General features: G+C 72.4%; 56 protein-coding genes (2 of these 56 running past the window's edge). 32 read left to right on the top strand and 24 right to left on the bottom strand.

Annotated features, from left to right (window positions below; translation table 11 throughout):
* Nucleotides 1-820: the 3' portion of a HEAT repeat domain-containing protein gene (locus tag ABZT18_RS19230; RefSeq protein WP_354996080.1), read on the top strand. Its footprint begins 194 nt before the window's first position; only the last 820 of its 1014 coding nucleotides appear in the window; its start codon lies off the left edge, out of view; its stop codon occupies nucleotides 818-820.
* Nucleotides 821-1094: 274 nt separating this feature from the next.
* A complete protein-coding gene (locus ABZT18_RS19225; RefSeq protein WP_354996079.1) occupies nucleotides 1095-1391 on the top strand; it encodes a hypothetical protein in 297 nt (98 codons plus the stop codon).
* 101 nt (nucleotides 1392-1492) lie between these two features.
* Here ABZT18_RS19225 and ABZT18_RS19220 read toward each other — a convergent pair whose 3' ends face one another.
* Nucleotides 1493-2515, bottom strand: a complete 1023-nt coding sequence (locus tag ABZT18_RS19220; protein ID WP_354996078.1) for a saccharopine dehydrogenase NADP-binding domain-containing protein — start codon at nucleotides 2513-2515, stop codon at nucleotides 1493-1495.
* Between the two features lie 96 nt (nucleotides 2516-2611).
* Between ABZT18_RS19220 and ABZT18_RS19215 the strand changes: the two genes are divergently transcribed.
* Nucleotides 2612-3568 carry a helix-turn-helix domain-containing protein gene (locus ABZT18_RS19215; protein WP_354996077.1) on the top strand — a complete coding sequence of 319 codons (957 nt, stop codon included), beginning with the start codon at nucleotides 2612-2614 and terminating at the stop codon, nucleotides 3566-3568.
* Nucleotides 3569-3583: 15 nt separating this feature from the next.
* Here the strand turns inward: ABZT18_RS19215 and ABZT18_RS19210 are convergent, their stop codons facing one another.
* The 5 genes from ABZT18_RS19210 to ABZT18_RS19190 form a co-directional block, all read right to left on the bottom strand.
* Nucleotides 3584-5626 (bottom strand): glycogen debranching N-terminal domain-containing protein, encoded by a 2043-nt coding sequence (locus ABZT18_RS19210; protein WP_354996096.1) that lies wholly within the window; start codon nucleotides 5624-5626, stop codon nucleotides 3584-3586.
* Between the two features lie 12 nt (nucleotides 5627-5638).
* Nucleotides 5639-6001 (bottom strand): SCP2 sterol-binding domain-containing protein, encoded by a 363-nt coding sequence (locus ABZT18_RS19205; RefSeq protein WP_354996076.1) that lies wholly within the window; start codon nucleotides 5999-6001, stop codon nucleotides 5639-5641.
* 143 nt (nucleotides 6002-6144) lie between these two features.
* Nucleotides 6145-7347: a hypothetical protein gene (locus tag ABZT18_RS19200; RefSeq protein WP_354996075.1), complete on the bottom strand. Its 1203-nt coding sequence runs from the start codon at nucleotides 7345-7347 to the stop codon at nucleotides 6145-6147.
* Nucleotides 7334-7876: a sigma-70 family RNA polymerase sigma factor gene (locus ABZT18_RS19195; RefSeq protein WP_354996074.1), complete on the bottom strand. Its 543-nt coding sequence runs from the start codon at nucleotides 7874-7876 to the stop codon at nucleotides 7334-7336. The genes ABZT18_RS19200 and ABZT18_RS19195 overlap by 14 nt, the downstream gene beginning before the upstream one ends.
* 108 nt (nucleotides 7877-7984) lie before the next feature.
* Complete coding sequence (locus ABZT18_RS19190) at nucleotides 7985-8818, bottom strand: carboxypeptidase-like regulatory domain-containing protein (protein ID WP_355252048.1); 834 nt, start codon at nucleotides 8816-8818, stop codon at nucleotides 7985-7987.
* Nucleotides 8819-9076: 258 nt separating this feature from the next.
* Here ABZT18_RS19190 and ABZT18_RS19185 point away from each other — a divergent pair, with 258 nt between their 5' ends.
* Together ABZT18_RS19185 and ABZT18_RS19180 are read left to right on the top strand one after the other, a co-directional pair.
* Nucleotides 9077-10030 carry an SRPBCC family protein gene (locus tag ABZT18_RS19185; RefSeq protein WP_354996072.1) on the top strand — a complete coding sequence of 318 codons (954 nt, stop codon included), beginning with the start codon at nucleotides 9077-9079 and terminating at the stop codon, nucleotides 10028-10030.
* Nucleotides 10031-10057: 27 nt separating this feature from the next.
* On the top strand, nucleotides 10058-11230 hold the full coding sequence (locus ABZT18_RS19180; protein ID WP_354996071.1) for a zinc-dependent alcohol dehydrogenase: 1173 nt from the start codon (nucleotides 10058-10060) through the stop codon (nucleotides 11228-11230).
* A 189-nt stretch (nucleotides 11231-11419) separates the two neighbouring features.
* On the opposite strand, the gene ABZT18_RS19175 is transcribed toward ABZT18_RS19180, so the two are convergent.
* Nucleotides 11420-12898, bottom strand: a complete 1479-nt coding sequence (locus ABZT18_RS19175) for a glutamate--cysteine ligase (RefSeq protein ID WP_354996070.1) — start codon at nucleotides 12896-12898, stop codon at nucleotides 11420-11422.
* Nucleotides 12899-13029: 131 nt separating this feature from the next.
* Between ABZT18_RS19175 and ABZT18_RS19170 the strand changes: the two genes are divergently transcribed.
* Nucleotides 13030-13368 carry a DUF3817 domain-containing protein gene (locus ABZT18_RS19170; RefSeq protein ID WP_354996095.1) on the top strand — a complete coding sequence of 113 codons (339 nt, stop codon included), beginning with the start codon at nucleotides 13030-13032 and terminating at the stop codon, nucleotides 13366-13368.
* 16 nt (nucleotides 13369-13384) lie between these two features.
* Here the strand turns inward: ABZT18_RS19170 and ABZT18_RS19165 are convergent, their stop codons facing one another.
* Nucleotides 13385-13933, bottom strand: a complete 549-nt coding sequence (locus tag ABZT18_RS19165; protein WP_354996069.1) for a hypothetical protein — start codon at nucleotides 13931-13933, stop codon at nucleotides 13385-13387.
* 142 nt (nucleotides 13934-14075) lie between these two features.
* Between ABZT18_RS19165 and ABZT18_RS19160 the strand changes: the two genes are divergently transcribed.
* Genes ABZT18_RS19160 through ABZT18_RS19150 form a run of 3 tightly spaced genes read left to right on the top strand, consistent with a single transcriptional unit; the run spans nucleotide 14076 to nucleotide 18124 of the window.
* Nucleotides 14076-15200, top strand: a complete 1125-nt coding sequence (locus ABZT18_RS19160; protein ID WP_354996068.1) for a Vms1/Ankzf1 family peptidyl-tRNA hydrolase — start codon at nucleotides 14076-14078, stop codon at nucleotides 15198-15200.
* The gene (locus tag ABZT18_RS19155; protein WP_354996067.1) at nucleotides 15193-16947 is read left to right on the top strand and encodes a thiamine pyrophosphate-binding protein; all 1755 of its coding nucleotides are present in this window, start codon (nucleotides 15193-15195) and stop codon (nucleotides 16945-16947) included. The genes ABZT18_RS19160 and ABZT18_RS19155 overlap by 8 nt, the downstream gene beginning before the upstream one ends.
* A gap of 49 nt (nucleotides 16948-16996) precedes the next feature.
* Nucleotides 16997-18124: an iron-containing redox enzyme family protein gene (locus tag ABZT18_RS19150; protein ID WP_354996066.1), complete on the top strand. Its 1128-nt coding sequence runs from the start codon at nucleotides 16997-16999 to the stop codon at nucleotides 18122-18124.
* Nucleotides 18125-18259: 135 nt separating this feature from the next.
* Here the strand turns inward: ABZT18_RS19150 and ABZT18_RS19145 are convergent, their stop codons facing one another.
* Nucleotides 18260-18490 (bottom strand): CDGSH iron-sulfur domain-containing protein, encoded by a 231-nt coding sequence (locus ABZT18_RS19145; protein WP_354996065.1) that lies wholly within the window; start codon nucleotides 18488-18490, stop codon nucleotides 18260-18262.
* Between the two features lie 203 nt (nucleotides 18491-18693).
* Between ABZT18_RS19145 and ABZT18_RS19140 the strand changes: the two genes are divergently transcribed.
* Entirely contained in the window at nucleotides 18694-20136 is a 1443-nt protein-coding gene (locus tag ABZT18_RS19140; RefSeq protein WP_354996064.1) for a hypothetical protein, read from the top strand.
* Between the two features lie 223 nt (nucleotides 20137-20359).
* Entirely contained in the window at nucleotides 20360-21502 is a 1143-nt protein-coding gene (locus ABZT18_RS19135; protein WP_354996063.1) for a SigB/SigF/SigG family RNA polymerase sigma factor, read from the top strand.
* 127 nt (nucleotides 21503-21629) lie between these two features.
* Here ABZT18_RS19135 and ctaD read toward each other — a convergent pair whose 3' ends face one another.
* The 5 genes from ctaD to ABZT18_RS19110 all read right to left on the bottom strand — a co-directional run bounded on the left by ctaD (nucleotide 21630) and on the right by ABZT18_RS19110 (nucleotide 27362).
* Entirely contained in the window at nucleotides 21630-23621 is a 1992-nt protein-coding gene (gene ctaD, locus ABZT18_RS19130; protein ID WP_354996062.1) for a cytochrome c oxidase subunit I, read from the bottom strand.
* Nucleotides 23622-23746: 125 nt separating this feature from the next.
* Nucleotides 23747-24475 carry an ATP-binding protein gene (locus ABZT18_RS19125; protein ID WP_355252045.1) on the bottom strand — a complete coding sequence of 243 codons (729 nt, stop codon included), beginning with the start codon at nucleotides 24473-24475 and terminating at the stop codon, nucleotides 23747-23749.
* A 110-nt stretch (nucleotides 24476-24585) separates the two neighbouring features.
* Nucleotides 24586-25032: a DUF4383 domain-containing protein gene (locus tag ABZT18_RS19120; RefSeq protein ID WP_355252057.1), complete on the bottom strand. Its 447-nt coding sequence runs from the start codon at nucleotides 25030-25032 to the stop codon at nucleotides 24586-24588.
* Nucleotides 25033-25120: 88 nt separating this feature from the next.
* Complete coding sequence (locus ABZT18_RS19115; protein ID WP_355252043.1) at nucleotides 25121-26266, bottom strand: glycosyltransferase; 1146 nt, start codon at nucleotides 26264-26266, stop codon at nucleotides 25121-25123.
* A gap of 79 nt (nucleotides 26267-26345) precedes the next feature.
* Nucleotides 26346-27362, bottom strand: a complete 1017-nt coding sequence (locus tag ABZT18_RS19110; protein ID WP_354996059.1) for a glucosyl-3-phosphoglycerate synthase — start codon at nucleotides 27360-27362, stop codon at nucleotides 26346-26348.
* 195 nt (nucleotides 27363-27557) lie between these two features.
* On the opposite strand from ABZT18_RS19110, the gene ABZT18_RS19105 reads away from it, so the two are divergent.
* The 8 genes from ABZT18_RS19105 to ABZT18_RS19070 all read left to right on the top strand — a co-directional run bounded on the left by ABZT18_RS19105 (nucleotide 27558) and on the right by ABZT18_RS19070 (nucleotide 36694).
* Nucleotides 27558-28568, top strand: a complete 1011-nt coding sequence (locus ABZT18_RS19105) for a Gfo/Idh/MocA family oxidoreductase (protein WP_355252041.1) — start codon at nucleotides 27558-27560, stop codon at nucleotides 28566-28568.
* Nucleotides 28561-29649, top strand: coding sequence for a zinc-binding alcohol dehydrogenase (locus tag ABZT18_RS19100; protein ID WP_354996057.1), 1089 nt, complete (start codon nucleotides 28561-28563; stop codon nucleotides 29647-29649). Before ABZT18_RS19105 ends, ABZT18_RS19100 begins: the two co-directional genes overlap by 8 nt.
* 52 nt (nucleotides 29650-29701) lie before the next feature.
* The gene (locus tag ABZT18_RS19095) at nucleotides 29702-31453 is read left to right on the top strand and encodes an ABC transporter ATP-binding protein (protein ID WP_354996056.1); all 1752 of its coding nucleotides are present in this window, start codon (nucleotides 29702-29704) and stop codon (nucleotides 31451-31453) included.
* A gap of 75 nt (nucleotides 31454-31528) precedes the next feature.
* Nucleotides 31529-33820, top strand: coding sequence for an accessory Sec system translocase SecA2 (gene secA2, locus ABZT18_RS19090; protein ID WP_355252038.1), 2292 nt, complete (start codon nucleotides 31529-31531; stop codon nucleotides 33818-33820).
* Nucleotides 33821-33999: 179 nt separating this feature from the next.
* Nucleotides 34000-34740, top strand: a complete 741-nt coding sequence (locus ABZT18_RS19085) for a GAF and ANTAR domain-containing protein (RefSeq protein ID WP_354996054.1) — start codon at nucleotides 34000-34002, stop codon at nucleotides 34738-34740.
* Between the two features lie 242 nt (nucleotides 34741-34982).
* Nucleotides 34983-35474 carry a DUF2231 domain-containing protein gene (locus tag ABZT18_RS19080; RefSeq protein ID WP_354996053.1) on the top strand — a complete coding sequence of 164 codons (492 nt, stop codon included), beginning with the start codon at nucleotides 34983-34985 and terminating at the stop codon, nucleotides 35472-35474.
* A gap of 62 nt (nucleotides 35475-35536) precedes the next feature.
* The gene (locus tag ABZT18_RS19075) at nucleotides 35537-35731 is read left to right on the top strand and encodes a helix-hairpin-helix domain-containing protein (protein WP_354996052.1); all 195 of its coding nucleotides are present in this window, start codon (nucleotides 35537-35539) and stop codon (nucleotides 35729-35731) included.
* A 204-nt stretch (nucleotides 35732-35935) separates the two neighbouring features.
* Nucleotides 35936-36694, top strand: coding sequence for a class I SAM-dependent methyltransferase (locus tag ABZT18_RS19070; protein ID WP_354996051.1), 759 nt, complete (start codon nucleotides 35936-35938; stop codon nucleotides 36692-36694).
* Nucleotides 36695-36803: 109 nt separating this feature from the next.
* Here ABZT18_RS19070 and ABZT18_RS19065 read toward each other — a convergent pair whose 3' ends face one another.
* Nucleotides 36804-37751: a DUF3500 domain-containing protein gene (locus tag ABZT18_RS19065; RefSeq protein ID WP_354996050.1), complete on the bottom strand. Its 948-nt coding sequence runs from the start codon at nucleotides 37749-37751 to the stop codon at nucleotides 36804-36806.
* A 32-nt stretch (nucleotides 37752-37783) separates the two neighbouring features.
* On the bottom strand, nucleotides 37784-38176 hold the full coding sequence (locus tag ABZT18_RS19060) for an ankyrin repeat domain-containing protein (RefSeq protein WP_354996049.1): 393 nt from the start codon (nucleotides 38174-38176) through the stop codon (nucleotides 37784-37786).
* Between the two features lie 63 nt (nucleotides 38177-38239).
* On the opposite strand from ABZT18_RS19060, the gene ABZT18_RS19055 reads away from it, so the two are divergent.
* From ABZT18_RS19055 to ABZT18_RS19010, 10 genes are all read left to right on the top strand, one after another.
* Nucleotides 38240-38617, top strand: a complete 378-nt coding sequence (locus tag ABZT18_RS19055; protein ID WP_354996048.1) for a signal peptidase I — start codon at nucleotides 38240-38242, stop codon at nucleotides 38615-38617.
* A 112-nt stretch (nucleotides 38618-38729) separates the two neighbouring features.
* Entirely contained in the window at nucleotides 38730-39185 is a 456-nt protein-coding gene (locus ABZT18_RS19050) for a cysteine dioxygenase family protein (RefSeq protein WP_355252035.1), read from the top strand.
* Between the two features lie 47 nt (nucleotides 39186-39232).
* A complete protein-coding gene (locus ABZT18_RS19045; protein ID WP_355252032.1) occupies nucleotides 39233-39721 on the top strand; it encodes a rhodanese-like domain-containing protein in 489 nt (162 codons plus the stop codon).
* 50 nt (nucleotides 39722-39771) lie between these two features.
* Nucleotides 39772-40320, top strand: coding sequence for a winged helix-turn-helix domain-containing protein (locus tag ABZT18_RS19040; RefSeq protein WP_354996045.1), 549 nt, complete (start codon nucleotides 39772-39774; stop codon nucleotides 40318-40320).
* A gap of 247 nt (nucleotides 40321-40567) precedes the next feature.
* Nucleotides 40568-41173, top strand: coding sequence for a winged helix-turn-helix domain-containing protein (locus ABZT18_RS19035; protein ID WP_354996044.1), 606 nt, complete (start codon nucleotides 40568-40570; stop codon nucleotides 41171-41173).
* A 41-nt stretch (nucleotides 41174-41214) separates the two neighbouring features.
* On the top strand, nucleotides 41215-41877 hold the full coding sequence (locus ABZT18_RS19030; protein ID WP_355252029.1) for a uridine kinase: 663 nt from the start codon (nucleotides 41215-41217) through the stop codon (nucleotides 41875-41877).
* Nucleotides 41878-42041: 164 nt separating this feature from the next.
* The gene (locus tag ABZT18_RS19025) at nucleotides 42042-42440 is read left to right on the top strand and encodes a TraR/DksA C4-type zinc finger protein (protein WP_354996042.1); all 399 of its coding nucleotides are present in this window, start codon (nucleotides 42042-42044) and stop codon (nucleotides 42438-42440) included.
* A gap of 48 nt (nucleotides 42441-42488) precedes the next feature.
* Nucleotides 42489-43361 carry a DUF72 domain-containing protein gene (locus tag ABZT18_RS19020; protein ID WP_355252026.1) on the top strand — a complete coding sequence of 291 codons (873 nt, stop codon included), beginning with the start codon at nucleotides 42489-42491 and terminating at the stop codon, nucleotides 43359-43361.
* A 123-nt stretch (nucleotides 43362-43484) separates the two neighbouring features.
* A complete protein-coding gene (locus tag ABZT18_RS19015) occupies nucleotides 43485-43670 on the top strand; it encodes a hypothetical protein (RefSeq protein WP_355252023.1) in 186 nt (61 codons plus the stop codon).
* A complete protein-coding gene (locus tag ABZT18_RS19010; protein ID WP_354996039.1) occupies nucleotides 43663-44091 on the top strand; it encodes a DUF2267 domain-containing protein in 429 nt (142 codons plus the stop codon). The genes ABZT18_RS19015 and ABZT18_RS19010 overlap by 8 nt, the downstream gene beginning before the upstream one ends.
* Before the next feature lie 43 nt (nucleotides 44092-44134).
* On the opposite strand, the gene ABZT18_RS19005 is transcribed toward ABZT18_RS19010, so the two are convergent.
* Nucleotides 44135-44914 (bottom strand): DUF72 domain-containing protein, encoded by a 780-nt coding sequence (locus tag ABZT18_RS19005; RefSeq protein ID WP_355252020.1) that lies wholly within the window; start codon nucleotides 44912-44914, stop codon nucleotides 44135-44137.
* A 156-nt stretch (nucleotides 44915-45070) separates the two neighbouring features.
* On the opposite strand from ABZT18_RS19005, the gene ABZT18_RS19000 reads away from it, so the two are divergent.
* On the top strand, nucleotides 45071-45376 hold the full coding sequence (locus ABZT18_RS19000) for a hypothetical protein (RefSeq protein WP_354996037.1): 306 nt from the start codon (nucleotides 45071-45073) through the stop codon (nucleotides 45374-45376).
* 9 nt (nucleotides 45377-45385) lie between these two features.
* On the top strand, nucleotides 45386-46660 hold the full coding sequence (locus tag ABZT18_RS18995) for a cupin domain-containing protein (RefSeq protein WP_354996036.1): 1275 nt from the start codon (nucleotides 45386-45388) through the stop codon (nucleotides 46658-46660).
* A 9-nt stretch (nucleotides 46661-46669) separates the two neighbouring features.
* Here ABZT18_RS18995 and ABZT18_RS18990 read toward each other — a convergent pair whose 3' ends face one another.
* The 7 genes from ABZT18_RS18990 to ABZT18_RS18960 all read right to left on the bottom strand — a co-directional run bounded on the left by ABZT18_RS18990 (nucleotide 46670) and on the right by ABZT18_RS18960 (nucleotide 55027).
* Nucleotides 46670-47185, bottom strand: coding sequence for a trypco2 family protein (locus ABZT18_RS18990; RefSeq protein WP_354996035.1), 516 nt, complete (start codon nucleotides 47183-47185; stop codon nucleotides 46670-46672).
* Between the two features lie 40 nt (nucleotides 47186-47225).
* Entirely contained in the window at nucleotides 47226-49769 is a 2544-nt protein-coding gene (locus tag ABZT18_RS18985) for a CHAT domain-containing protein (protein WP_355252017.1), read from the bottom strand.
* A 102-nt stretch (nucleotides 49770-49871) separates the two neighbouring features.
* Nucleotides 49872-50534, bottom strand: a complete 663-nt coding sequence (locus tag ABZT18_RS18980) for a hypothetical protein (protein ID WP_354996033.1) — start codon at nucleotides 50532-50534, stop codon at nucleotides 49872-49874.
* Complete coding sequence (locus ABZT18_RS18975) at nucleotides 50531-53206, bottom strand: FtsK/SpoIIIE domain-containing protein (protein WP_355252014.1); 2676 nt, start codon at nucleotides 53204-53206, stop codon at nucleotides 50531-50533. Before ABZT18_RS18975 ends, ABZT18_RS18980 begins: the two co-directional genes overlap by 4 nt.
* Nucleotides 53199-54215: a hypothetical protein gene (locus ABZT18_RS18970; RefSeq protein WP_354996031.1), complete on the bottom strand. Its 1017-nt coding sequence runs from the start codon at nucleotides 54213-54215 to the stop codon at nucleotides 53199-53201. The genes ABZT18_RS18975 and ABZT18_RS18970 overlap by 8 nt, the downstream gene beginning before the upstream one ends.
* A gap of 6 nt (nucleotides 54216-54221) precedes the next feature.
* The gene (locus ABZT18_RS18965; RefSeq protein WP_354996030.1) at nucleotides 54222-54482 is read right to left on the bottom strand and encodes a hypothetical protein; all 261 of its coding nucleotides are present in this window, start codon (nucleotides 54480-54482) and stop codon (nucleotides 54222-54224) included.
* A gap of 152 nt (nucleotides 54483-54634) precedes the next feature.
* Nucleotides 54635-55027, bottom strand: a complete 393-nt coding sequence (locus tag ABZT18_RS18960) for a hypothetical protein (protein WP_354996029.1) — start codon at nucleotides 55025-55027, stop codon at nucleotides 54635-54637.
* Between the two features lie 139 nt (nucleotides 55028-55166).
* On the opposite strand from ABZT18_RS18960, the gene ABZT18_RS18955 reads away from it, so the two are divergent.
* Nucleotides 55167-55660: the start of an ATP-dependent Clp protease ATP-binding subunit gene (locus ABZT18_RS18955; protein ID WP_354996028.1), read on the top strand. It continues 2062 nt past the right edge of the window; only the first 494 of its 2556 coding nucleotides appear in the window; its start codon is at nucleotides 55167-55169; the stop codon falls past the right edge of the window.

Here is a 55660-nt window from a genome sequence, read left to right as displayed (position 1 = left end):
CGCGCTCGATGATCCCGGCTTCACACCCTCGAAGCTCGTCGATGACCTCATCCGCCAGACCAGAGAGCGCGTCGCGGCCGAGACGGAGTTGCTCACTCGACTCCGTCGGGTCGGTGGCGCGGAACCCGCCGGCTGGGACGATGTCCTCCAGATCGTCGCACTCCTCCAGGCATTGAGGTCGGAGAGCGCGGGGAGGCGCCAACGCGCGGCCCTGTCCTCGGTCGACGAGGTTCCGGTGCCAGTGGAGGCACTGGTCGAGGCGGCGCTGAGCGAGACGGACCCGAACGTCGCTGGAGCCCTTCGATGGGCTCTGGCGCAATCGGGCGACGGCGGACTGGCGCTGCTGGCCGAGGGTCTCGGCTCACCAGAAGCCGAGGTGCGGAAGCGTGCCGTTCAGTCCATCGCCGAGATCCCGAGCGCCAGCGCAACCAGGCTGCTGCGGGATGCCCTCGCGACCTCCGACATCGTGGTCCGCAGGTACGCGGCCCTGACGCTCGGGGCACGGGGAGTGGCCGAGGCGGTTCCGACGCTCATCGACCTGGTCGTCGCGGAGACGAACGACGTCGAAGCAGCCGACGCGTTGAGCGCGGTGGCGAGCGAGCCCGCGATGGCGGATCAGATCGCGGCCAGGCTCGTCGACCGCCTCGCCCACGGGACCGCTGACTCGTCCGCACGTCGGCGGCTGACGCAGGCGCTCGCGGACATCCCGGGGAGCACCGCCACCCGTGCTCTCATCGATCTGTCGCAGGATCGAGACCCTGTCGTCGCGCACACGGCGGCGTACATTCTCACGCTACGCGAGACGCAGCCTTCCCTTTGACCGTATGCACAGGACTCGCCTGTGCCAAACGAATTGATCATCTTTGGGACATCGGCTAGCGTGCGCGTCCGTGAAGTCTTCTCGTATCGTCTCTGCCTTGTTGATCCTCGCCGCTACGACGGCCCTCGCCGCCTGTGGTGACGGAGATTCGACGACGACCGCCGGATCCACGACGCCTGCCCCCACGTCCGCCGCGCCATCCTCAGCAGCGACCTCCGCCGCCGCTCCGCCGGCCTCGCCAGCCGCCACGAGCGACAAGGAGCTCTGCGAGTCGGTGAAGAAGGCCAGCGACGAGATGAAGGCGGAGCTTGTGAAGGTCGCCACGGCTGGTGAGACGTCGGCGGCGGATTTCAAGAAGATCCTGACGGAGCTGGAACAGAAGGTGACCACGGTGGCCACGGCCGGCGGTGACAGCAAGATGGCCGCCGCGCTGCGGCAGTTCGGCGCCGAGGCGTCCAAGGCCGCAGCGGCGGCGGACCCGGCGACCGCCGCCGACAACCCGGCCTTCGAGAAGGCCGGCAAGGACATCACCGCCGCGTGCAAGGCGGCCGGAGTCAGCGTGATCCTCTGACCCTCGCGGCTCAACTGACGCCGGCTGGCTGGGCAGCGGGCGGGTACATCGCCCACCCGCCCAGCCGGCCGGCGTGGCGCGACTGGCGACGCTGGCCGGCCTCAGCCGCTGATCAGCTCGACCGAGATGTGCGCGGACAGCTCTCGGAGGAAGTCGGGCGCGTCGAACATCGCGCCGGCGGATGCGACGCCGCTGGTCCTCGTCTGACCGGCGAGAATGCGGCGGACCGCTTCGACGGCCAGGGGTGCGCTGATGGCGTAGATGTCCTGGCCGCTGGCAACGACCCGTCGCTGCGTGTCGCCGCGACGCACGACGACGTCGACCGTGAACGTCTGCGCCGACCGGCCCAGGTCGTCGACCGCGACCGGTGCGTCCGCAGCCGCCAGGTCCGTGGCGGCGTCGACGGTCATGTACGTGCGTACCTCGGGAATGGCCAGGTGGCTGGGGACGGTGACGACGTCGGCCATCGTGAACTCGCCGAGGACCCGCCGTCGGCCCAGCGGGGCGGGAAAGTCCCACTCCAGGCTCGGCAGGTCGCCCTCGCCGGCGTAGTACTCCAGCCGGCCACCGCTGTAGCGGACACGCTGGCCGTCGCGGCGCTCGCGCGAGACCGTGCCGGCGGCGACCGTTCCGGCCGTCGGGTGCCAGCTGCTCAACCCGTACGCGACGTGCGCCTCGTCGGCCGACGTCCAGTCGCCCATCGCCATCGTGACCAGCAGATCGCCCAGCCCGCCGAAGAAGGCCATCGCCGGGACCACCGCGACGCCCGCGGCCTGGGCGCGGTCGGTGACGTGCGTGAACGTGTCGAGGTTGGCCTCGATCTCGGCCGCCACGTCCACGTACGGGATCCCGGCGCGCAGGGCAGCCTCGATCACCGGGGCGGCGGTCGAGGCGAACGGGCCGGCGCAGTTGATGACGGCGTCCACGCCCTTCAGGGCCTGGTCGAGCGAGGTCGGATCGTCGACCGACGCCACCCGGTAGTCGAGCCCCGACGCCGCCAACGCCCGGAGCTTGCTCTCGTCGCGGCCGAGGAGCAGCGGCATGAACCCGCGCTCGCGCAACTCCGTCACCACGAACCGTCCGGTGTGTCCGTACGCGCCGAACACCGCAACACTCTGAGCCATCTCTGGTTCCTCCTCGCAGATCAACTACGAAGAGCCTCGCAGCGGCGGCCGGCTCGGACCAGTGTCGGGAACGCCATGACCCGTACAGTTTCGGACATGACCACTGTCGCGTTCGCCGCCACCGACGGAATGCTGCACTTCGAGCTCGCCCTGGCCTGCGAGGTCTTCGCCCGCGACCCCTCCGGCCTGGCGGACCCGTGGTACGAGCTCGTGGTCTGCGGGCCGAGCGCGGTCCGGATCGGCCGATTCCTGATGGAGCCCGACGACGGGTTGGACCGACTCGCCCGCGCCGACACCGTGATCATCCCCGCGGTGGAGGACATCGACGCGGACGTACCCCCTGATCTGCTCGACGCCGTCCGTGCGGCCCACGCCGCCGGCGCCCGCATGGTCTCGCTGTGCACCGGTGCGTTCGTGCTGGCCGCCGCCGGGGTGCTCGACGGGCTACGCGCGACCACGCACTGGGCCCATACCGAGGCGCTGGCCGCCCGTTATCCCCGGGTGCGGGTCGACCCCGACGTGCTCTACGTCGACAACGGCGCCGTGCTCGCCTCCGCCGGCAAAGCCGCCGCGATCGACCTGTGCCTGCACCTGATCCGCCGAGACCACGGCTCGACGGTCGCCAACGCCGTCGCCCGCCGATTGGTCGTGCCGCCGCATCGGGCCGGCGGCCAGGCCCAGTTCGTCACCACCCCGGTGCCGGCCCGCGACGACCACCCGCTCGCCAACCTGTTCCCCTGGACGATGGAACGGCTGGACCGACCGCTGACCGTCGAGGACCTGGCCCGCCAGGCCAACATGAGCTCACGCAACCTGGCCCGTCACTTCAAGTCGGCCACCGGCACCACCCCGTTGCAGTGGCTGTCGACGCAGCGGATCCGTCGTGCCCAGGAGCTGTTGGAGAACACCGGCGACAGCATCGACGTCATCGCCGAAGCGGCCGGCCTGGGGACCGCCACGACGCTGCGCCGACACTTCCACCGCACCGTCGGCGTACCTCCGGACGCGTACCGTCGCACCTTCCGCAGTGTTGGGCCCTCAGCGGAGTCGTGATCGGCATCCGGGCGGCTAGGGCTGGTCGGGGCGGTGGCGGGCGAAGGCGTCGACCTTGCCCCAGCGGCCAGGGATGTCCAGGAGCGCGATCCGTCCGAAGGCGGACGGCAACGCGGGGTCCACGGCCAGGTGGTCCTCGTGCGGATTGATGCCGAGCAGGGTGCGGATGAGCAGCATGGACGCCCCGCTGGACCACGCCTGCGGACTGCCGGCGGTCGGGTACCGGACCGGGTACCGGGTGGTGTTGCGGTCGAACCCGCCGAACGCCTCGGGTAGCCGACCCTGGAAGTAGGTGGCGGCGGAGAGGATGCTCTCGGCGATGCGACCCGCCTCACTGGTGAACCCGTAACGGCGCAGGCCCCACGCGATGAACGAGTTGTCGAACGGCCAGACCGTGCCGTTGTGGTAGCCGAGCGGGTTGTAGCGGCGCTGCCCCTCGGCGAAGGTGCGCACCCCCCAGCCGGAGAAGAGCGCCGGACCCATCAGGTGCTCGACGACCCGCGAGGCCCGCTCCGCCGGCACGATCCCGCTCCACAGTAGGTGCCCGATGTTGGAGGACAAACTGTCCACGGGAGTGCCGTCATGGTCGAGCGCGAGGGCGTAGAAGCCCCGATCCTCCAGCCAGAAGTCGCGGTTGAACCGGTCGTACAACGCCGCCGCCTCGTGCTCCAGCCGGTCGGCGAAGTCGGGGTCACCCCAGACGGTACGAGCCAGCCGTGCCCCTCGGATCTTGGCGTCGTAGGCGTACCCCTGGGTTTCGCACGTGGCCCTCGGGAAGCCCGGCAGTCGTCCGTCGGCGTAGGAGATGCTGTCCCAGGAGTCCTTCCAGCACTGGTTGTCCAGGCCGGTGGCGCGGTTGCGTCTCTCGTACCAGATGTAGCCGGTGGAGGTCAGATCCGCGTACAGGTCGATCCAGGCCAGGGCGGCGCGAGCCTCCTGCTCCAACTCGAGCACCAGCGCCGTGTCGCCGCTCCACCGCTCGTACTCGTCGAGCAGCACCACGAACAGTGGCGAGGCGTCCACGGTGCCGTAGTAGGGGGAGTGGGGTTGTTCCTCGAACGCGGCCGACTCCCCGTAGCGCAGCTCGTGCAGGATCCGGCCGGGGTCCTCCTCCAGCACGTCGTCGGTGCGGGCGCCCTGAAGCGAGGCGAGGATCCGCAGCGTCGGTGGGGTCAGTGACGGTGTGACGGGCAGGGTCTGCAGGCAGGTCAGCAGGCTGTCCCGGCCGAACAGGGTCATGAACCAGGGCAGCCCCGCAGCGGGCACGGTCGCGCCGCCGAGTGAGAGCGGGGCGAACCGCAGCGCCGCGAGGTCCACCAGGCTGCGGCTGTACACCTCTTGGAGGGCGGGGCTGTCGGTGTCCAGTGTCGGGGCCGCCGCGATCCATGCCCGCACGCTCTCCGGCAGGGTGGAATCGTCCGGCCGCTGCGCCCGGAGAGCGGAGCGCAGGTCGACGCCGTCCGGGCGCAACGCCCGCATGGCAGCCTGCAACCGCGTCGACCACTGCTCCCCGGGCCGTAGTCGCACCGTGAACCGAAGGCCGTTCGGGTCGAAGTCGGCCGGCGTGCTCGCCGACACGACAACTTCACGGTGGTAGGTGGCGCGCCGGTAGCCCAGGCGCAACTCGTCCGAGCCGACCTCGGTGTAGTGACTGCCGGTCTTGTCACCGATGTCGAACTTGATCTCGAAGATGTCCGCGAAGTCGGCCGCTACCTCCAGCCGTATGTCGAGATCCATGTCGTGGTCACCGTAATTGAAGATCGTCAGCGACTCGGTGAGGTCCGCGCCGATACGCCTCCGCCGGATGGCTGACACGTCAGCCTCCACGTAGTCGACGGCCCCGCCCGGCACCACGAAGAACGCGACCTCGTAGTACTGGCTGTCGTCCACCGAGAGCGCGGTCATGCGTTCGCCGTTGATGGTGAGCACCCAGCGCGACAGGAAACGCGAGTCGGCGGCGAACAGCCCGACCGGAGTGGCGGGGGACGACTCCACGTCGCCGCTGGCATCCGACACCATGAACGTGTTCCCATCGATACACGACACGGTGCCCGTGATGTCCCTCATCGGTCACTCACCGCCATTCGAGGTGTTCTGTGCCTGCAACTCGGGTGCGCGCGGGAACAGTCGCCCGAGTCGCAGCGCCAGGGCGAGGTCACCGTCGACCAGGATGTCGCCCCGGGTGATCGCCGCCAGACCGTTCACCTCACCGCGCGCCATCGCCTCCGCGACCTGCGCGGACACCCTGATGACAGTGGTGGCGGGACCGCCGCTCCTCGTCACCTCCATGTGGCCATGATCGATATTCAGGAGCCATTGCTCCAGGTGGTCCCCGTCCTGGATGTCGAATCGCACGCTTCCCCGCACCTTGCTGAAGCGTGGATCCTGGCAGGCGACGGCCAACCGATCGAAGAAAGCACTGGTCGCCGTCATCCGACCTCCGCAGACGCTGGTAGGAGCGCAGGTCGGCTACCCGCTGCACGCGGCCGTTAACTCCGTGGCGCTTCCCGCGCTGGCCGCTGCCCAGCCGGGGGGAGACCGGTCCCTTCCGGTGACCCGCCGTCATCGCCCATGGCTCACGGCGCGAGCGTGACACGCGACCAGGTGGTTCCGTCCGTGGTGACCAGGACATGATCCGGCTCTCCGGTCGACCCGTCGTCGCGCCCGAAGAGCCAGGCGTAGCCGGGCGCGACACTGACCGAGCCGACGAGCCGGCCGTACTCCCGGGCAAGCGTGAAGGTCTGCCCATTGTCCCGGCTGACCAGGAGCCTCGCGCGCTGGTCGGGTCCGGTATCGGCGCCAGGAGCGATCGCCAGGAGGGATCTGTCGGCGCCGACCGTCAGGTCGTAGAGCATCTGCTCCGGCAGGTCGGCGCCGGTATCCGTCCAGGTCTTCGCGCCGTCCGTGCTCCGCAGTAGCCGCGTCCCACCGTCCCGTGCCTGGACCACTAGGTACCCCTCCTGGTCGTCGAGCCCGACCACCGCCACCACGTTCGTGTCGTCTCCCACCTCCCAGGTGGTCCAGGTCGCGCCGCGGTCGGTGCTGCGGGCGACGGTCGCTCCGTCGGCGCTCCCCATCTGGTACGTCGCCCAGATGCTGCCGTCCGCTGCCGGGTAGAGACCGAACAGCGGACGCCACGAGGGTGCCTTGGCGCTGAGCCGGTACACCGTCCCGCTCGACGGGTCCACCGCCAGCGGCTCCGACAGCGGCTCGCAGCCGAACCCGCAGAGGACCGGCCGGGCCGTCGCCGGGAACGCCGGTACGGCGACGATCGCGGAGTCCCCGTCCCGCCAGGTGTGGCCGTAGTCGGTGGAGACGTGTGGCAGCCCCGAGTCTGTGACCAGGTAGGACCGTTCACCGAGTACGGAGAAGCCCACGCCGCTGCCCGGTGTCCCGATGGTGGAGCCGGCCGCACATCTGGTGCCCTCGAAACGCGCCGCATCCCAGTCCGACCAGCTGCGGCCGCTGTCGCCGGTGTACGAGAAGCGCACGACGCAACCGTCCCGCCGCACGTCGACGCCGGAGTCGGGCCCGGTCAGTGTGAGTTCGCTGGTCTGGGCGGGCGACGGTTTCGGCGGGTCCGTCGGGGCGGCCCGGTCCGACTCGGCCACCAGCGGTACGACCGCCAGACCGGCCAGCGCGACCAGTGCGACCGCCACCATCGCGACCGACCGGTGCCGGCGGGACCGGGCAGTGGACCGCAGCTCGTCGAAGGGTGGCGGCTGGACGGCCTCGGTGACAATGTCCGGGTCGAATCCGGAGAACTCACGACCGGACATCGATCCTCCCGGTTTCGGTAGTGTCGGTGCCCGGGCCGGTGCCTGGGCCGGTGTCGGTGTCGGTGAGCAGTGCCGCCAGGGCGTGCCTGCCCCGGGACAGGCGGGACTTCACGGTCCCGGCCGAGACGCCCAGCGTGGCGGCGACCTCGTCCACCGGCAGGTCGACGAGATAGTGCAGAGCCAGGGCATGCCGCTGCCCCTCCGGCAGGACGCGCAGCGCGGCGAGCAGGGCAAGGTGCTCCGGAGAGTGGTCGGCGACTGCCGGCGGCGGGCCCATACGGCGCAGCAGCCCGTCGAGCACCCGACGACGGCGGTACCGGCTGCGGGCCCAGTTGACCGCGACCCTGCGCAACCACGCCTCCGGGTTCTCCAGCCCGGCGAAGCGCCGTGGCGACACCAGTGCCCGGGTGAACGCCTCCTGGACCGCCTCCTGGGCCTCACTCAGGTCACCGGTCATCGCGTACAGCTGGACCACCAGCCGTCGGTAACAGCCGGCGTAGAGCTCAGAGATCAGATCACCGTCGGACACCGTCACCCCCCTTCTCCACCACTCCCACCAACGGGCTGGGAAGAAGGTTCCGGTGGCCGGCCAGATTATGTCGACCAGCCGCTCAGAGGCGCACCATGGGCCGCCGGATCACCCGAGGTCGAAATCCACGACGGTCGGTGCCCGTCGGACCCGCACGGGGGTCGCGGCATCAAAGCCGGCCGCGTCCCGGTGCCACACCGGCTGGGCGTACGAGCAGTCACAGCGCACCTTCACCCGCTGCCCGGGAAGCAGGCGCAGGGCGTAGCCGCTGCCCACCTCCGCAACGCCGGCCAGGTCCCCGGTGACCGCGTCGAACGCGACCACCTGGGCGTAGGTGGCCAGCTCGTCGACCCGTACCGTTCCGCTGACCAGCGTCCCGGCGGGCAGCGCCTGGTTCAGGGTGACCGTCCGGTCGGCGCGGACCCGCACCGGCCGCGCCTGGTGGCGACTACCCACGCCCCCGGACCACACGGTCGCGAACCCGGCGGCGACGAACTGCACCGGCCAGTGGTACGGCCCGAGGCCGGTGATCGTGTAGCGGCCGTACTCGTCGGTGGTCGGGCCGTGGTCGTCGTACTTCGGGTGCGGCACGTACGGCACCACCATCACGAGCGCGCGGGGGACCGGGGCACCGGTCGCCGCGTCGGTCACCACCCCGGTGACGGTGCCGGGCGGGTCGAGCCGGATGGCTGGCACGCTGGTCACCGTGCCCGCGCGGACCTGGACCACCCGTGCCCGTTCGCGGTCGCCGGTGCCGCCGTGCCGGCCGACCCACTGCCAGCCGTGCACCGTCGTGTCGTAGGGGCGCACGAGCAGCCGGTACCTCCCGGGAGCGACGTCGCCGGTCACCAGCGTGCCCTGTTCGTCGGCGCAGCCCCCGTACCGGCCCACCTGGTCCTCGCCGAGCGTGACCGACGCCAACGCCGCGGCGTCCACCGGCACGAGCGCGGCGCAGGCCCGGGGCGCCGGCGCGCCGTTCGTGGTGTTGTCATCGGGTGGTCCGTACCGAATAGGGCCCTCGGTTCTGTCGCGGATCTTGGCGGCCCGTCTGATTTCAGGGCGGCCAGCCGGCGGACGGTTCGGGGATATTCTGGGCCGAAACGGGCGTCACGGCCGGCCCTACGGCATAGCGTCACGGTGGCGGAACCACCGCCGCGCCGCCGGAGCGCCGGCGGTAGCGCCGAGCCGAAGGGACCGGACGTGGACCGTGTCGACGGGGTGCGCCTGCCCGAACTGGACGGGTCGGAGCCGAGCAGGGCCCTGCCGCGTGCGTTGGGCTGGCTGAGCCTCGCGCTCGGCGCCGGCGCGCTGGCCGAGCCCGGCCCGCTGTCCCGGCTCACCGGGGTCGACGACTCCCCGGCGGCGATGGCGGTCATCAGGGGCGTCGGTGCGCGGGAACTGGCGCACGCCGCCCCCCTGATCGCCGGCCGTCACCCCGGCGGCTGGGTGTGGACCCGGGTGGCCGGCGACGCCATGGACCTGACGCTGCTCGGCCGGGCGCTGACGGACCGGCGCGGCGAACGGCGTCGGCGGCTCGCGCTGACCACTGCCGTGATCGCCGGCCTCACCGCCGTGGACCTGGCCGTCGCGATCGCATCGACCCGTGCCCGTCGGACCCGGAACCGCATGATCCGGATCAGTCTCGGGGTCACCGTCAACCGCTCGCCGGCCGAGGCGTACCGGTTCTGGCGGGACATGGAGAACCTGCCCCGGTTCATGGCGCACCTGGAGTCCGTACGCGCCGACGACCTGCGCCGCTCGCACTGGATCGCCCGCGGCCCGGCCGGCCGGCGCATCGAGTGGGATGCGGAGATCGTCGACGACCAGCCGAACCAGTCCGTCGCCTGGCGGTCGATGCCCGGTGCCCAGGTGCCCAACGCCGGTCGGGTCCGGTTCGTGCCCGCCCCGGGTGACCGGGGCACCGAGGTACGCGTGCAACTCGGCTACGCGCCGCCGGCCGGTGCGCTCGGCCGGGCGGTGGCGAAGCTCTTCGGCGAGGAACCCGAGCAGCAGGTCCGTGACGACCTGCGCCGGTTCAAGCAGGTGCTGGAGACCGGCGAGGTGGTGCGCTCCGAGGGCAGCCCCAGCGGCATCTCCGTACGCCAGCAGGCCATGCAGCGCCCCGCCCAGCCGCTGCCGGCGTCCCGCCGCTGACCGCCCACGATCCGAAAGGGACCGACGATGAAGGCCACCGCCTGGATGGGCACCGACAGCGTCAAGGTGATCGACGTACCCGACCCGAAGATCATGAACTCGCGGGACGCGATCGTGAAGATCAGCACGACCGCGATCTGCGGCTCCGACCTGCACCTCTACCACGGTTACATTCCCGCGATGCGCAAGGGCGACATCCTCGGCCACGAGTTCATGGGCGAGGTCGTCGAGGTGGGCCCGCAGGTCCGCAACCTCAAGCCCGGCGACCGCGTGGTGGTGCCCTTCCCGATCGCGTGCGGGCACTGCTCGTCCTGCCAACGGGGCCTCTACTCGGTCTGCGAGAACTCCAACCCCAACGCCGGCATCGCCGAGAAGATCATGGGGCACTCGCCGGCCGGCATCTTCGGCTACTCCCACCTGCTCGGCGGCTACGCCGGCGGTCAGGCCGAGTACGCCCGGGTGCCGTTCGCCGACGTCGGCCCGATCAAGGTGCCCGACGAGATCCCCGACGACCAGGCGGTCATGCTCGCCGACGTGCTCCCGACCGGCTACATGGGCGCCGAGATGTGCGACATCAAACCCGGGCAGGTGATCGCGATCTGGGGAGCCGGGCCGGTCGGGCTGCTCGCCGCGGCCAGCGCCCGGTTGCTCGGCGCGGAACGGGTGATCGTCATCGACCGGTTCCCGTACCGGCTGCGGCTGGCCGAGGAGCACACCGGCGCCGAGACGATCAACTACGAAGAGACCGACGTGCTGGACGCGCTCAACGAGATGACCGCCGGCCGGGGCCCCGACGCGTGCATCGACGCGGTTGGGCTGGAGGGCCACCACGGCAACACCGCCATGTACGCGTACGACCGGGCCAAACAGGCCACGCGGACCGAGACGGAACGGCCGTTCGCCCTGCGCCAGGCGATCCTCGCCTGCCGCTCCGGAGGGGTGGTCTCGGTCATCGGCGCGTACGGCGGCTTCGTCGACAAGTTCCCCATGGGCGCGTTCATGAACCGGTCGTTGGTCATGCGGACCGGCCAGTGCCACGTCCAGCGCTACATCCGGCCGCTGCTGGAGCGGATCCAGCGCGGCGAGATCGACCCGAGCTTCATCGTCAGCCATCGGATGCCGCTGCGCGACGCCGCGAAGGGCTACAAGATCTTCCAGAAGAAGCAGGACGACTGTACGAAGGTGCTGCTCAAGGTCTGACCGGGCTCATCGTCCAGCATTCGGTCAATGCCTCTCGCCTGTCGAGATGGCGGCGATGATCGACTCCGGATCGGCGACATGGGGGTATTGGACCGCCGGGATACCGCGATGTCGCCGATCTCGTGTTGATCTCGACCCCGGTGGCGCCACGGTGCCGGTGTTGATCTGGTGCCGGCGGCGTCGGCCGGCTCAGGGGATTGGCCACTCGTGCACCGGGCGGTTGCTGTGCATCAGGTCCACGTAGTGGCGGACCACCTCGCGTAACGCCTCCGGCCGGTCCAGGTGGTCGGCGGACTCCAGCCGATGGAGCGTCTCCACCTGCCAGCTCGCGCCGTTGCGGCTGGTCAGGCAGCGCTGCTCGATGATGCCGAGCAGCCGGTCGCGTTCACCCGGGTCGAGCCCCCACCGGTCCAGGCCGTGGTGCGCCAGCGGCAGCAGTCGGCGCAGCACCAGCTCGGTGACCGGCAGATAGCCGAGGCCCGGCCAGAAGACCTGCGCGTCGATGCCGTGCCGGGCGCAGCTGGTGAAGTTTTCCTCGGCGGCGCTGAAGGACATCTGCGACCACAGTGGTCGGTCCGATTCGGCGAGGGCGCGGACCAGGCCGAAGTAGAAGGCACCGTTGGCGACGGTGTCCAGCACGGTCGGGCCGGCGGGCAGCACCCGGTTTTCCACCCGCAGGTGTGGCCGGCCGCGCGACACGTCGTACACCGGGCGGTTCCACCGGTAGACGGTGCCGTTGTGCAGGCGTAGCTCGGCGAGTCTGGGCACCTCGCCGGCCGCGAGGGCCTGCGTCGGGTCCTCCGGGTCGCAGACCGGCAGCAGCGCCGGGAAGTAGCGCACGTTCTCCTCGAACAGGTCGAAGACGTTGGTGATCCAGCGTTCGCCGAACCAGACTCTGGGGCGTACCCCTTGGGCTTTGATCTCTTCCGGCCGGGTGTCGGTGGCCTGCTGGAACAGCGGGATGCGGGTCTCACGCCACAGCTCCCGGCCGAAGAGCAGCGGCGAGTTCGCGCCGACCGCGACCTGGATGCCGGCGACGGCCTGGGCGGCGTTCCAGTAGTCGGCGAACTGCGCCGGGCTGACCTGCAGGTGGAACTGGGTGCTGGTGCAGGCGGCCTCCGGGGTGATCGTGTCGGCGGTGACCGCCAACCGTTCCACGCCGCTGATGGCGATCGGCAGGTCCTCACCACGGGCCGCGAAGATCTGCTCGTTGAGCAGCTTGTAACGGGGGTTGGCCGAGAGCGTCTCGGCGGTCAGGTGCTCGGGGCGCAGCGTCGGCAGAATCCCGATCATGACCATGTGCGCGCCGATCGCCCGGGCCTTCACCTCGGCGGCGTTGAGGCTGGCCCGCACGCTCTCCTCGAAGTCGGCGGTGCCGGTGCCGGTCAGCCGGCGCGGCGGCACGTTGATCTCGACGTTGAACTGGCCCAACTCGGTCTGGAAGCTCGGGTCGGAGATGGCCGCCAGCACGTCGGCGTTGCGCATCGCCGGATTCGACGCCTCGTCGACCAGGTTCAGCTCGATCTCCAGGCCGGTCATCGGCCGATCGACGTCGAAACGGGACTCCCGCAGCATTTCGGCGAAGACATCCAGGCAGCGGCGGACCTTGTCGCGATAGCGGGCCCGATCCTCTCGACTGAAGGTTCGTACGCCGACGTCCTCGCCCATGGTCACCACCCTGTCACCGCTGGTCCCCCTAACCTCGCACGTGATCGGCGGGCGGGGAAGACCCGACAGCCCTTTCCTACCCAGTCAGCCCGCCCCGATAGCATTGCGGCCCGAGAGGTGGTGGCGTGCGGATGCGCGAGAAGGTGACCCGACTGTTCGTCGCGGCGGCGATCGCGGAGGCCTGCTCCTGGCTGGCCCTGCTGGTCGGCATGCTGGTCAAGTACGGCCCGCCGGGCAACGAGCTGGGTGTCAAGATCTTCGGCCCGATCCACGGCGGCCTGTTCGTCGCGTACGGCCTGCTGGTGCTCGCGGTGGCCCGCCTGCACCGATGGAGCCTGCCGGCCACCGTCGTGGCGCTGGCCTGTGCCGTGCCGCCGTTCGCCACCCTGGTCTTTGAGCGCTGGGCCCGCCGCCGGGGCATGCTCGACACCGCCGCCCGGCCGACCCGCGAGCCCGCCCCGGTCGGCTGACCGCCGACCGGTCAGGTCACGTCAGCGCGGAGCAGGCCACGACGCCGGCGAGCAGCAGCGCGCCCAGCATCGCCTGCAACAGCAGCGGCGGCCCGAGATGCGACCAGAGGGTCGCGGTACGCGGGGTGAGCAACTGCCCGGTGGTGAGGTTGACGATCCGCTCGATCCGGGGCGGCAGCTCCGGGTCGCGTTGCGGGCGCAGGGTGAGCTGCACCTGGTCCGCCGGGTGCAGGGCGCTCTGCGGCAGGTGACCGTGCAGCTCCACCTCGCAGAGCTGCCCGGCGCTGTTGCGCAGTCGCACGGGCGTGACCAGGTACTCCGGGCCCTGCTTCAGCTGCTTCCAGCGTCGGCGGGTGCCGCCACCGCCGAAGGAGAAGAGCGAGCGCAGCAGCAGGGCTGGTAGCCGGGCGATCGCCGCTGCGGCGAGCACCGCCACCAGCACCGGCTGGCCGATGCGCACCTCGCGGGTGTAGCCGTCCAAGAGGCGGACCAGCCGCCCCGTGACGATCCGTTCCGTCGGGTGCACGATCCGTCGGATTTCGAGTCCGCTGTCCATTCCCACCACCGAGAGTCCGCATGTGTTCACAGATCGTATCGACGTCCTCGGTTGAACGACGTGAATGAAACCTGGTCACGGGCTCACGGCTGCGAGGTGACATCCCGGGCGACCCGGGTAAGCGGGGGGCCGAGCTGGAAAGGGGTCGAGCATGCAGCTGTCCTTCCTGCGCCCGCTCTATGACCGTCCCGGGCCGTGGTGCTCGGTGTATCTGGACGCCTCCGCGGACACGGAGGATGCCCATGCCGCGCTGGACCTGCGCTGGCGAGCCTTGCAGCGTCAGCTCACCGAACAGGGAGCGGACGAGGCGAGCGTCGCCGCGCTGGACCGGGTGATCCGTGGGCACGACCCGATGGTCGGGGACTACGGCCTGGCGGTCTTCGCCAGCCACGGCCGGGTGGTGCTCTCCGAGTACCTGTCCGCGCCACCACTGAGCGACCTGGCCAGTTACGCGCCGCTGCCACACGTGATGCCGCTGCTCGCCCAGCGGGGCGAACAGGTGGCCTGGGTGCGGGTGCTGGCCGACCGTACCGGCGCGGACGCGATCGCGATCAGTGCCGGCGGGGTTCCCCGGAAGGCACACGTCGTCGGCGGGTCGACCTTCCCGCTGCGCCGGGTGCAGCCCGGCGGTTGGTCCCAGGACATCTACCAGAAGGCCGCCATGGAGGCGTGGCACCACAACGCCGGTGACGTCACCGCGGCGACCGTGGAGCTGGCCGAGAAGGTCGGCGCGGAGGTGGTGGTGGTCGCCGGCGACGTGCGGGCCACCGGGATGATCGCCGCTCAGATGCCCGAGCGCTGGCAGGACGTCATGGTGCGTACCGACGCGGGCTCGCGGGCCGCCGGCGCCGACCAGACGCTGCTGGACGATCTCACCGTGCAGACCATCGCGGAGGTCGCCGACCAGCGGATCGCCGCCGCGCTGGACAGGTTCGGCGTGCAGGAGGACGTGGGCGGCGGTCTCGACGCGGTCGTCTCCGCCCTGCAACGCAACCAGGTGGACACGATGATCATCGTGGACGATCCGTCCGCCAACGGTGAGCTGTGGATCGGCCCGGAGCCCACCGCGATCGCCGTCGACCCGGGGCAGTTGGCCGCGATGGCGGTGGCCGACCCGCAGCGGGTCCGCGCCGACGCGGCACTGGTCCGGGCACTGGTCGGCACCGACGCGGCGCTGACCGTCCTGGGCCCGGACGAGGCACCCGAACTCGCCGACGGCGTCGGCGCGGTGCTGCGCTACGTCGACCCCGGCACACCGGGGCGCGGCAATGGCTGAGCAGCGCGTGGCCGACCTCGTGGTGCAGCGCCTCCTGGCCTGGCGGGTGCCCCGCGCCTTCGGCTACCCGGGCGAGGCGATCGCCCCGCTGGTCGAGGCGTTGGACCGCACCGGCGGCGAACCGGCGTTCATCCCGGCCCGGCACGAGGAGACCGCCTCGTTCATGGCCACCGGGCACGCCAAGTACACCGGCGGCATCGGCGTCTGCCTGGCCACCCAGGGGCCCAGCGCCGTCCAGCTGCTCAACGGCCTCTACGACGCCAAGCTGGACAGCAAGCCGGTGGTGGCGATCGTCGGGGAGGACATCTCCGGGCCGCTGGGTGGCGCGCACCAGGAGATCGGGCTGAGTCGGCTCTTCGGCGACGTGTGCAACCAGTTCGTCCGGTACGGCCGCAGGCCCGAGGACGTAACGGCGCTGCTGGACCAGGCGTTCCGTACGGCGGCGGCGACCCGCAGCCCGACCTGTGTCGTGCTGCCCCGGCAGTTGCAGGAGGCCCTGGTGCCCGACCTGCAGACACACCTCGCCGGGGTGATCTCGGCGAGCCCGGGTGAGCCGCTGGCCCGGGTGCTGCCCCACGACGTGGACCTCGACGCCGCCGCCCAACTGCTCAGCGCCGGTCAGCGCACCGCGATCCTGGTGGGCCAGGGCGGTCGGGACGCTGCCGCCGAGATCATCGAGATGGCCGACCGGCTCGGCGCCGGGGTGGCCACCTCACTGCTGGGCAAGCCGGTGCTCGACGAGCGGCTGCCGTTCCACACCGGGGTGCTCGGCGAGGTCGGCACAACGGCCGCGGCCGAGCTGATGGGCGGCTGCGACACGTTGCTCATGGTCGGCACCAACGACCCGTGGACCGACTACTTCCCGATGCCCGAGCAGGCCCGCACCGTGCAGATCGATATCGACGGCCGGCGGATCGGCACCCGGTACCCAGCCGACGTGCCGCTGGTCGGTGACGCGGCCGAGACGCTGCGGGCGCTGCTGACCCGGGTGAGCGGTCGGCCCGAGCAGCGGTGGCGCGCCACCGTGGAGAGCTCGGTCGACCGGTGGCGGGAGGTCGCCGCCGACCGGGCCGCCGCGCCCGCCGACCCGGTCAACCCGCAGCTCGTACTCCAGGAGTTGTCCTCCCGGATGCCGGACACCGGCGCGGTCGCGGTCGATGTCGGCTCGGTCCTCTACTGGTACGCCCGGCACCTCGTTCTGCCACCGGGGGTGAACGCACAGCTGTGCGGCACCCTCGGCTCGATGGGCTGCGCTCTGCCGTACGCGGTGGCCGCCAAGCTCGCCACCCCCGACCAACCGGTGATCGCGCTGGTCGGTGACGGGGCGATGCAGCTCAACGGTCTCGCCGAGTTGATCACCGTGTCGCACCACTGGCAGAAGTGGCGTGACCCTCGCCTGGTGGTGCTGGTGCTCAACAACCGGGACCAGAACGGCATGGGCGGCGGGCGAGAGCTGTCGTCCGACCCGACCAGCCGCCGACCCGACGTGCCGTACGCCGGCTGGGCCCGGCTGCTCGGGCTGCACGGCGTGCGGGTGGACCGCCCCGAGCTGGTCGGCGCGGCCTGGGACGAGGCGTTGGCCGCGGACCGCCCCTGCGTACTGGAGGCCGTTGTCGACGCGGCGGTGTCGCTGGCGCCGCCGGAGCCGGCGTTCGCCGACCTGCGGGGCCTGTACGCGGACGGTGCCCCCGCCCGGAGGGTCAGGGAGCAGGTGGAGGCCACCGTGAACGCCGACGACTTCGTTTAGCCGCCCTCGGCCAGGGCATCAGTAGCGGCCCGACGACGCTGGAGGTCCCATGTCCGAGCCCGCTGACCGCCGCTACGGTCCCGCGACCCTCCCGCGGCCGCGCGGCCCGCTCTCCGCGGCGGTGGTCGAGGCTCTGCGGCACCCGCCGCACGACCTGCCGACCGGTCTCGGCGCCGACCTCGACCCGGCGGACCCGATCACCGACGAGGATCTCCAGCTGACCCTGTTCCTCTGCTACGAGCTGCACTACCGGGGCTGGCTCGGGGTGGACGAGTCGTGGGAGTGGCAGCCGACGCTGCTCGCGCTGCGAGCCCACGCCGAACGGTCCTTCGAGGCGGCGTTGCGCCGGCTCGTCGGCTCGCCACCGGTGCCCGCCGCCGGGGTGGCCGCCGGCCTGACCGAGTTGGTCGCGGCCGACAACGGGCCGCCGCTGGCCGCGACGCTGCAGCGTCGCGCCGACCTCACCCAGTTCCGCGAGTTCGTCACCCACCGCTCCGTGTACCACCTGCGCGAGGCCGACCCGCACAGCTGGGCGCTGCCCCGCCTCGGTGGCCCGGCCAAGGCCGCGCTCGTGGAGATCCAGACCGACGAGTACGGCAACGGTCGGCTGGACCGGATGCACGCCGAGCTGTTCCGGTGCACTCTCGACCGGCTGGGCCTGGACACCGCGTACGCCGCCCACCTGGACGCGGTGCCCGCGGTGACGCTGGCGACCAACAACCTGATGTCGCTGTTCGGGTTGCACCGACGGCTGCGTGGCGCGCTGCTCGGGCACCTGGCCGCGTTCGAGATGACCTCATCGCTGCCGAACCGCCGCTACGGCAACGGGCTGCGCCGGCTCGGCTTCGACGAGGTGGCGACCCGCTTCTACGACGAGCACGTCGAGGCCGACGCGGTGCACGAGCAGATCGCCGCCCACGACATGTGCGGCGGCCTGGTCCGCGTCGAACCGGCGCTCGCCTCCGACGTGCTGTTCGGCGCGGCGGCCGGGCTCGCGGTGGACCGGCTGTTCGCCGCGCACTTGCTGGACAGGTGGGCCGCCGGTCGCAGCTCGCTGCGGTCATCCGCGCCGTCGGCCGCGCTTGCGCCCGCCCCGCCCACCGTGCCGCCGACCGTCTCGCTCGCCGCGCGGGCGTCCGCCGCTGGGGCGCCGCCGGTCGAGCCCGCCGTCGCCTGACAGGATCAGCCCTCCGCGGTCATGATCGACTCCAGTTCGGGGATGTGGGCCTGTCCCGCAGGCCGGGTACCCCCACATCGCCGATCTGGAGTCGATCACCGCCCGCGAACGGCCGGGCGGCCGCTGCCGGTGCGGTCAGCCCTCGCGGGCGGTGCCGGCACGGAAGCTGACCGCCTTGTGGGTGCCGTCGCAGAACGGCTTGAGCGCCGACTTGCCGCACCGGCACAGCGCCACCGTGCCCCGGCGCGCGTCGATGCGCTCCCCGTCCGGGGTGACCAGGGCGAAGTCGCCGCGAACCAACAACGGTCCGTCCTCGTACGGGGTGATCGTGGCGGCGGCGGGCTTGCTGGTGTCGTCGGTGCGCATGGGCCCCGAAGTGCCCGCCCTGGCCCCGGCGAAACCCCAGGCTCCATCCCGGGCCGATCGCCCTCGGCCGACCCGCTCCCGCCGCCCGCGGCGGATCGTCGCCGAACGCCGGTGATGACCGGCGCACCCCTCTGACCAGTGGAATGTGCCGCCGGGTGGGTGATGTTCCGTTTGAACCCCATCGGGACGGGAAGCCGGGCCGCGTGGTGAGCGAACGAGGCAAGGTGGGGCCGGTGCACAAGGTGCACAAGGGGCTCACGGCCGATGGCGCCGGTCTGGCCGGCGACCGGGTCGTGGCCGCGGGCAGCGCCGCCCGGGTGCTGGTCGCCGCCACCGCCCGGGCGCTGCGGGGGGCGGACTGCGCCGACCTCGGGCACACCGGGCCGACGTCGCGGTTCCCGGGCGCTCCGGAGCCGGTACGCCGCGCCGCGATCACCCGCGCCGCCGGTCGGGTCGCACTCACGGTGGCCCAGGTGGACGAGGTGGACGCCGCACGGGTGGCCCGCTGGTTCGTCGACCAGTACCCCCGTCAGCGCTACCCGGGCGTGCTGATCGGCTCGCCACACGGTGCGGCGGCGCACCTCGCGGTGGCGCTCGGTGTGCCGTGGCTGCCGGCCGGCTTCGAGATGACCCTGCACTGGCCCGATGGCGCGGTGGACCGCCCGGTGGACGCCCTGGAGCACGGCGCGGCACTCGCCACCCGCCTGCTCGCCGGCAACGCCGACCTGCACCTGCGCCAGGTGCACTGCCCGGCCAGCCGTGGCGCGCTGACGGGGGCGACCGTGTCACTGGCCGCCTCGTGGAGGGCCCTACCGGCCGCGTACACGCAGTTCCTGGCCGACCGGCTGGTCCCGGGTGCGCCGGTGCTGCTGGTCCGCGACGCGCGCACCTGGCCGGTCCTGGAGCGCGGGCCGGGGTACAGCTTCCAGGTCGGCTGCCCGGCCAGCGGGCTGGACCCGGTCGACTTCCACCCCGACAGCCACGCGCTGCGCCAGGTGCTGCGCTCTGTCGGCGGCGAGGCGACACGGTGGCAGCTACCGGAGGTATCCGTGCCGTCCGGTTACGCCGAGCACGGCGTCGACTCGGGCTTCGAGCTGGCCGCGCGGGACTGGTCCACACGGCACGAGCACCCACTCCACCGGGTGCTGGTGCCCCGGCCGGCGGCGCTGAGCGCGGGCGTGGCCGACCTGTACCGACGGTGGCTGCGCGGCGCCGGAAAGACCGGTGACCGGTTGGTGGTGGAGTGCGGCCGGCTGCTCGACCCGTGGCAGGTGGTGCGGGCGGGGCTGGTGCCGTACTGGTGTGAGAACGCCACCCGGCGCAGCGTCGACGAGGCCGAGTGGTGGCTGGCCGGCAGCGAGGCGTTCAGCTCGGTGGACGTGCTGCCCGAGCCGCCCGGGGTGCGCTCGCCCGCCCTGGCGGGTCTGCCGCAGTGGCTGGCGGTGGCCGGGTTCGGGCGGCGGCGCCGGGCGTTGGACCGCACCACCGCCCGGGGCTACCCGGTCACCTCCGTGCCCACCCGCCGGGCCACCGAGGTCATGCGTGCCCAGCCGTACGACCTGCCCGCGCCGCCCCCGCTGGGGGCCGCCGAGGCGTTGGCCGTGCTCCGCGACAGCGGCGGCCACCAGGGGTTGCTGGTCTCCTGAGGCGGAGCACGCCGAAACTTCCTCGCGAACCCGGGGTCCCGTGATTGAGTACCTACGGAGCGGGAACATCGCTGGCTGCGACGGCCTGATTGCGCTGCGCAGAGGCGGTGTCGTCCGCTGGCATCCCAGTCACTGACCCACTTTTCCGGCCCGGTGCGTGGCTCGACCACGCGCACGACCGGTTTCCCGATCCGGGCGGGGGACCTTCCTGAGGGAGGCGCGGATGTTCGGACAGACGACCACGACCACGACCACACCACCACCCACCGATCGGGGTCTGGAGGATCTCGACGCGGCGGCACTGGCGTACGCGGCCCGGATCGCGGGGCTGCCGCCGGAGCGGCGGGGGGAGGCCCGGGACGACCTGGTGCGCTTCGCGCTGCCGTTCGCCGGGCGACTGGCCCGCCGGTACCGGGGACGCGGGGAACCGCTGGAGGACCTGGAGCAGGTGGCCCGGTTGGGGCTGGTCAACGCCGTCGACCGGTATGACCCGGAACGGGGCTCGTTCACCGCGTACGCCGCGATCACCATCGTGGGGGAGATCAAACGGCACTTCCGGGACCGCACCTGGGGCGTACACGTGCCCCGCCGGTTGCGTGACCTGATCCTTGAGGTGGGGCAGGCCACGGCCGCGCTGACCAGCGAGTTGTCCCGGGCGCCGTCGGTGGCCGAGTTGTCGGCCCGGCTGGAGACGCCGCAGGAGGAGATTCTCGCCGCACTGGAGTCGGCGGCCGGCTACAGCCCGGCCTCACTCAACGCCCCGGTGGGTGGCGAGAGCTCCGCGGAGTTCGGTGACCTGGTCGGCGAGTCGGACAACGCGCTGGAATCCGTCGACGACCGGGTCACGGTGAGCGGTCTGCTGCACCGATTGCCCTGGCGTGAGCGGCGAATCCTCGCGATGCGCTTCTACGGCAACCAGACCCAGGCGGAGATCGCCGCCCGGTTCGGCATCTCGCAGATGCACGTGTCCCGGCTGCTGTCGCGGGCGCTGACCTGGCTGCGTCAGGCGATGCTCGCCGACGCGCCGCCGCCCTGGCAGAACGGTGCCGCCGAACCCGACCCGGGCAAGACCCGGATCTCGGTGAAGCAGAACGGCGACCGGGTTGTGGTCGAGGTCGGCGGCGAGGTCGACCGCGACGGCGCGGACCAGCTGCGCCGGGCCATGCTGGAGGCGGTCACCGGCCAGCCCAGCGAGGTGGTCGTCGACCTGGTCGGCGCCGGTGGATTCGACGCCGGCGGGATCGCCGCCCTGATGGCCGGGCGGGACGCGGCGGAGCGGACCGGGGTGCCGCTGCGGCTGACCCGGGTCCAGCCCGCGGTGCGCCGCTCGCTCACCGCCGCAGGCCTGGCACCCGCCCGGGACTGAGCCGCCCGCCCGGGACTGAGCCGCCCGCCCGGGACTGAGCCGCCAGGCCCGGCAGCACGCTCGCGGCCGCCGACACGATGAAGAGGGCCGACACCCACCGGGTGTCGGCCCTCTCGGCGTACGCCGGTCAGCGTTCCTCGGGGTTGTCGTCGCTGTGCGGGTGGCGCCAGCGTTCGTGCGGCTTCGGCGCGTCATCGGCGTCCTGGGGTGCGTCGCTCTGCTCGAAGCTCGGCCGACGCACGCCCTCGGGATCCGGCACCTCCACCGGCCGGGCCCCGGACTGCGGCGCCGGCTGGTACTCGGTCGCCTCGCGGGCGCCGTGCGCGCCCTCGGCGGCCGGCGACTCCGGTGCGTGGTGCTCGACGCGTAGCTCCTCGGAGAACTGCTGTGGCGGCTTCGTGGTGCGCTGCGGCAGGTCCCGGCCCAGGTCGGCGACGAGCGGGCCGTACTTCAGGTCGAAGGCCGGGCGTTCGGAGCGGATCCGAGGCATCTGGTCGAAGTTACGCAGCGGCGGTGGGCAGCTGGTGGCCCACTCCAGCGAGTTGCCGAAGCCCCACGGGTCGTCCACCGTGACCATCGCCCCGTACCGCCAGGACTTCCAGGCGTTGTAGATGAAGAACAGCGTGGACGCGCCGAGGATGAACGAGAAGATTGTGGAGATGGTGTTGAGCGTGGTGAAGCCGTCGGTGGGCAGGTAGTCGGCGTACCGGCGGGGCATGCCCTTGGTGCCGAGCCAGTGGTGCACCAGGAAGGTGCCGTGGAAACCGATGAACATGGTCCAGAAGTGCGCCTTGCCCAGCCGCTCGTCGAGCAGCCGGCCGGTCATCTTCGGCCACCAGAAGTAGTAGCCGGCGAAGAGGGCGAAGACCACGGTGCCGAAGACCACGTAGTGGAAGTGCGCCACGACGAAGTAGCTGTCGTGGGTGTGCCAGTCCACCGGCGGGCTGGCCAGCAGCACCCCGGTGAGGCCGCCGAGCAGGAAGGTGACCAGGAACCCGATGGAGAACAGCATCGGTGTCTCGAACGTGAGCTGGCCCTTCCACATGGTGCCGATCCAGTTGAAGAACTTCACACCGGTGGGCACCGCGATCAGGTAGCTGAGGATGCTGAAGAACGGCAGCAGCACCTGGCCGGTGGCGAACATGTGGTGTGCCCAGACCGTCATGGACAGCACGGTGATCGCGACGGTGGCCAGCACCATCCCGGTGTAGCCGAAGAGCGGCTTGCGGGAGAAGACCGGGATGATCTCGGTGATGATGCCGAAGAACGGCAGCGCGATGATGTAGACCTCGGGATGGCCGAAGAACCAGAACAGGTGTTGCCAGAGCATCGGGCCGCCGGTGGCCGGATCGTAGACGTGCGCGTTGAGCAGCCGGTCGGCCGAGAGCGCCAGCAGTGCGGCGGCCAGGAGCGGGAAGACCAGGATCACCAGCACGCTGGTGAACAGCATGTTCCAGGTGAAGATCGGCATCCGGAACATGGTCATCCCGGGAGCGCGCAGGGTCAGGATCGTGGTGATCAGGTTGACCGCGCCGAGGATGGTGCCCAGCCCGGAGACGACCAGGCCGAGCACCCACATGTTCGCGCCCACGCCGGGGGAGTGCTCGACGCTGCTCAGCGGCGTGTACGCGGTCCAGCCGAAGTCAGCCGAGCCCTGCGGGGTGAGGAAGCCGCCGACCACCATCAACCCGCCGAACAGGTACAGCCAGTAGGCCAGCGCGTTCAGGCGGGGGAACGACACGTCGGGCGCGCCGATCTGGATCGGCACGATGAAGTTGCCGAAGCCGAAGGCCGCCGGCGTCGCGAACAGCAGCAGCATCACCGCACCGTGTGAGGTGAAGAGCTGGTTGTACTGCTCGGGAGAGAGGATCTGCATCCCCGGACGCGCCAGTTCGGCGCGCATCACCATCGCCTCCAGCCCGGCCAACACGAAGAAGGCGAAGGAGGTCAGCAGATACAGCAGGCCGATCTGCTTGTGGTCGGTGGTGGCCAGGAACTTGATCAGGGAGCTGCCGGGAGTCGGCGTCCGCAGTGGCCCGGGGAAGCCCCCGAAGCGGGCCGGTGCCAGGATCGCTGGGCCCCGATCGCGACCGGGTTCCGTGGTTACCCGCTTCGGCATGGCTGCTCACCCCGTCGTGACGGCAGAAAGGACGGGCGTGCCTACCCGACCCTCTCACCATGTAACCAGGCCAGAGCGGAAATTTCGGTCAGATGGCCGGTACCGGGCGCAAGCCGCTCGAAGGCTCAGGTGGCCGGCAGCATCGCCCAGACGGCCTTGCCCTGACCGGCCGGCACGCTGCCCCACCGCTGGGCCAGCTCCCGCACCAGCAGCAGCCCCCGCCCACCCTCGGCGTCCAGGTCCGTGCCGCGCGGCTCGGCCTCCGCGCGGCTGCCGTCCACCACCGCCAGATGCAGGTACGGCCGGCGCAGGGTCACCGTCACCTGCATCGGCGTGCCGGCATGCCGGACCACGTTGCCGACCAGTTCGCTGAGCACCAGCGCGGCCGGGCCGGCCGCGTCGGGCAGGTTCCACCGCGCGCACGCGTCGGTGACCAGCTCCCGGGCACGCCGACAGGCCTCGGCCACCGGCTCCAGCCGGGTCCGCATCCGCAGCGCGGACGTCGCGCTGGCCACCCTTGTCGCTTCCGCGCAGTCCGCCGACACCGGGACCACCCGGCACGTGGTCGACTCGGCCAGCCACCGCGCGGCGACCGGCGACGGGGCGCAGAGCACCACCGGCACGGCCGGCCACTCCTCGGCCCGGCGGGCGGTCGCGGCGAAGACCGACAGCGCCAGCCGGTCCTTGACATCCACCTCGGCCATGTCGACGACCAGCGCCTCCGGCTGATCGATGAGCGCGTCGTTGAGCGCCTCGTGCACCGACCGCATGGTGCCCAGGTCGAGTGCGCCGGCGAGCCGGACGACCGCCACCGGTGCCGTGGTGCGCACCTCGCAGGTGATCCGACTGGACATCGGCGCCCTCGATTCGCTGGTGGGTCGGGATCTGCGAACTACCCCCAGCCGTACCGGCTCAAACCGGACCGACGGCGAGGGCGAGGCAGGTCACGGCCGGCTACCGCAGGTCACGGACGGAACCGCCCGGTCAGGACACCCAGCGCGATCATGCCGACGCCGAGGCCCAGGTGCAGCCAGCCGTCGGCGTCGTTGACCGGTAGCACGTTCGCCCCGGTGTCGTGCTCCACCGCCAGCCCGTAGAGCCAGAGCACCAGGTAGACGGCACCGCCGCCGATCAGGAACGTCCGGGCCCCGGTGACCGTCCTCGCCAGCACCAGACCGGCCACCCCGAACACCACGTGCACCAGGTTGTGCAGTACCGACACCTGGAAGACACCGAACAGGTACGCGCCCGAGCCGTGGCCGGCGAAGCGCAGGTCGTCCGTGCCGCTGGTGATCCCCGGCACGAAGCCGAGCACGCCGATCAGCAGGAACAGCACCCCGACCGTTGCCGCCGCGCGACGTACCAGCGGCTTGCCGTCGGCCGGGTTGGGTCGGGCCCGGGAGTGCGCCATCGATCCGACCATCACCGGCTCCCTCGCTGCGCGGCGGGCATGAGCGCTGCCGGCTACCCGCTGCCGCCGCCGACAAACCGCCGCGCAGTCAGGCCGACACGCTGGCCAGCTGCCGGACCCGCTCGTACAGCTCGACGTAGCGCTGGGCCATCACCGCGGGTGTGAACCGCTGCGCGGCCACCTGCCGGCACTCGTCGGGGTCGAGCAGTTCGGCGGCGAGTACGAGGTCGCCCAGCTCCTCCTCGTCGGTGGTGAGCAGCCCGGTGCGGCCGTGCTCGATCAGCTCAGGCAGGCAACCCCGGGAGGTGGCCACCACCGGCGTGCCCAGAGCGAGCGACTCGACGACGGCCGTGCCGCCCGGCTCCTCCCACCGCAGCGGGAACAGCGACGCGCGGGCGCTGGCGAGCAGGTCGTCCCGATCCTGACCGGCCACGGTACCGATCCAGCGGACCAGGTCACCGTCGACGTGCGGCGCCACCTCGTCGAGGAAGAACCGCACGTCCGGGTTCTGCCGGGCCTCGTCGCCGGCCGCGGCCAGATCGGCCGGCCGATGATACGGCCCGACCGGGCCCGCCAAAACCAGCGGGAAACCGATGCGATGGGCGAGCCGAGCACCCACGTCCTGCCCCTTGCCGGGGTTGATCCGGCCCAGGATGAGCAGGTGCTCGCCCTTCTCCGGCCGGGGCCGCCGGTCGGCGTCCACGGCGAGCGGGGTGGACAGGTGCACATGCCCCACCGAGTGCTCCCGCAACGCCAGCGGGGCTCGAGCCAGTTGCGACGCGGAGACGCCGTTGACCCGGACCCGGTCGCCGCCGTCCAGGCCGCCGTAGAGCGCGGGGTGCTTGGCCAGGTCCCAGTGCAGCGTGTGCAGGGTCGGCGGGCCGGTCGGCCCCATCGCGGCGAGCGTGGCCAGCCCGACCGCCTCCACGTGGTCGTGCACCAGGTCGATGTCGTCGCGGGAGTGCAGCTCGCGGACCACCCCGGCCAGGTGCGCCTGGGCGATCCCGCAGACCTGGTTGTACGGCCGCTGCAACGCGGCGAACTGGCCGTCGGCGAAGACCGACATCTGCTCGTCCACCGGCAGGGTGCTGCTGCCCACCGAGGCGAGCACCACCCGTACGCCGAGTCGCCGCAGCTCCGGCACCAGCGTGGCGATCACGTTCTCGATGCCGCCGTAGCCGGGCGGTGGCACGGACAGCCACGGGCCGGCGTTCATCAGCACGGTTAGGCTCATCGTGCCCGTCCCTTCCTGCCGCTCACTGTGCCTTCGGTTCGCGACTGCGGGGCTCGCAAGATCGGCTCACTCCTCACGCTCACGCGGCGGCCACCCGTCGGCGGGGCACCCGGTGGCGAAGCTCGGCCAACGGCGGGCGCTCGTCGATGGACACGTCGCTGACCACGATCTCGCGGTCGAGGTTCGGCAGCGTGTCCGAGCCACCGCGACGGAACTGGGTCAGCAACGCCTCCGGTGCCAGCCCGGGGGCCGCCCAGCCGCGCCGCTGCAACCGGGACCAGGCGGTCAACATGATCTGCGCGGACATCCGGCCGAGGGCCGCCGTGTCCTGGTGCCGGTGCTTGCGCTCACCGAGGTCGACCTGCGCCAACGCGTCCAGGCCGACCAGGTCGAGCAGATCGATCAGCATGGCCGTCTCCACCCCGTACCCGGAGACGAACGGCACCTGGGACAGCACGTCGCGACGGGCCGCGTACTCGCCGGCGAGCGGCTGCACGAAGCCGGCCAGCTCGGGCCAGAAGAGGTTGAGCAGCGGTCGGGCCATCAGCTCGGTCACCCGGCCCCCGCCGTCAGGCTCCACGCTGGCGGTGCCCACCAGGGGCCGGTGGTAGAAGCCCTTCACGAAATCCACCGACGGGTCGGTCAGCAGCGGGCCGAGCAGCCCGCTCACGAAGTGCGGCCGGAACTCCCGCAGGTCGGCGTCGATGAACGCCACCACGTCCCCCTCGGCGGCGGCCAGACCGGCCCAGAGCGCATCGCCCTTGCCGGTCAGTCGCGGCAGCCCCCGCGTCATCGCGTCCTGACTGACCACCTCGGCGCCGGCGGCACGGGCCACCTGCGCGGTGCGGTCGGTCGAGCGTGAATCCACCACGATCAGCTCGTCGACCAGGGCGACCCGATCCATCAAATGCTCCCGGATCGTCGACACGATCGCGCCGACGGTGGCCTCCTCGTTACGCGCCGGCAGCACCACGCTGACCCGGGTCTCGCCCTTGGCACGCAGCAACCGGCGCGCCGGCCAGTCTGCCGCCGAGGTCGTCCGGTACGTGGCCCACGCCTCCACCACCGGTGACACGCTTGATGTCATATCCCGCACGGGCACCCCTCCGTTCGTGCGTGGAAAAACCGAATTTGGTTGTTCCCATTCGCCACCACGCGCTAACCGCTTGCAAGGCATCAGCTTGATCACGGACGTGACGTCAACGCGTTCCCGGGGGATGAACGTTTGATTGCGCACACCCCAGGGGACTGCTCCCATCGCACATGAAACGTCCTCGGAGGGGTTGTCGGAATGCGTGAATGTCGGGTGGGTCTGATCGGAGCCGGAGGAGTGGCACAGCGTCATGCCCGGGTGCTGGCCGGTTTCGATGACGTCGAGTTGGTCGGGGTCACCGACGTCGCGCCGGAGGCGGCGGCCGCGCTGGCCGCACAGCACGGCGGGCAAGCCTGCGCCGACGTCGCCGAGCTGCTGGCCACCGGCCCGGACGCCGTGTATGTCTGCGTGCCACCGTTCGCGCACGGCCCGGCCGAGGAAGCGGTGATCGACGCCGGGGTGCCGATGTTCGTGGAGAAGCCCGTCGCGGTCGACCTGGCCACCGCCGAGCGGATCGCCGACCGGATCGCGCGCAGCGGGCTGCGCACCGCCGTCGGCCATCACTGGCGCTACCTGAGCGTGCTCGACGAGGCCCGCGAACTGCTCGCCGACCGCCCCGTGCGGATGGTCAGCGGCGCCTGGCTGGACAAGGTGCCCCCGGTGGCGTGGTGGTCGCGGCGGGACCGCTCCGGAGGCCCGGTCGTCGAGCAGGCCGCACACGTGCTGGACCTGATCCGGACGTTGGCCGGTGAGGTGACCGAGGTCACCGCATACGGCAACGGCACACCGCCGCCGGTCGACGGCGCCGACATCGACTCGGTGACCACCGCCACGCTGCGGTTCGCCAGCGGTGCGGTCGGCACGCTCAGCGCGGCCTGCGTACTCGGCTGGAAGCACCGCGCCGGCCTGGAGATCCTCGCCGACGGGCTGGCCCTGTCGCTCACCGAGGACGGCCTGTCGATCCGTGACGCCGACGGTGAACGACACGTCCCCGCCGACCCGGAAGCCGCCCGGGTGGCGGTGGACCGCGCCTTCGTCGACGCCGTACGCGGCATCGGCGACGACGTACGCGTCCCGTACGCCGAGGCGCTGGCCACCCAGCGGCTGGCCCTCGCGGTGGCCGACTCGGCCCGCACCGGCGAGACCGTTCGGCTCGCCACCCCGACCCTGCCGGCAGCGCTCAGCACGGGGGTGACCGTCGATGCGTGACAAGGTCGTGGTGGTCACCGGCCCCGGCCGGGTCGAGCTGGTGGAGCAGGACGCCGCGCCGGTCCGCCCCGGCACCTTCCGGGTCGAGACGCTGTTCAGCGGCGTCTCCGCCGGCACCGAACTGAGCTACGTCAAGGGCACCAACCCCTACCTGAACGTCACCTGGAACGCCGACCTGGGGCTGTTCCAACCGGGCGACGCGAGCACCCCGTACCCGGTGACCCGGCTCGGCTACATGCAGGTCGGCCGGGTGGTGGAGAGCGACACCCCGGCCGTCGCCGTGGGCACGGTCGGCGCGATGACGTACGGGCACCGCACCGGCTGGCTGGCCGACCCGGTCGCCGAGCGGTTCGTGGCGCTGCCCGACGACCTGGACCCGCTACTCGGCGTCTACGTCGCGCACATGGGCCCGATCTGCGCCAACGGCCTGCTGCACGCCGCCGCCGACCTGCACGGCACCGACGTCCGCGCGCTCGGCGACGGGGTACGCGGCCGACGGGTCGCGGTGGTCGGCGCCGGTGTGGTGGCGCTGCTGACCGCGCTGTTCGCCCGACGAAACGGCGCTGCCTCGGTGGTGGTGCTCGACCCCACCCCGCAACGCCGCCAGGTCGCCGAGGCGCTCGGCCTGGAAACCCTCGATCCGGGTGCGGACGACCCGGCGGTGGTGCTCAAGACCCGCTGGGCGCACACCGCCGGCGACCGGGGCGCCGACGTGGTGTTCCAGTGCCGGGGGCAGGCGTGGGCGTTGCAGCTCGCCCTGCGGCTGCTTCGGCCACAGGGCACCGTCATCGACCTCGCCTTCTACCAGGGTGGCGCGGACGCGGTCCGGCTCGGTGAGGAGTTCCACCACAACGGGCTGTCGCTGCGCTGCGCGCAGATCGGTCGGGTGCCACGCGGGCTCGCGCCCACCTGGGACCGGGAGCGGCTCTCCGCCGAGACCATCGACCTGCTCCGGACGTACGGCGATGTGATCCGCAAGCACCTCGTCTCGGCGGTGGTGCCGTTCGACGAGGCGCCCACCCTGCTCACCGACCTGGCGGAGCGTCGCCGCCAGGAGCTTCAGGTGGTGCTGGCCGTGTGACCTGGCGTCGCAGCGCGCTCGCCAGGTGACGGGCCCGGCTACCGTTCCCGGCATGAGCACCCCGAAAGATCGGCCGGTCGGTCTGACCGCGCTGCTGCCGTACCTCCGTGAGCACCGCGGCACCCTGGCCGTGGTGGGCGCGCTGTCGCTGGCCGGGGCGGGGGCGTCACTGGCCCAGCCGCTGCTCACCCGGTCGGTGCTCGACCGGGTGAGCGACGGCCTGGGCGTGTCCCGGCTGGTGGCGGTGCTGGTGGTGCTGGTGCTGCTCGGCGCGGCGATCGGCGGCCTGCGCAACTACCTCCTGCAACGCACGGCCGAAGGGCTGGTGCTGGGCACCCGGCGACGGTTGGCCGGGCACCTGCTGCGGCTGCCCATCGCCGAGTACGACCGGCGGCGTACCGGTGATCTGCTCTCCCGGGTCGGCTCGGACACCACCCTGCTGCGGGCGGTGGTCACCTCCGGGCTCTTCGAGACGGTCACCGGGGCGGTGATGGTGCTCGGCGCGGGCACCGCCATGGTCCTGCTCGATCCGCTGCTGTTCGGCGTCACCCTGCTCGGGGTGGGGCTGGGGCTGGGCTTCGCGGCCACGTTCGCGCGGCGGGTCCGGGCACTGGCCCGTGCCGCCCAGGAGCGGGTCGGCGAGATGACCTCGGCGGTGGAGCGGTCCATCTCGGCAGCCCGGACCATCCGGGCCAGCCGGGCCGAGGCCCGGGAGACGGAAACCGTCACCGGCAGCGCCCGCGCGGCGTACGGGGCGGGGCTGCGGGTGGCCCGCGTGCAGGCGGTGGTCGGGCCCATCGGCTCGGTCACCGTGCAGGGCGCTTTCCTGCTGGTGCTCGGCATCGGCGGGGCCCGGGTGGCCGCCGGCGCGATCACCGTCGGGGATCTGGTCGCCTTCGTCATGTACCTGTTCTTCCTGGCTCTGCCGCTGGCCCAGGTGCTGAACGCGTACACCCAGTTGCAGACCGGCCTGGGCGCGCTGCAGCGGATCGAGGAGATCCTCGCCGTGCCGGCCGAGGGCGCGGCGGACCGGCCGGTGCCCGCCGCTGCCGGCGTGACCGCCCCCCGCCCCGCCCCGATGATCGAGTTCGACCGGGTGGGGTTCGGCTACCCGGGCGGTGAGCCGGTGCTGCACGAGGTCAGCTTCGCGGTGCCGGCCGGCACCCGTACCGCCCTGGTCGGCCCCTCCGGCGCCGGCAAGTCGACCCTGCTGGCCCTGGTCGAGCGCTTCTACGAGGTGAGCGCCGGCGCGGTCCGGCTCGACGGCAACGACGTTCGGGACCTGCCCCGCGACGCGCTGCGGGCCCGGCTCGGCTACGTCGAGCAGGAGGCCCCCGTGCTGGCCGGCACGCTGCGGGAGAATCTGCTGATCACCACCCCGGACGCCACCGACGACCAGTTGCACGGGGTCCTCGACGAGGTCAACCTGGGCCACCTGGCACAGCGCTCCCCGCAGGGCCTCGACGTCCAGGTGGGGGAGGGCGGGGTGCTGCTCTCCGGGGGTGAACGGCAGCGGTTGGCCATCGCCCGCGCGCTGCTGGCCGGCCCGCCGGTGCTGCTGCTCGACGAGCCGACCAGCAACCTCGACTCGCGCAACGAGGCCGCGCTGCGCCGCGCCATCGACGCGGTGGCCGTCCGCCGCACGCTGTTGATCGTGGCGCACCGGCTCGCCACCGTGGTCGACGCCGACCAGATCGTCGTCCTCGACGGCGGCCGGGTGGTGGCCGTGGGCACCCACGCCGAACTGACCGCCACGGACCCGCTCTACCGGGAGTTCGCCACCCACCAGCTGCTGGTTGGCTGACTGCGTCCCGTCGGCGTCGACATGCCGGGCGGCCGGGCCGCGCGAGCCGGCCGGAATCGCGTACCGTTGCCGCTCATGGGTGTGTCGCAACGGTTCAAGAGCAAGTTCCGGCGGTTCCTCCAGCGCCCCGGCTCGACCGTGGATCTTGCTCCACTGGAGAAGCTGCTGCCGGCGATCGAGGCGCGCGAGGCCGACCTCGGCGCGCTCGACGACGCCGAGTTGACCGAGGCCGCGGGTGCCGCCGCCGACTACGAGGCGATCTGCGCCGTCGGCCGCGAGGCCGCCCGCCGTGGCCTCGACCAGCGGCCGTACGACGTGCAGCTGCTCGGCGCGATGGCGCTGCTCTCGGGCAAGGTCGCCGAGATGGCCACCGGTGAGGGCAAGACCCTGACCGCCACGATCGCCGCGTACGGGCACGTCCGGCTCGGCAACGGGCCGGTGCACGTGCTCACCGTCAACGACTACCTGGCCCGCCGCGACGCCCAGTGGATGGAGCCGGTCTACACCCTGCTCGGCCTCACCGTCGGCTGGGTCAACGAGGCCTCCACCCCGCAGGAGCGGCGCGACGCGTACGCCTGCGACGTCACCTACGTCTCGGTCAGCGAGGCGGGCTTCGACTACCTGCGCGACCAGCTGGTCATCGACGTGGACGACCGGGTGCAGCCCGCGCTGGCCACCGCGATCGTCGACGAGGCCGACTCGATCATGATCGACGAGGCCCGGGTGCCGATGGTTCTCGCCGGCGCGGTGCCGGGCGAGCAGGACCCGGTGCACGCCGCCGCCGGGCTCGTCCGCGGCCTGCGCAAGGGCAAGCACTACACGGTCGCCGAGGACGGGCGTAGCGTGGCGTTCACCTCCGCCGGCCTGGCCGCCATCGAGGCCAAGCTCGGCATCGACCTGTACGACGAGGAGCACGTCGCGCAGCTCTCCGCGGTAAACGTGGCGCTGCACGCGCACGCCCTGCTGCACCGTGACGTGGATTACATCGTCCGGGACGGCTCGGTCGAGCTGATCGACGAGATGCGCGGCCGGGTGGCCCAACGCCGCCGCTGGCCGGACGGGCTCCAGGCCGCGGTCGAGGCCAAGGAGGGCCTGGACGCCACCGCCGAGGGCGAGGTGCTGGGCACCATCGCCGTGCAGGCGTTCCTCGGGCTCTACCCGAAGCTCTGCGGCATGACCGCCACCGCGGTGCTGGTCGGCGACCAGCTGCGGGAGTTCTTCGGCCTCGAGGTCGCGGTGATTCCACCGAACACGCCGTGCGTCCGCGAGGACGAGCCGGACCGGATCTACGCCACCCGGGCGGAGAAGGACGAGGCGCTGATCGACGAGATCCAGCGCTGGCACGCCAAGGGGCGGCCGGTGCTGGTCGGCACGCTGGACGTCAAGGAGTCCGAGGGGCTGGCCGCCGGGCTGAACGCGGCCGGGGTGCCCTGCGTGGTGTTGAACGCCAAGAACGACGACGAGGAAGCGGCGATCATCGCCGAGGCCGGCGCGTACGGCGCGGTGACCGTCTCCACCCAGATGGCCGGCCGGGGCGTCGACATCCGGCTCGGCGGCAGCGACCAGAGCGACCAGGAGCGGGTGTCCGAGCTGGGCGGGCTCTATGTGATCGGCAGCGGCCGGCACGACAGCCGCCGGGTGGACGACCAGCTGCGCGGTCGGGCCGGCCGGCAGGGCGACCCGGGCGGGTCGGTCTTCCTCGTCAGTCTGGAGGACGACCTGGTCGTCCGGCACGCCGCCGACTCGGTCCCGGCGTCGCCGCGGATGAACGCCGACGGTCTGGTGACCGACGATCAGGTGGACTACGCGGTGGAGCACGCCCAGCGGGTCGCCGAGGGCGTCAACCACGAGATCCACCGCAACACCTGGCGCTACAGCGTGGTGACCGAGCAGCAGCGCAAGGCCCTCGCCGCGCGTCGGGAGCGGCTGCTGACCAGTGACGTGGCCGCGGTCATGTTGCTTGAGAAGGAGCCCGAGAAGGCCGGCGAGATGGACGAGGACCTGCTCGCCCGAGCAGCCCGGTCGATCGCGCTCTACCACCTGGACCGGCTCTGGGCGGAGCACCTGGCCGAGCTGTCGGAGGTCCGCGAGGGCGTGCACCTGCGGGCGCTGGGCCGGCTCGATCCGCTGGACGAGTTCCACCGGGCCGCTGTGCCGGCATTCAACAACCTGGTACCGGAGATCGAGGCCCGCACCATCGCCACCTTCACCGAGACCGAATTCGATGAGGACTGGCAGCCCGGGGACGGCACCCTTGTCCGGCCCACCGCCACCTGGACGTACCTGGTGCACGACAACCCGTTCGGTTCCGAGCTGGACCGGCTGATCGCGTCGATCGGGCGGCGGCTCAGCGGCGCCCCGCGCTGACGTAGGCCTTCGGGGCCTCTGTCGCGCGTCCGCGTGCGGCAGAGGCCCTGATTTACGCCGTTTCGACACGGGTTACGCGGGGTAGTAGGGCTGGTCGGTCAAGTCGGGAGAGAGCAGACGATGACACAGGTGACGATGCCCGCTGGGCAGGCGCGAGAGTGTACGGAGGCTGCGAACCGGTGAACCTCGACACGCGGGAACCGGTGGTGCAGAACCTCGGCGTCCTGGAAACCGCCGCGCTGTTGCGGGAGCTGACCGCCGGCCTGATCGCCGTGACCGATTTCGACCAGGCCCTTTTGGCGCTGGTCCGGGTCACCCGGGACGCGCTGGCCGGGGTGCGCTGGTGCGGGTTCACCGCCCTGCGCGCCGGCGCACCGGCCGGGGTGGCCGCCTCTGACGACCGGCTGGCCGGCCTGGACGACCTTCGGCACGGGCCCGACTCGCCGGCGATGAGCGCGATCCGACGCCGCGAGATGATCCTCGCCGCCGACCTGGCCGGTGAGCCTCGCTGGCCGACCTGGACGGCGCGCGCCCGCGACCTCGGCGTCCGCGGGGTGATCTCCGCGCCGGTGGACATCGACGACCAGGTGATCGGTGCGATCAACCTCTACGCCGGATCGCCGGACCTGCTGACCCCGAAACACCAGCTGACCGCGATGCTGCTCGCCGAGCACGCCGGCCTGCTGCTGGCCGCCGTCCGCGACCGTGGCCGGCAGCTCGCTCTCTCCAGCGAACGGGACGCCTCGCAACTGCACAACGGGGTGGTGGGCCAGGCCGTCGGCGTCATCATGACGCAGCGCGGGTGCCCGCCGGCCGAGGCCCTCGAGGTGCTGCGTACCGCCGCGTCGTCGTTGGACATCCCGCTACGCGAGGTGGCCGAGCGACTGGTCCGTACGGTCTCCCGCCCCCGCGACAACTGACTGGCCGCTCGGGTTCCTGATCGACCCCAGGTCGCCGACATCGGGGTCTCCCGGCGCTGAGATAGCCCGACATCGCCGACACGGAGTCGATCATCCGCTGCTCTGTCCGTCCAGTGTCGACGGGCGCGGCGGCGTGCCCGTTCTCCCTGCCGGCGGCGAGTCGGGCGGCATCGTTTCGCCGCAACCGGGCTCGGGTAGCACTCTGGTGGTCAGGTGAGCTGCGCCGACCCGGGGGAGGACCAATGCAAAGCCGGCTGCGGGTGCAGGGGCACCCGATCCAACCGATGCTGGTGACGTTCCCGTTCGGGCTCTTCGTCAGCGCCACCGTCTTCGACCTCACCGACGTCGTCGGCGGGCCGGCGTTCCTGGGCGAGGTCGGCTACTGGACGGGCGTCGCCGCCCTCGTCGCCGCAGCGCTGACCGCGGTGGCCGGCATGGTCGACCTGTGGGACGTACCAGGTGACCGCACCCGCCGCACCGCGATCGCCTTCAACCTCGTGAACGCGGCCATGGCCGGCATGTTCCTGCTCACCAGCCTGGTTCGGGCACAGTCCCCGCAGCGCGGGGCGTCAGCCGCGATCCTGGTCACCGAGCTGGTCGCGCTGGCCGTCGGCGGAGTCGGCGTGCACCTGGGTGCCCGGCTCATGCGCCAGTTCGACACCGGTCGTGCCGAGACCGGCAGCCTGGACGCGCTCGCCGGTTCCACCGTCGAGATCGTCCGCCCACGCCCCTGACCCGACCGGCAGGGGTGGCGCGGAGCCCGGTCTCCAAGGAACTGGCCGTCTACCATCCACGGATGACCTCGTCCCTGGACACGCTTCCGAAGATCGGTGCGCCCGCGACTCGAGCCCTGAACGGCGCCGGCTACACCACACTGCGCCAACTCGCGGACGTCCCCCGGTCGGACCTGGCCACACTGCACGGCATGGGACCGAGGGCGCTCGACATCCTCCAGGCCGCCCTCGAAGAGCACAATCTCAGCCTCGGCTGAGTTCGGCCGCTCTTCCCGAGCGCCTGTGCCGTTGCCGACGCCACAGGGCTACCAGCTCCCCTGAACCGGGAAATACGGCGGGCGTGCTCTGATCCGCCCCGCCCTGACCCTCGCCCGCCCCTTGCCCGGCCCCTTGCCCGGCCCTCGCCCGGGCGGCGGCAAATGAGTTGCCGGACGTGCGACCGCCCGGCGAGGCTGACCGCCATGAACGCCGAGCGTGACGCCGAGAAGTTGATCGCGGAGGCAGCCGCCGCGCCGGTCGACGGTTGGGGCTTCGACTGGCTGGCCGGTCGTGCCACAGAGGAGCGTCCACCCTGGGCGTACGCCCAGTTGGTCGCCGACCGGATGGCACGCGCCGACGCGGCGCTGGACGTGGACACCGGCGGCGGGGAGGTGCTCGCCGAGGTGCCGCGCCCGCCGAAGCTGCTGATGGCCACCGAGGGCTGGCCGCCGAACGTCGAGGTCGCCCGACGGACCCTGCGCCGGGTGGGCGCGACAGTGGTGGCGGTCGACCCGGATGGTCCGCTGCCGTTCCGTGACGCCTCTTTCGACCTGGTGGTCAGCCGACACCCGGTGCGTACCGACTGGGCGGAGACCGCCCGGGTGCTGCGACCGGGCGGGACGTACCTGTCGCAGCAGATCGGGCCGGGCACCATGCGGGAGCTGAGTGAGGCGATCCTCGGTCCGCTGCCGCCGGCGACCCAGCGGCACCCCGAGCACGCGGTCGCCGCCGCCGAAGCTGCCGGGCTGCGGGTCGTCGACCTGCGCCGGGCCACCCTGCGGGCGACCTTCTCCGACATCGGCGCGGTGGTCTGGTTCCTGCGCAAGGTGATCTGGACGGTGCCCGGGTTCACGGTCGACCGCTACCGCGCCCAACTGCTGAACCTGCACCACCGCATCACCACCAAGGGCCCCTTCGTGGCCCATGCCGAACGCTTCCTCATCGAGGCCACCCGCCCCTGACCTCCAGAGCGTCGATCATGGAGTTGTGGTGCTTCACAGAAGCCATAGTTCAGGGCGATCCGCCCACCACAACTCCATGATCGACGGAGCGGTCGGGGGACGGGGGGGGTTAGTGGTGGGTTTGGTGGTGGGTGGCTAGGACGTCGGCTCCGAAGTCGCTGGCGGGGCGGCGCAGCACGGTGTGCGCATGGTTGCCGTCGGGGGTGGTGTTGTCGTACTCGATCAGCAGGTCGTCGCCCTGCACCCGGTAGTAGTGCCGCTGCCCGGGGCGGGTCGGGCCGGCCCAGGCGAAGTGCAACTGGCCGGCGTCGAGTCGGGTCGACTCTCGGATGGCCAGCTCGGGGGGTAGCCGGTCCAGGTAGAGCGCGACCACCTGGTCGAGCAACGCGCGGCCGGTCGGCCCCAGCCGGTTCGCCGGAACGCCGAGCGGTTCCAGCGGCCCGTCGACCCGCCCACGGGTGGCGCTGATGATGTCCGCTGGCGCCTCGTCGTCGATGATCGCGGCGGCCCGCTCGGCCGGCCCCAGCGCGTCGAGCAGTGCCCGGGCCAGGTCCTCCTCGACGCCGAGTGGGCGCGAGACCGGGCGGCCGGCGTACCGGACCACGGCCGGGTTGGCGCCGAAGAAGATCGGCGCGGGGGAGACCTGGTCGTCCACCACGGTCATGTTCACCGACAGGTGGTGTCCTTCGATCCGCCACGCCCAGCGGTCGTCGCGCGCTGGATCGCCGAACACGGCCACCCAGTAGTCACCGCTGTGCCGCCCGCGCTGCCAGCCCTCGGCCCGGTCCAGCACCTCCTCCAGCGAGATGATCGCCATCGCCTGCGCGTACGCCGATGGGCTCAGCGCGGTGGCCAGCAGCCGGTGCGCGGCCTTGCGCCCGGCGATGTCCAACTCGGCGAGGCAGACGCCGGGTCGGGGTCGGGGCCGGTACTCCAGCCAACGCCGGGCCGCCTCGTCGTCGAACGGGTGCAGGGTGCTCTCGCGGGCGGCGGGGTCGAGCGCGGCCAGCAGTGTGGTGCTGGCGGCCCGCATCTGCTCGGGCAGGGGATCTTCCACCGACCCTGTATACCGGCACGTCGGTGCCCGTGTCAGCCGGCGCGCAGCAGCTCCGCCATCTCCGGAAGGTCGAAGAACTGCGCGGTCTCGGCCGCGGACGGGTTACCGTGTGCCGGGTCGGCTCCGGCGGCGAGGAGCGCGCGGACCGCCTCGGTGCTGCTGCGGAAGACCGCGGCGGCAAGCGCGGTCTGACCCCGGTCGTTGGCGCGGGAGTGGTCGGCGCCGCGACTGAGCAGGGCGGCCACCGTGTCCGGGTGGGCGTGGTAGGCGGCCAGGATCAGCAGGGTGTCGCCCTTGTCGTTGGTGAGGTTGACCGGTAGGCCGGCGTCGAGCTGCGCGGCCAACTCCTCGGTGGAGCCGGCCCGGGCCAGGTCGAACATCCGGTGCGCGAACGCCAGCGTCTCGGCGTCGAGTTCCTCGGTCATCGGTCCAGGTTAGTCGCACCGGCCCTGATAGGTTGCTCGGCCGGCGCACTGGGGGAGGGTCCGATGGGTGAGACGGTGTACGTGGGCAACGCGGGTGTCGACGGTGCTGCCAACGCCGGCTGGCTGCTCGGGCACTTCGCGCCGCCGGGGGAGATCCGACACAGCACCGACGTCGAGGTGAAGTGGGGCGTGCATCCGCCCGGACAGGCCCGGTCGCGGTGGGCGACCGGGGAACGGCGAACCACCCTGCTCGTCCTCGTCGAGGGCTGTTTCCGGGTTGAGCTTCCGGACCGGACAGTGCGGCTGGCCGCGCCGGGCGACTACGTGGTGTGGGCCCGTGGGGTGGACCACTCCTGGTTCGCCGAGCGTGCCTCGGTGGTGTTGACCGTGCGGTGGCCGTCGGTGCCCGGCTACCGGGTGGACCCTCCGGTACTGCTCTGATCGGCCGTGGCCACGACACGCGTCCCAGCAAATGGAAATACCTACTAAACCTATAGGCTTTGCCGTCTAGAGTACGAGGGCACCCCCGCCGAACGACCCGCGAGGAACCGCCATGACCCACCACCGCCCGGAGCCCGACCTGCTCACCGTCGCCGCCCGGTGGGCCGACCCGGCCGGCTGGCCAGTCGCGCTGCGCTTCGACCCCGCCGAACGCTGGTACGCCCGCCTCGCAGCCGGCGACGACCACGAGGTGTGGGCACTGAGCTGGCTGCCCGGGCAGGGCACCGACCTGCACGACCACGGCGGCTCCGCCGGAGCGTTCCGGGTCGTCACCGGGACGCTCACCGAGGACACGGTCACCGGTGGCCGGTTGCGCCCACGGCTGCTGCCCGCCGACGCCGGTCGCCGCTTCGGCCCGCGACACGTGCACCAGGTGACGAACCGGGGCCCGGCACCGGCGGTCAGCGTGCACGTCTACCGGCCGGCGCTGGTGCGGATGACCCGCTACCACCTCGTGGACGGGCGACTGCGGATCGCCGAGGTGGCGGAGGCCGGCCGGTCCTGGTGAGCGCGGCGAGCCACGATCCCATCCCTTGTCACCGAGAGGAACCGAGAATGCAGGTAACCGCCGAGCACTGTCCGGCTCCCATGCCGCCGCCGGGATCCCGGGGCATCGACGAGATCCTGGCCGCCGCGCGTGGCCGCCTCGACCGGCTGGATCCGGAGCGGGCACACCTGGCAGGCCGGGCCGGAGCGCTGCTGGTCGATATCCGGCCAGCCGCACAGCGGGCCGCGCACGGCGTGGTGCCGGGCTCGCTCGTGGTCGAGCGCAACGTGCTGGAGTGGCGCTTCGACCCGCGCTGCCCGGCCCGACTGCCGCAGGCGGTCGACTACGACGTACCGGTGGTGGTCCTCTGCCAGGAGGGCTACACGTCGTCGCTGGCCGCCGCCGCCCTGCAGGACCTCGGCCTGCACCGCGCCACCGATGTGGTCGGCGGATTCGCGGCCTGGCGGATCGCCGGCCTGCCGGCCCTCGGCCCGACCCCGCTGCACCGCCCGTTCCCCCTCGCGTCCCCGGTCACCGCCGGGCGGGCGCGCCGCTGACCGTCACGCCGCACCGGGCGTGGCGGGCGTACCGCCACTCAGGAGGCACCATGTCCGTCGTCGCCATCCCCACGCGCCGCCACCCGGGTGCGCGCCCGGTCCGTCCGCGCACCGGCCCGACCCTGACCATCACCCTCGACCTCGCCCCCGGGCCGCTGAGCCCCCGGGTGGCCCGACTGGTGCAGTTGCTCGGCGAGCTGGCCGAGTCGGGGGAGGGTCAGCTGCGTACCGTCGAGGATGTCGCGTCGGGCCCGCGACCGGCCCCGAGCCCCGCCACCGGCGAGCCGTCCGCCGACGGGGACCACGTCCGCATCCTGGCCGGTTCGCGGATGGTCCGCCGGGGCGACCGGGCCGTTCCGCTGACCCGCATCGAGTACGAGCTGCTGCTGTTCCTGGCCGAGCGGCCGCGCCGGGTCTTCACGCGTCTCCAGTTGTTGTCCAGCGTCTGGGGTTACGAGCACGCGGTGGCCCGGACCGTGGACGTGCACGTCCGCCGGCTGCGCGCCAAGCTGGCCGGATCGGAGCTGGTCACCACCGTCTACGGGGTCGGCTACCGGCTGGCTGACGAGGCACGGATCAGCGTGGACCGCACCCGCTGAGCCCTGGTCCGGTGGCGATGTGACCCCCCGGTGAACCGGGCGGGGACCCCCGTATCGGGGCATCTCGGCGACTCTGCTGTAATCATCAGGCTTCGTACGCAGAGCGAGCGTCTGGCTCCGATGTGTTCGTCAATTGTCACATTCATGCAACGCAGCCGCCTCTTGACCCTCGCCCAGGCGCCGGGAAGCATCGATGCAGCGGCGTCCCGGGCCGTGGGGAGATACCCGGACCAGCCCAAGGAGGACCATGTCGGTCAGCCCTGCCTCGTCGCGCGCCGGATGGCATACGTCCCAACCCGCGGTGCCCGGTCGACCACCGGGCGGCCAGCGCCGCCCGGCGAACACCGCCGCGCCCGTGCTCACCGTGACGCTGTCCATCCCGCTGGCCTGTGAGGAGTCGCTGACCCCGGCGGCACGTCGACTGCTCGAGGCGGCCCGCGAGATGCTGGAGCGGGGCGAGGGTGTGATCATCGGTTCGGTCCCGGCCGAACGCCGCCCCGACCAGGCGCCGCCCAACCGGTCGCCGGCCCGGGCGCTCAGCCCGACCATCCCCGCGCTGCACATCCTCTCCTCGTCGCGCTCCGTGCTGCGCGACGACGAGCCTCTGCCGCTCACCCGGCTGGAGTTCGACCTGCTGCTGCACCTGGTCGCCCATCCGCGCCGGGTGTTCACCCGGCTGCAACTGCTCAACGCCGTCTGGGGCTACGAGCACGCCGGCGTACGCACCGTCGACGTGCACGTGCGTCGGCTGCGCGGCAAGGTCGGCGTGGACGTCCCCCTGGTCACCACCGTCTACGGCGTTGGCTACCGGCTGGCCGACGACGCCCGGGTCACCATCGACCGCACCGGCTGACCGGCGTCACCGACCCACCCGGCGCGGGGCAGGATGGTCCGGTGCGCATCCGCCCCATCTCGCCCGACCTGCTCGTCACCGAGCTGACCGGCCTGCTGGCCGACGCGGCGACTCGCGCCGAGACCGCCGCCGCCGGGCCCGCACGGCTGCGGGTGGCGGTGGACGGCGCCCCCGCCGCCCGCGTCGACGAGTTGGCCGCCGCGCTCGTCGACCCGTTACGTGCCCGGGGTCGCCCCGTGCTGCACGTACGCGCCACCGACTTCCTCCGCCCCGCGTCGCTGCGCTTCGAGTTGGGCCGCACCAACCCGGATTCCTTCTACGAGGCCTGGGTCGACGAGGCCGGGTTGCGCCGGGAGGTGCTCGACCCGGCCGGCCCCGGCGGCAGCGGTCGTCTGCTCCCGTCGCTCTGGGACGCCGACGCCGACCGGGCCAGCCGCGCCCGTTACGTCGACCTGCCAGCCGGCGGCGTCATCCTGGTCAGCGGCCCGCTGCTGCTCGGCGGCGGCCTGCCCTTCGACGTCACCATTCACCTGGAGATGTCCTCGGCGGCGCTGCGTCGGCGCACCGATCCGGCCCAGGAGTGGGCGCTGCCGGCCTTCGACCGGTACGCCGAGGAGGTCGTCCCGGCGAGCTTCGCCGACGTGGTGGTGCGGGCCGACGACCCCCGCCACCCCGCGCTCGTGGAGCCCGACGGCGACGGCTGACAACCGCTGGGAATTCGCCGGTTTGCTCGGCTGATCCGGCGGGTACTCGCCCGGCTCACAGAGCGCGGGTGACCGCCCGCGTACCGAATGCGACCGTGACCGGGGCCTGACGCCGCCGGCAACCGGTTCACCGTGAGCCACAGGCTTAAGGAAGGCAGGCAGCGATGCTCGTCCACGACACGGTCGGTACGGCCCGTTCCCAGACGGAGATCGACCAGATCCGGCTCTCCCTCCAGGCGCGCTACGACGAGCTGACCGGGGAGTACGAGCAGGCCCTGCTCCAGAGCCAGGTGCTGCGGCTGGTGGAGGTCGGTGACACCGCCGGCGACGACCAGGCCGACAGCGGCACCAAGACGGCCGAACGGGACACCGCGCAGTCCCTGCTGCGGACCATTCTCGACCGCCGCGCCCAGTACGAGCACGCTCTCGGCCGACTCGACGAGGGCACCTACGGCTGGTGCGAGGGCTGCTCGGCGGCGATCCCGGTGGAACGGCTGGAGATCTTCCCGTCCGCCACCACCTGCGTGACCTGCAAGCAGACCCGCGAACGGCGGGCGGCCTGAGCGACGCCAGCGGTTGCCGGTCGGTCCACGACGCGATGGACTTCACCCATGGGTGACATCCTCGTGGGCACCGCGTCCTGGACCGATCGCACGCTGCTGGACTCGGGGTGGTATCCGCAGACCGCGGACACGCCGGAGAAGAGGCTGGCCTACTACGCCCGGCAGTTCCCGTTGGTCGAGGTGGATGCCACCTACTACTCGCCCCCCGCCGAGGCGACGGCGCGGCTGTGGGTCGAACGCACCCCGGCCGGTTTCACCTTCAACATCAAGGCGTTCAGTCTGCTGACCGGGCATCCCACCCGGGTCAGCGCGCTCTACAAGGACCTGCGGCCGGAGACCGACAAGAAGAACGTCTACCCCGACGACCTGCCCGCGCAGGCGTACGAGGACGTGTGGACGCGTTTCCTGTCCGCGCTGGACCCCCTCGTCGAGGCGGGCAAGCTGGGCGCGCTGCTGTTCCAGTTCCCGCCCTGGTTCACCATCAAGCGGGCCAACAAGCAGTACCTGCTGGAGGTGGCGAAGCGCTGCGCGCCGCTGCGTCCGGTCTACGAGTTCCGGCACGCCTCCTGGTTCGACGGCGACAACGCCGACGAGACCCTGGCCTTCCTGCGCGAGCACAAACTGCCGTACGTCTGCGTGGACATGCCGCAGGGCCACCGCTCGTCGCTGCCCCCGGTGCTGGCCGCCACCGCGGACCTCGCGGTGGTGCGCTTCCACGGCCACAGCGACAAGTGGACCAGCAAGGACATCCACGAGAAGTTCGGCTACCACTACTCGAAGCGGGAGTTGGCCGACTGGGCGCCGAAGCTCCGCGAGTTGGCCGACGAGGCCGGGCAGACCCACGTTCTCATGAACAATTGTTACCGCGACTACGCACAGACCAACGCCACGACGCTGGCCGGGCTCCTCGGCGCCGACTGATCCCCGTCGCCGGCTCACCCGATCCGGGTGGGGTCGGCTCACCCGCTCCGCCGGCAGGGTGGACACGGTGGGTACGGCCGCCTGAGGGTGGCCGACGCCGGAGATGACACGGAGGTGACGGGGATGACGGTTCGAGTGGTGACGGATCGACGGCGTGGTGCCGTCCTGCACGTGGTCGGTACGGCCGACAACGCCCGGCGCGCCCCGAAGGGCAGCCCGGTGCGGGCCCGCCGCGGCCCGGCGGGGCCGCCACGGCGCGCCGACGACAGACGGTGGGACAGCACGGAACGGGGGTCGACCGATGGCTGATGCGATGATCTCAGCGTTCGAGTCCTCGCTGGACAAGACGAACCTCATTCTCAAGGACATCGAGAACGCGTACGGGTGGCCGAAGGATCGGCGCAATCAGTCGTACGCGGCCCTGCGCACGGTGTTGCACCTGCTGCGCGACCGGCTGCCGGTGGACGAGAGTGTGGAGTTCGCCCAGCAGTTGCCGGTGCTGGTCCGGGGGATCTACTTCGACGGCTGGAACCCGTCGGACGTCCCGATCAAGCTCAACCGGGACGACTTCCTCTACGAGGTTCGTCAGGGCTTCCCGTACGACGTCCAGGGCGGCCCGGAGCGGGTGACGCAGGTGGTGCTGGACACCCTGCGCCGACACGTCACCCAGGGCGAGTGGCAGGACGTGAAGGACACCATGCCCAAGGACCTCGCCATGATGATGCCGTGATGGCCTGACGCCGCGAGCCCGCCCGACGACCCGTCGGGCGGGCTCAGTCGCCGGAGGTGTCCGCCTCAGCGGCCGGTGGCACCCGGGACACCGGGTGCCCGCCCCGACGGGCCAGGGCGGCGAACGCGACGGCATCGACGATGGCGGCCCCGCCCGGATCATTGTTGAAGTAGACGTACGCCGGCTCGTCCGCGCCGAAGGCGTCGGCCAGCCGGCTCACCCAGGACCGGAGCGCGGCGCGGCCGTACCGGGGCCAGGGCCGCGCCCGCCCCTCGTGCAGCCGCAGGTAGCCGAAGTCGGTGGTGCGCCAGAGCGGGGCGACCGGGCGTCCGAGCCGGTCCGCCCAGACCAGCGCCGCCCGACGCCGTTCCAGCACCGCCCGGGTGGCGTCGGTCCACCAGGAGGGGTGCCGGGGCTCAACCGCCACCCGCACCTCCGCCGGAAACAGCCGCAGTGTCGCGTCGAGCGCCTCGACGTCCGCCCGCAGGTTCGGTGGCAGTTGCAGCAGCACCGGGCCGAGCCGGTCACCGAGCGCGGTGGCGCGACCGAGGAACCGGGCCACCGGCTCGGCCGGGTCGCGCAGCCGTTTGATGTGGGTGAGGTAGCGGCTCATCTTCACCGCCACGCAGAAGTCCGCCGGGGTCCGTGCCCGCCAGGCGGCGAAGGTGTCCCGCTCCGGCAGCCGGTAGAAGGCGTTGTTGACCTCGACCGTGGCGAACCCGTCCGCGAAGTGTTCCAGCCAGAGTCGTTGCGGCAGCCCCTGCGGGTAGAAGCGGCCCCGCCAGTCGCGGTACTGCCAGCCGGACGTGCCCACCAGGATCACCGCCCCATCCTGGCACTCTGCGCCTCCGCTCGCGAACTGCCCGTGTCGCCCCGGTTCGACGTCTACGGTGAGGGTTAGAGAAGATCGCGCGTGGGGTACCACCCGCAGCACGACGAACCCCGGCTAACGGCGGGGCGGCACACCGAGGGAGTACCGATGCCACTCAACGATGACGACATGCAGACCACGGGCGGCGGCGGCATGGAGGGCCCGGCCGACGGTGGCGCGACCCCCGGTCAGCACGACGGTGGCGCTGACGGCAGCGCGGAGGGTCCCGCCGACGGCGGTGCCACTCCGGGTCAGCACGACGGTGGCGCTGACGGCAGCGCGGAGGGTCCCGCCGACGGCGGTGCCACTCCGGGCCAGCACGACGGTGGCGCTGACGGCAGCGCGGAGGGTCCCGCCGACGGCGGTGCCACCCCGGGTCAGCAGGACGGTGGCGCTGACGGCAGCGCCCGGTAGCGGCACACCATGACGCACCTCGACCCGCCGGGCGGCCACAGCCGCCCGGCGGTTTCGTCCACAGACGCCACCGCCGCGCTGGCCCGCTGCGTCTCGGTCGAGCCGGCCAAGTTCGTCGCCGCGCACTGGGGGCACACCCCGCTGCTGTCCCGCGCCGCCGAGCTGCCCGACCCGACCGGCTTCACCGACCTGCTCAGCCCCGCCGACGCCGACGAGCTGCTGAGCCGGCGTGGTCTGCGTACCCCGTTCCTGCGCGTCGCCAAGGACGGCCAGTTGGTCGCCGCGGCGCGCTGGACCGGTGGCGGCGGCGCGGGAGCCGAGATCGGCGACCAGGTGCTCGACGAGCGGGTCCTGGAGCAGTACGCCGCCGGCGCCACGCTGGTGCTACAGGGCCTGCACCGGATCTGGCCGCCGCTGGTCGACTTCGCCCGCGACCTGGGCCTCGCGCTCAACCAGCCGTTGCAGATCAACGCCTACCTCACCCCGGCGGGCAGCCAGGGCTTCGCCACCCACTACGACACCCACGACGTGTTCGTGCTCCAGGTCGACGGCCGCAAACACTGGCGGATCCATCCGCCGGTGCTGCCCGATCCGCTGGAAAAGCAGCCGTGGGGTGGTCGCGCCGACGAGATCGGCGCGACCGCGCAGGGCCCCGCCGCGTTGGACGTGGTGCTCGCCCCCGGCGACGCCCTCTACCTGCCCCGGGGCTGGCTGCACAGCGCACAGGCACAGGACGCGAGCTCGCTGCACCTGACCGTCGGCATCCGCGCGCTCACCCGCTACGCCCTGGTCGAGGAGCTGCTCGCGCTGGCCGCCGAGGACCAGCGGCTGCGCGCCAGCCTGCCGTTCGGCACCGACGTCGCCGACCCGGACGCCATCGAGCCGGAGCTGACCGAGACGGTGGAGGCACTGCGGGACTGGCTGCTGCGCGCCGACCCGGCCGCGGTCGCCGCGCGGCTGCGGCAGCGCGCCTGGCCGGCTGCCCGCCCGGCGCCGATCCGGCCGCTCGCCCAGGCCAACGCGCTGGCCGCACTGGACGCCGACTCCCGGCTCACCCTGCGCCCGGGCCTGCGCTGGCAGCTCGTACCGCACGATTCGGACACGGTGGCGCTGCGGCTGTTCGACCGCACCATCACCCTGCCGGCCGACTGCGAGCCGGCGGCTCGTGCCCTGCTCAGCGGGATGGTCACCCGGGTCGGTGACCTACCCGGGCTGCCCGACGACGCGGACCGGGTCACCCTGGCCCGCCGACTGCTCCGCGAGGCCGTCCTGGTCCCGGCCTGAGCCAGGCGCCTAACCGGCGGTGGCCCCGACCAGCTCGATCCTGAGCGTGTTCGTGACCTCGTCGGTCAGCTCACCCTCCGCGCCGACCGAGATCGTGCCCTGGTCGGTGACGCCGAAGACGAGTTCCACCGTGCCGGCCTTCAGCACCAACGGGTCGTCCCCGTCGGTGCCGGCGGCGACCGCCGCGCGAATCGTGGTGATCGCCTCGACGAGGGTCTCCTCGACGGCGCTGTTCCGCAGCTCGTGTCGATCCTGGAGATCCTCGGCGACGAGAGTGATGTCGATCGTGTGGGTCCGCTGCCGGGAGCGGCTCCCGCCCACCTTGACCTTCCAACCGATCACCGGGACCCGAAAGTCCAGGCCACCGCCGAGTTTTGTGGTGACGACCGCGCTCAAGACCAGCTGAACCGAACCGACCCGCAGGTCCCGGCCCACGTCGGTCGTGGAGATGCCGGCCTGTTTCACCGCGTCCTTCACCGCCGACACCAGTTCCTCGACCGGCACGCTGTAGTCGATCACGTCCATGTCGTACCTGACCTTCTGCGCGAGTGGGGTGGCCGACCAGTCAGAGGGCAGCGGTGGCGAACGGGTCGCCGTAGACGGCGTATGCCAGCCAGGTCGGGTCGAGCGGGTCGTCCTGCTGGTCGGTCCGTGCGGCGAGGGCCGCCGCGCCGAGCGTGGCGCCCTCGGCGAGGGACCGGTAGAACGAGGTCGCGAAACGAGCCGAGCTTTCCGAACGCACCGCCCAGAGCGTGCCGACGAACGCACCGGCACCGGACGCCATGAACTGCTGGGCCCAGCCGAGCATCCTGGTGTACGTCGGTGCCACACCCGCGCTCCGGCACGCGTTGATGAACACCAGGGGACCGGTCGCCTCCAGCAGCTTCCGGATGCGGGCCTCGGCGAGCAGGGACGGCTTGAACCGACCGCCGTCCATGTCGATGTACGAGCCGTCCGACGAGAACGTGTTGTGGCAGGCGAAGTGGGTCGCGCCCAGCGCCCCCGAGTTGATCAGGGCGAGCAGATCGTCCGCGCTGGTGATCGGCGCGCTGTCGGCCGCGCCGAGGATCGCGCGGATGGTGGCGATCTCCTCGTGCGCCCCGGTGGGAGCCTTCGGCGGCACCACGAAGCGCGGGTTGCGCAGGCCGATCGTCGCGGACCGGTGCTGACCGTAGGTGCGGCGTACCACCGGGACCTGTTCGACGAGGAAACCGGCGTCCTGCTGGGCACTGAGCGGATAGAGCAACTCCCACGGGACCACGTCGTGGTCGGTGGCGATCGTGAAGGCGCTCATCGTGGCGCCCACCTGCCAGAACTGGTCCCGTACGTCGGCGGGCACCATCTCCGACCACAGCTGGATGCCCGCCGACCGAATGACCTCCCGGGTCATCGTCGCGCTGTAGCGGGAGCCCCCGGCCAACTGCTGCAGCTCCCTGATCGCATTCTCCACCGCGGCGTTCGGCGTATTCGCGACCGACTCGACAACGGGGGCGAACAGCGCCGCCTCGGAGCGCAACTGGAAGGTGTACCGGCTGCCGTCGAACCGCACCTCCATGGTGACCTCGCCCGGCCGTGCCTGCGGGGCCTCCAGCAACCCCGCCTGTGCCCGCCCGCTGCGGAACGGCCCACCGTCGGAGACGGAGACCTCGACCGACACCTCGCCGAGAAAGGTGCCGCCGGCCCAGGCCGCGACGTCGATCCGGTGCAGGCCCGGGGTACGCGCCCCGAAACCGAACCGGACCGGCGCCGGATCCTCGCCCGGCTTGACCAGCATGGTCTGCTGGAGCGGGCCCTCGGCGTGCAGGCCGGAGGGTGCGTGGACGGTCACGGTCACCGGTGTGCCCTCGTCGGCGACGGAGAGGTTCGCCAGCCTCGCGGTCACGGCGTTCGGGTGCACCGACCGTCCTTCGGTGACGAGTCGGACGTCGAGGCTGAGGTCCCGACCCGCCGGGACCTGGCTGGGCGCCCGCGCCACCAGCAGCCGCTCCGGCCGCTGCCCGGCACCGGGACGCGTCGAGTTCGGCCTACCCCGAGCCGCTTCCCGGTGCGCAGGGAACGCACTGTTCCAGAAACCCTTGCGGCGATAGCGGGGCGTTGCTCGGCTGAACATGCTCAATCTGCCCTCGTCCCGATCCCGCAGGTAGCCCAGCTCCCGATCTCCGAGGGTCAGCCGGGCCCGTACGGCCCGGAGCGTGATACCGCCAGGAGCGAGCATGTCCCGGTCCAGCCACTGGCCGATGGCAGTCTTGGCGTGGGCCAACTCGTGAACCGTGAACCGTCGGGTGATCGACCCCCAGGCATCGATCAGGGAGGCACGGACGGCGGGTACGGCGTCCGTGACCGCACGCCGTACGACCGCCGCCGGGTCGGTCACCCGGACGTCGACGGCGATCCGTGCCGTGAACCTGTGCCGGTGGTCCTTGGCGGGCAGGAGGACCTCGAGATTGACACGGTGAACGCCGATGTCGACCTCGTAGCGGGTCGAATACCTGGCGAGTGCCCGAAGTGACCAGCGCGTCGGTGTGCCGCTGTCGGCGACCTCCAGATCACCCTTGCGGGTCGAGTAGACGATGGCCGCCCGGTGGTGCGCCGGGGGCGGCATGACCAGCCGCACCGGCTCCTCGTTGAGGAGCACGGGCATCGTCGGTCCGGTGGGCTTGGGGTCCGTGTCGAACCTCGTTGCGAGCATGTCGATGAGCCGCCGGTTGTCCGAATAGGCACTCCGCACGCGGATCCGCCAGGCTTCCAGACGGCTGAGCGGCCAAAGAGATGGAGGCAGATCTCTGTCGGTAGGCTGCCGCGCGTCGCCCACCAGCACGGCGATGACGGGGATGGTCAGCGCGAGGGCGGTCTCGACCTCCCGACGGGCGGTGTCCGAAAGACCGCCCGCCACGCCGTCCTCGCTGCCACGCCATGTTCGTCCGATCACGACGATCATCGCCGAGGAGTCCACCAGGCGGCGCCGACGATCGGCGTCGTCGACCCCGACTGCCAGAGAGCGACCGGGAAAGACGCTCTCGCGGCCGAATCGGGCGGTCAGCGCGTCGCCTATCAGTACCGCGACGAAGCTCTCGTCGTCACGGTGATCGCTGATGAAGAAGCTGACCATTTCGCGTACCGTATCGGAGTTCCGAGCCCCGCTGGCCGCTGCGGCGGTCGGCTTTTCGACACTTCACCATGGACGACGCGGCCGGAACGGACGTGCCGGCGGTCAGCGGCCGAGCACCAACAGCAGCACGGTGGCGAGCAGGCCGGCGCCGAGCACCACCGTGATCGGCCGGGGCCCGAGCATCGCGTGCCGGCGGTCGGCCAGCACCCGCGCCGGCACCAGGCCGATCAGTGGCCCGAGCAGGGTCACCACCAGCGCGAGCACCGGCATTCCGACCGCCAGGTCGCCGCCGTACCCGACGCCGAGCGCACGCGCGCCAGCGCCCAGCGCGTACGCCAGCACGGCGCCGGCCACCCCGCAGAGCGCCAGCAGCGGGTTGACCGAGCCGGGCAGCTCACCCGGCTGCCCGGCCCGGTCGAGCAGGTCACGGGCCCGTCCGAGCAGCAGCACGGGGTCGGTGGCCCCGTTGCCGTTCGCGGGGGCGGGCGGGCCGCCGAGCCGGCGGGCGCCCAGCCGCGTGCGGACCTGCTGCCACAGGTGGGCCACCTCGGCGTCCACCCGTTCCTGCTGCTCGCGCGCGGCGACGAGCTCCTCCTCGGCACGCCGGACCTGATCGGTGGCCTCGGCGACAGCCCGCTCGGCCGCCGCGCACTGCCGTTCGTACCAGGTGTGCGCCTCGCCGCGCTGTTCGCTTACCCGTGCGGTCAGGTCGGCGAGCCGCCGGAGCTGCGCCACGTACGTCTCGCTGGTCACCGGTTCGTTCATCGCGACGGTCCGTAGGGGATGATCACCTGTCCGGTGCGGTGGACCGCCCGGTCGAAGAAGAGCCCCCGCCAGGGGCGGGGATACCAGTCCGGGCCGCCGGTGCCCGGGTAGAGCGAGGCACCCAGCTCGCCGCCGTGGGCGTCCAGCGCCACCCAGGCGCCGATCTGGTCGGTGCGGGCGCCCGCCCCACCGAGGTCGGCGCGCATCCGGGCTACCCCCCGCCACCAGGCCAGCACGTGCGTCCGTCGTTCCGGTCCGTCGTGCAGGATCCGGCGTAGCTGCTCCAGACCGGTACGCCGGCCCGCGCGGGCGGCCAGCGCTCCGGCTGCCGCGTCGACGGCGAACAACAGCAGGTAGTGCGGGCTGCCCGGGCCGGTCAGCCCGTCGGCCGTCTCGGCCATCAGCTCGCCGACGGTCTCCTCGTCGTACCAGGCGGCGTCGTCGGCCAGGTCGTCGTAGAGGGCGCGGGCGATCGGGTCGGCGTCCGCGTCGAGGCAGGCGATGGAGAACCGGGCGGTGCCCGGCGGGTGCTGGCGGGCCAGCGACCGGGCCGCCGCGTCCAGCACCGCGCACGCCTCGTCCACCCGGGTGCCCAGCACCGCGAGGTTGCGCCCCGGGGCGCGCGGCAGCCGCAGCGCCGCCGAACGGGACTGCACGTCGATGATCTCGCCGAGCAGTGCCACCGGGCTGCGCGGCGCGGCCCCGTCCGATGGCACGGCGAGCGCCCGGAAGTCCGGGGCGTCGGGCAGCCGGGGAATCGCGTCGCCGTCGAAGAGCCGGGCCGGCGCCGCGTCGGCCGGGCGCATCCGCCACAGCTGGTGCTGCAACCCGCTCCACGTCTCCCAGTCGCTGGCCGCGGGGATCCGGGCCACCTCGTTGCCCTCCACCATGCCGGACTCGGCGTTGATCACCGCGTGCCAGCGGGGCAGCGACTGCGCCGCGTCGTTGCGCTCGGCGAGGATCCGCAGCGCCTTGGGCAACGCGATGCGCAGGGCGAACTGGGCGACCAGCGCGGGACGGCCCCACAGCGCCTCGATGCCCCGCACGTCCTGCGAGGCGAGCACCAGGTGGATGCCCTGCGACCGGCCCCGCCGGGCCAGGTCCTCCAGCAGGTCGGCCGCCTCGCGGGCGACCACGTCCCGACCGGCCAGCAGCATCTGGAACTCGTCGACCACCGCGACGATCCGTGGCCAGTGCCCCGTCGGGTCGACCGCCCGCAGCTCGGCCAGCTTGGTCACCTCGTGCTTCTTGGCCGCGTCGGCACGCCGGCGCAGCTCCTCGGCGAGGAAGCGCAGCAGCGCCAGCCCGAACTCCCGGTCGGTGTTGACGTTGATGCCGACCAGGCGCATGTGCGGCAGCCAGCTCGGGTCGCGTCGGCCCTGCGCGAACCGCGCGAAGGACACCCCCTCCTTGAAGTCCAGCAGGTAGAACTCCAGCTCGGCGGGGGAGTAGCGGGCCGCCAGCGCGCCGATCCAGGCGAAGATCAGGTTGGTCTTGCCGGTGCCGGACGGCCCACCGATCAGCGCGTGCGGTGGATAGTCGCCCAACGTCAGCCGCACCGGTCGGCCCTGCGGCCCCTCACCGATCGGCGCGGTCAGCCCGTCGGCGGAATCCTCCCGCCACATCAGCTCGGGCGGGGGCAGCAGGTCGGCGAACGGGGTCGGCGGTGGGCCCGCGTTCACCCGGGCGGCGGTCTCCCGGCAGGTCTCGGTGACCAGCGTCGCCGGTGGCGGCGGGTCCAGCCGGACCGGCAGACCGGACGACCCTCCGATGCGCGCGCCGGACGCCCCGGCCACCACCCGGGTCACCGTCGGGTCCTCCGGCAACGGCACACCGTGGACCACCAGGTGCACCCCGCAGGCCGCGCCGGCCCGCACCACCCGGTCCAGCTGCCCGCGTTCGTGCCGGTTCAGCTCGTCACCACCGAGCAGCACCGCCACCCGCCACGGTTCGGGTCGTCGGCCGGTCGCCGCGGCCAGTTCGCGCAGGGACGCGTACTCACCGGCGAGCACCGTCTCGTTGATCCGGCGGATCTGCTCCACCAGGTCGTCCAGCAGAGGACCCAGCCCACCGGGGCCGACGAAGGTGAGCAGCCCCGCCGTGCCCAGCGGGGCGAACCCGGCCAGGCCGCCGCCGAGTTGCTCCGGGTCGTACCCGATCAGCCGTACCGCCCCCGGGTCGGCGCGGCCGACGGCCCGCAGCAGCAACGCGGACACCACCGCGTCGCAGCCGGCGCGGTCGTCCCCGGAGAGGTGCACGTGCCCGGCGTCGAGCAGCGGCACCAGCGCGGGCACCGGGTCGACGCCGTCGATCCGGACCGTGCCGACCCGCAGCGCACCGGGTGGCTCCGCCCGCCGGGCGGGCGTCGGCACCCACCCCGGCCAACCCGCCCCCGCGCAGCCGGGCGCCTCCTGACGGGCGGCGTCGGTGGCGCGCCGGGCCAGCTCCCCGATCCCGGCGGAGTGCCGGGCGTCGATCTCGGCGAGGCGGCGGTCCCGCTGGGCGACCACCCGTTCCGGTACGGCGGCAGCGGCCCGCCGGACCCGGGCCAGCCGTTCCCGCCCGGCGGTCAGCTCGGCCTGGGCGGCGGACAGCCGGGTACGGGTGGCGCCCAACGCCTCGGCGAGAGTGTCCCGGACACGGGTGGCCAGCTGACCGCGCCGGTCAGCCATCGGAGCCCCGACGGGTGGGCGCGTCCCGCCACGGGTTGCCCGAACGCGGCAGCCCACCGGAACGCTGCCCAGCGGCGCCCCCTGGCCGCTGAACCGGACCGTCGGCACGTGGACTCCCGCCGGTCGGCCGCCCAGCAGCCGGTTGCCCGACGTTCGCCGGTGGTGGGGCGGTGCCCGAGGGCAGGTCCCGGCCGAGCCGGGCGAGCAGCAGCCCGGTCGCCACGCCGGCTGTCACCGCCGAGTCGGCGGCGTGCGGCGGCTCCCCGGAGGCGCGCGGCGGCGGCATCCGGCACACCCGGGTCAGCAGCGTCTCCAACACCGGCGGCGGCAGCCCGGGCAGCAGGTCGCGGACGCGCCCGTCCAACTCCCCGCGCAGCCGCCCGAGGTCGGTGGCGCGCGGCGGGTGCCCCAGCAGCTCAGCGGCCAGCTCGCGCAGCAGCGGTGGCGCCAGCGCCGCCATGCCCAGCCCCACGTCGGCAGAGGCCCGGCGCAGCTCGGTACGCAGCCGGTCCCGATCGCCGGCGCGCACCCCGCGTACGACCCGGCGCAGCAGCTCCTGGGAGTCGTCCAGCCGCTCGTCGGGTTCGTCGGCGCCGCCGTCGCGCCCGCCGGTCAGCTCGGCCACCCGCACCGACCACCAGCGGCGCAGCCGCACCTGCTCGGCGGGCTCCGGCGCCACGACGGTCGGCCCGGCCGCCGGTGGTGTGTCGTGCCGAGGTTCGCGCGGTTGCGGGCGGGCCGCTGGGGCGCCGTCCGCGCCGAGCCCGATCGCGGCCAGGTACGCCGACAGCTGCTCCTGCGCCACGCGCAGCGCGTAGCCGGCGCTCTCGGCGTGCTCGGTGGCGGCGGACAACTCGGGCACCCCCATCGGGTTGGCCGACTCCTGCCGGACCCAGCGCAGTCGCTCCGCGGCCAGGCCGAACTTCTCCAGCGCCTGCCCGAGCAGGGCCACGGGGAACTCCTCGCTGGCGGCACGGACCTGCCCACCGACGTCCTCGATGATGGACACGGCGGCCTACAGGGTGGCGACGTAGAGCTGCGCCTGCTCCACCGCGACCAGTGTCGCGGCGAGACACTCCTCCAGCTCCTGGCTGGCCTGGGTCAGCGACGCCTGGGCCGCCTCCACTGTCTCGTGGCCGCTGCCCTCCAGCGCGCCGGCCAGGGTCTGCTGCGCCTCGGCCAGCTTCTCGCCGGCCGCCTGCACGGCTGTCTGCCCGTCGGAGATCTGTTGGAGGGCGACATCGATGGCAGCCTTCAGCTCGGCGACGCTCGCCACGGTGGAACCTCCTGGGGGCGGGGAGATCTCCATTAGAGCCTATCGGTGGCCACGAAAGAACATCCGCCCTGTCGGTGTTCCTGCCCGCCTGACCGGTAGGTGCCCGGAAGTGCCGGGAGTCCGTTCTGTGGGAGTCCCAGTGCGAGAATTTCTCAGTTGCTGGTCGGGTCTTCGCGTAGCCAGCGTGGGCCGTACACCTCAGCACCCAGCGCCGTCACACGGCCCCGCAACTCCCGGTCGGCCGTGACCACCAGCCGGCGACGCAGCGGCGCCCCCTCCACCAGCTCGACCACCGAGTCGTCGCCGGAGCCGGCGGCGGAGACCACCCGGACGCCCTCGGTGCCCGGCACGTCCCGCGCGGCCCCCTCGACCACCAGCACCACCTCCACCGGTGCGGTCAGTCGAGCCGGCAGCCCGACGGTCGCCACCGGGGCGAGGGAGTCGCGCAACCGGGCCGCGGCCCCGGCACGGTCACGCCACCACCCGTTCGGGCGGGAGCCCACCACGTTGGCGCCATCCACGATCAGCAGCGGGGTCTCATCCATCCCATCAGCCTGCCACCAACGGCCGGCCCCGGCCCGACGCCACTCCCAGGATGCCGGTGCTCCGCCACCTGCGGCGTTTGTCAGGGCGCGCGCCGGGTAGCCCCTGCCGACCGTGCCGCGCCAACTGCGGAGGACAGACATGATGGGACCCGGTGACACCGGCTCGGACCCGTGGGACGAATTCCTGGCCAGGTACTTCGGCCGGGGCGAGGGAGGGCGCCGACCGCCGCACCGGGTCGACATCACCCGACTGATGACGGCTGACGCCCGGGAGATGCTGGCCGACGCGGCCCGGAGGGCCGCGCAACGCCACAGCAGCGACCTGGACACCGACCACCTGCTCTGGGCGGCGCTGCAACGCGAACCCCTGCGTGACCTGGTACGCCGGGCCGGCGCCGACCCGGACACCCTGCTCAACGCGCTCGGCGGGAAGGGCGACGGCGCGCCGCGCGGAGAGGTGCCGCCCAACCTGTCGTTGACCCCGGCCGCCAAGCGCGCGCTGCTCGACGCCCATCAGTTGTCGAGGGCGATGGGCGCCAACTACATCGGCCCGGAACACATCCTGATGGCGTTGCCGCTCAACCCGGAGTCGCCGGCCGGGCGGATGCTGGCCGCCGGTCGGATCCAACCCGA

It is taken from the genome of Micromonospora sp. NPDC005291 (assembly GCF_040607415.1).
GTDB lineage: Bacteria > Actinomycetota > Actinomycetes > Mycobacteriales > Micromonosporaceae > Micromonospora.
This window is presented reverse-complemented; position numbering and strand designations above follow the sequence as displayed.

Coding starts and splice junctions, on each gene's coding strand:
- ABZT18_RS19180 (WP_354996071.1), top strand. CDS start 10,058: ATGAAGGCCACCGCCTGGATGGGCACCGACAGCGTCAAGGTGATCGAC.
- ABZT18_RS19205 (WP_354996076.1), bottom strand. CDS start 6,001: ATGACGGCGACCAGTGCTTTCTTCGATCGGTTGGCCGTCGCCTGCCAG.
- ABZT18_RS19215 (WP_354996077.1), top strand. CDS start 2,612: ATGACCACTGTCGCGTTCGCCGCCACCGACGGAATGCTGCACTTCGAG.
- ABZT18_RS18980 (WP_354996033.1), bottom strand. CDS start 50,534: ATGAACGAACCGGTGACCAGCGAGACGTACGTGGCGCAGCTCCGGCGG.
- ABZT18_RS19135 (WP_354996063.1), top strand. CDS start 20,360: ATGTTCGGACAGACGACCACGACCACGACCACACCACCACCCACCGAT.
- ABZT18_RS19000 (WP_354996037.1), top strand. CDS start 45,071: ATGCCACTCAACGATGACGACATGCAGACCACGGGCGGCGGCGGCATG.
- ABZT18_RS19015 (WP_355252023.1), top strand. CDS start 43,485: ATGACGGTTCGAGTGGTGACGGATCGACGGCGTGGTGCCGTCCTGCAC.
- ABZT18_RS19050 (WP_355252035.1), top strand. CDS start 38,730: ATGACCCACCACCGCCCGGAGCCCGACCTGCTCACCGTCGCCGCCCGG.
- ABZT18_RS19150 (WP_354996066.1), top strand. CDS start 16,997: ATGTCCGAGCCCGCTGACCGCCGCTACGGTCCCGCGACCCTCCCGCGG.
- ABZT18_RS19075 (WP_354996052.1), top strand. CDS start 35,537: ATGACCTCGTCCCTGGACACGCTTCCGAAGATCGGTGCGCCCGCGACT.
- ABZT18_RS19145 (WP_354996065.1), bottom strand. CDS start 18,490: ATGCGCACCGACGACACCAGCAAGCCCGCCGCCGCCACGATCACCCCG.
- ABZT18_RS19120 (WP_355252057.1), bottom strand. CDS start 25,032: ATGGCGCACTCCCGGGCCCGACCCAACCCGGCCGACGGCAAGCCGCTG.
- ABZT18_RS19115 (WP_355252043.1), bottom strand. CDS start 26,266: ATGAGCCTAACCGTGCTGATGAACGCCGGCCCGTGGCTGTCCGTGCCA.
- ABZT18_RS19160 (WP_354996068.1), top strand. CDS start 14,076: ATGCAGCTGTCCTTCCTGCGCCCGCTCTATGACCGTCCCGGGCCGTGG.
- ABZT18_RS19025 (WP_354996042.1), top strand. CDS start 42,042: ATGCTCGTCCACGACACGGTCGGTACGGCCCGTTCCCAGACGGAGATC.
- ABZT18_RS18985 (WP_355252017.1), bottom strand. CDS start 49,769: ATGGTCAGCTTCTTCATCAGCGATCACCGTGACGACGAGAGCTTCGTC.
- ABZT18_RS18975 (WP_355252014.1), bottom strand. CDS start 53,206: ATGGCTGACCGGCGCGGTCAGCTGGCCACCCGTGTCCGGGACACTCTC.
- ABZT18_RS19060 (WP_354996049.1), bottom strand. CDS start 38,176: ATGACCGAGGAACTCGACGCCGAGACGCTGGCGTTCGCGCACCGGATG.
- ABZT18_RS19200 (WP_354996075.1), bottom strand. CDS start 7,347: ATGTCCGGTCGTGAGTTCTCCGGATTCGACCCGGACATTGTCACCGAG.
- ABZT18_RS19155 (WP_354996067.1), top strand. CDS start 15,193: ATGGCTGAGCAGCGCGTGGCCGACCTCGTGGTGCAGCGCCTCCTGGCC.
- secA2 (WP_355252038.1), top strand. CDS start 31,529: ATGGGTGTGTCGCAACGGTTCAAGAGCAAGTTCCGGCGGTTCCTCCAG.
- ABZT18_RS19170 (WP_354996095.1), top strand. CDS start 13,030: ATGCGCGAGAAGGTGACCCGACTGTTCGTCGCGGCGGCGATCGCGGAG.
- ABZT18_RS18960 (WP_354996029.1), bottom strand. CDS start 55,027: ATGGATGAGACCCCGCTGCTGATCGTGGATGGCGCCAACGTGGTGGGC.
- ABZT18_RS19125 (WP_355252045.1), bottom strand. CDS start 24,475: ATGTCCAGTCGGATCACCTGCGAGGTGCGCACCACGGCACCGGTGGCG.
- ABZT18_RS19105 (WP_355252041.1), top strand. CDS start 27,558: ATGCGTGAATGTCGGGTGGGTCTGATCGGAGCCGGAGGAGTGGCACAG.
- ABZT18_RS19045 (WP_355252032.1), top strand. CDS start 39,233: ATGCAGGTAACCGCCGAGCACTGTCCGGCTCCCATGCCGCCGCCGGGA.
- ABZT18_RS19040 (WP_354996045.1), top strand. CDS start 39,772: ATGTCCGTCGTCGCCATCCCCACGCGCCGCCACCCGGGTGCGCGCCCG.
- ABZT18_RS19020 (WP_355252026.1), top strand. CDS start 42,489: ATGGGTGACATCCTCGTGGGCACCGCGTCCTGGACCGATCGCACGCTG.
- ABZT18_RS19220 (WP_354996078.1), bottom strand. CDS start 2,515: ATGGCTCAGAGTGTTGCGGTGTTCGGCGCGTACGGACACACCGGACGG.
- ABZT18_RS18995 (WP_354996036.1), top strand. CDS start 45,386: ATGACGCACCTCGACCCGCCGGGCGGCCACAGCCGCCCGGCGGTTTCG.
- ctaD (WP_354996062.1), bottom strand. CDS start 23,621: ATGCCGAAGCGGGTAACCACGGAACCCGGTCGCGATCGGGGCCCAGCG.
- ABZT18_RS18990 (WP_354996035.1), bottom strand. CDS start 47,185: ATGGACGTGATCGACTACAGCGTGCCGGTCGAGGAACTGGTGTCGGCG.
- ABZT18_RS19080 (WP_354996053.1), top strand. CDS start 34,983: ATGCAAAGCCGGCTGCGGGTGCAGGGGCACCCGATCCAACCGATGCTG.
- ABZT18_RS19100 (WP_354996057.1), top strand. CDS start 28,561: ATGCGTGACAAGGTCGTGGTGGTCACCGGCCCCGGCCGGGTCGAGCTG.
- ABZT18_RS19070 (WP_354996051.1), top strand. CDS start 35,936: ATGAACGCCGAGCGTGACGCCGAGAAGTTGATCGCGGAGGCAGCCGCC.
- ABZT18_RS19055 (WP_354996048.1), top strand. CDS start 38,240: ATGGGTGAGACGGTGTACGTGGGCAACGCGGGTGTCGACGGTGCTGCC.
- ABZT18_RS19010 (WP_354996039.1), top strand. CDS start 43,663: ATGGCTGATGCGATGATCTCAGCGTTCGAGTCCTCGCTGGACAAGACG.
- ABZT18_RS19035 (WP_354996044.1), top strand. CDS start 40,568: ATGTCGGTCAGCCCTGCCTCGTCGCGCGCCGGATGGCATACGTCCCAA.
- ABZT18_RS19095 (WP_354996056.1), top strand. CDS start 29,702: ATGAGCACCCCGAAAGATCGGCCGGTCGGTCTGACCGCGCTGCTGCCG.
- ABZT18_RS19175 (WP_354996070.1), bottom strand. CDS start 12,898: ATGGGCGAGGACGTCGGCGTACGAACCTTCAGTCGAGAGGATCGGGCC.